The following is a 54684-nucleotide window of genomic DNA, read 5'->3' on the forward strand; positions in this document are numbered from 1 at the left end:
GCGGATCGCCGCCCGGCTGCGCCAGGAGCCCACCGAGGTGCTGGAGCGGGTGGAGGCCCGGCGCCTCGACCGCAGCGAGCAGATCGCCCTGATCTCGGCCCGCGAGGCCTGGCAGGACGCGGGGCGGCCGGAGGTCGCGCCCGAGCGGCTGGCGGTGGTCATCGGCACCGGGACCGGCGGCGTCACCTCGCTGCTCGGCCAGGACGACGTGCTGGAGGAGCGCGGTCCGCGCCGGGTCTCCCCGCACACAGTCACCATGATGATGGCCAACGGCCCGGCCGCCTGGGTCTCCATCGACCTCGGCGCGAAGGGCGGGGCGCGGACCACGGTGAGCGCCTGCTCCTCGGGGGCCGAGGCGCTGGCGCTGGCCCACGACCTGATCCGGCTGGGGCGGGCGGACGTCGTCGTCGCCGGCGGCACCGAGGCGTCCGTGCAGCCGCTGCCGATCGCGGCGTTCGCGCAGCTCACCGCGCTCTCCAAGCGGAACGACGACCCGGCGGGCGCGTCCCGGCCGTTCGACGCCGGGCGGGACGGCTTCGTGCTGGGCGAGGGCGCGGTGGCCCTGGTGCTGGAGCGCGGCGACAGGGCGCGGGAGCGCGGCGCGCGGGCGTACGCGGAGCTGGCCGGCTCGGGGATCACCTCCAACGCCGTCCACATCACCGCTTCCGACGTGGACGGGCAGGCCCGGGCGATGCGGATGGCGATGGAGGACGGGGGGCTGCGGCCGGAGGACATCGGGCTGGTGCACGCCCACGCGACGGCGACTCCGCAGGGCGACGTGGAGGAGGCGGACGCCATCGCGGAGGCGGTCGGGCTGCATCCCGCGGTGAGTGCGATCAAGTCCAACACCGGCCATCTGCTGGGCGCCTCCGGCGCGTTGACGGCGCTGGCGACGGTGTACGGGCTGCGGGACGGGGTGGCGCCGGCGATCCTGAACCTGCGCGAGGTCGATCCGGCGGTGAAGCTGGATCTGGTCACCGGCGCGGCTCGGGAGCGGGGCTTCGGCGCGGCACTGGCCAACTCCTTCGGCTTCGGCGGCCACAACGTGTCGCTGGCGTTCCGCCGGGTGGACTGACCGGGTCGTGGCGGGCCGGTCGCGCGGTTTCCCGTGCCCCTTGTCGCGTTGCTCGCATTGCTCGTTGGGCACGCCCGGGCGCCCGGCGGGTGGCTGCAGGAGTATTGACCCCCTGTCGGCGGCGGAATCAGACTCGAAGCGCTGGACGTGATCATCCCGGACGCACCATGGCGCGCGCAGGGGAGTCGAGAGCCGATGAGCACTGTGGAGACCGTTCGAGGCCCGGTCGACACCGCCGAGTTGGGGCCGACGCTGATGCATGAGCACGTCTTCGTGCTCTCCACCGAGCATGTGCAGAACTACGGCGCCGGCGACTGGTGGGACGAGGAGGAGCGCGTCGCGGACGCCGTACGGCAGCTGAAGGCCGTGCGGGACAGGGGGATCCGCACCCTCGTGGACCCCACGGTGTGGGGGCTCGGCCGCTACATCCCGCGGGTGCGGCGCGTCGCCGAGCAGGTGGACGGGCTGAACGTCATCGCCGCCACCGGGCTCTACAGCTTCCACGAACTCCCGCACCAGTACGCCAACCGCGGCCCCGGGCTGCTGATCGACAGCGACGTCGACCCGATGGCCGAGGACTTCGTCCGGGACCTCACCCGGGGGATCGGCGACACCGGCGTCCGCGCCGCCTTCCTCAAGTGCGTGGTGGAGGCGGACGGCCTGGTCCCGGGGGTGGAGCGGATCGCCCGCGCGGTGGCCCACGCCCACCGGGAGACCGGAGCGCCGATCACCGTCCACACCAACGCCCGCCGCGAGACGGGCCGGCTGGCCGCGGACTTCTTCGCCAAGGAGGGCGTCGACCTGACCAAGGTGGTGATCGGCCACGCGGGGGACAGCAACGACCTGGGGTACCTCACCGAACTCGCCGACCGGGGCGTGCTGCTGGGCATGGACCGGTTCGGCCTGGACGGCTACAACGGCACCGAGGACCGGATCAGTACCATCCTCGCCCTCGCCGAGCGGGGCTACGCCGACCGCATGGTGCTGTCGCACGACGCCGCCTGCTTCATCGACTACTTCGGCCGGCCGGAGGAGCGCGCGGAGGCGCTCCAGCGGTTCGCGCCCAACTGGCACTTCAACCACATCAGCGACGACGTGCTGCCGGCGCTGCGCGAGCGCGGGCTCGGCGAGGACGCCATCCGGACGATGATGGTGGACAACCCCCGGCGGTACTTCGGCGGTGAGGGCGCATGAGCGGCGGCGCGGGCGGAGCGGGCGGAGCGGGGAGTACGTCGATCTTCGACACCAGCGGCGTGCGACGGGGTGACGACGAGGTGCTGCACTACAGCGGACTGCCGGAGAGCCTGGTCGCGATGCTGGCCGCGCAGGTGGCGGAACGGCCGGATCAGGAGGCGGTGGTCGAACTGCCCGACCCGGACCCCGAAGTGGGCGGTGAGCGGGTGGCGCTGACCTACCGTCAGCTCTGGGACCGGGCGCAGCGGGTCGCCGGCGGGCTGCGGGCGGAGGGGATCCGGCGCGGCGACCGGGTGGCGATCCGGCTGGGCAACGGCATCCCGTGGGTGCTGGCCTTCTGGGGCGTGCAGCTCGCCGGCGCGCTCGCGGTCCCGGTGAACATGCGCTTCAGCGAGGACGAGGCGCGCTACGTGGTGGAGGACAGCGGGGCGGCGTACGTCGTGGCGGAGGGCGCGAGGGGCGCGGAAGGCGCCGGGGGCGTCGCGCTGCCGGACGGGCCGCCGTACCGGGAGGAGGGGCTGGGCCCCGCCGATCCGGCGGCGATCTTCTACACCAGCGGCACCACCGGCTTTCCCAAGGGCGCGGTGACCACCCACGAGAACTTCCTCTCCAACTGCGAGACCTGCCGCCGGGTGATGGACTACGGCGGCGGAGCCGGGGAGAGCCGGCAGCCGGGGCTGCGGACGCTGGTCTCCGTGCCGCTGTTCCATGTCACCGGCTGCAACAGCCAGTTGCTCTTTCTCGCGCACATCGGCGGCACCACCGTGATCATGCCGCGGTTCGAGGTGAAGGCGTTTCTCCGGGCGATCGAGGAGGAACGGATCAATCTGGTCACCTCCGTTCCGGCGATCTACTGGCTGGCGCTGAACCGGCCGGAGTTCGCGCGGACGGACGTCTCCTCGGTCACGAAGATCAGTTACGGCGGGGCGCCGATCGCGCCGGAACTCGTGGGACGGATACGGAAGGCCTTTCCGGCCGCCCGGGTGGGCAACGGATTCGGATTGACCGAGACCTCCAGTGTCGCCACCTTCCTCCCCCATGAATTCGCCGACCACGCCGACTCGGTGGGCTTCGCGGCGCCGGTGTGCGAGCTGCGGGTGGTGGACGCGGGGCCGGACGGGGTGGGGGAGTTGCTGGTACGCGGACCCAATGTGGTGGCCGGCTACTGGAACAAGCCGGAGGCCACGGAGGCGGCGTTCCTGCCGGGCGGCTGGCTGCGTACGGGGGACCTGGCGCGGGTGGACGAGCGGGGACTGGTGCGGATCGTGGACCGGGCGAAGGACATGATCAACCGGGGTGGCGAGAACGTCTACTGCGTGGAGGTGGAGAACGCGCTGGCCGGTGCGCCGGGGGTGCAGGAGGCGGCGGTCGTGGGGGTGCCGGACGAGGTGATGGGGGAGAAGGTCGGCGCGGTGCTGGTTCCCCTGCCGGGGGCGGAAGTTGACGTCCCGGCGGTGCTGGCGCATCTGCGCGGGCTGATCGCGGACTTCAAGCTGCCGGAGTATGTGGCGATTCGGGAGGAACCGCTGCCGCGGAATCCGGGCGGCAAGATCCTTAAGCGACCGTTGCGCGAATCCGGGGAGCTGGACTGGGTCTCGACGGGTAAGTAGGCCCGCTATTCCGCGAGCCGCGCAAGCGGAAATGGACGGCTGTGCGAGTGTCTCCCGCGGTCGCATGGGTGTGCGGGTTATCCTTGCTGTCTCGCGAGCCGACCGATCAGCGGGAGCTGGGTCCGGCTCGCGGCAATTCAGCACGGTTTCTCAACGGGGGGCTTCATGACGGCGCAGCCGCAGTACAACGACCCACTGACCCGCCAACTCGCAGGATTGCTACGCGAGTTGCAGTCCCAGGTGGCCGACGCCCCGCAGTCCCCCCCGCCACCACCGACAACCGACACACCGCCCCCTCCCCACCCGGAGCAATCCCCCAACTCCCACTTGATCGCCGCAGCGTAGCCGCACGCTCCAGAGGCGCGGGAAACTGCGCGGCCGCCCACGGCGATGCCGCACGCGGCGACGAACCCTCGGCTTGCACCCGCGTCGCCGCCGCAGCGGCGCCGCCGCGCGCTCAAGGGGCGCGGGGAACTGCGCGGCCAACCCACGACGATGCCGCACTCGGCGACGAACCCTCGGGTCGCACCCGCTTAGCCGCCGCAGCGGCGCAGCCGCGCCTGAGGGGCGCGGGGAACTGCGCGGCCAACCCACCACGGCGCCGCACTCGGCGACGAACCCTCGGGTTGCACCCGCTTAGCCGCCGCAGCGGCGCAGCCGCGCTCAAGGGGCGCGGGGAACTGCGCGGTCAGCTCACCACGGCGCCGCACTCGGCAACCGCCCTTGCGTTGCACCCGCTTCGCCGCCGCAGCCGCGCCCGCGCCCCCCGCCCCCGCGAGCCGCTAGCTCCCCGGAGTGAAGACGTACGGAGTGGTCGTAGTGATCGGCTGGAAGCCCAAGCGGGTGAGGATAGGGGCGCTGTCGGCCGAGGCGTCCACCTGCAGGTAGCGGGTGGGGCAGCGGCGCGCCCGGTGAGCGACCAGCGCGCGGTAGATGCCGCGCCCGCGCCACGCGGCCAGCGTCGAGCCGCCCCAGAGCCCGGCGAAGTCCGTCTTCGGCTTCACGGCCAGCCACGCCGCGGACACCGTCCGCCCCGTCGCGTCGTCCTCCGCGGCGAGGACGGTGAAGAGGTCGGGCCCCGCGGTCAGGCGGCCGTAGAGGTCGTCGGCCATCCAGGACATGTCCATGCCCCAGACCTCGCTCTCCATCGCCGCGACCCGCTCCGTCCCCTCCCGGTCGGTGACCTGACGGATCGTCACCCCCGCCGGCTCCGGCACGTCCCGCGCCGCCTGCTCGGCCGTCTCGGCGACCAGCACCGTCTCCGGCTCCTCCGGCACGAAGCCCGCCGCGCGCAGCCGCTCCGGCAGGTCGGCCGGCTGGTCGTGGCCGCGGATCTTCCACTCGGCGCTCTCGCCGCGCTCGGTGAAGTACGCGCACTGCCGGGCGATCAGCGCGTCCAGCTCCGCGCCCCGCACCCCGCCGAGGTCGGCCGGCGCGGTGAGGAAGCCGCGGAAGAGCCCGGTGACCCGCAGCAGCGGCCCGTCCCGCTCCTCGCGGACGCCGGCCGGCAGCGGATCGGGACCGCCGCGCAGCTGGGCGTCGTAGGCGGCGAGGAGTTCGGAGGTGGTCGTCATGGCTGTGAGCCTAAGCAGCGGCGCAAGCGGTTTTCCCCCGCGCCGGCGCGCCGGGTGCGCGGACACCCGCAGGACACCTGGGCGTCGGATCGGCGACACCTGTGCGCCATCTGTCGCATCGTCAGCTTCCGTACCACCATGTGCTCATGACACAGATGACCCGGAAGACCAGGAGGAGGTACGCCTGGGCCGGCGCCCTCGGCACCGCCGCCCTCCTGGCGTCCGCGCTCGGCGCGACGGCCGGCAGCGCGCCGGCCAGCGCGGAGGCGCCCGCGGCGCAGCCCGCGTTCCATCCGCCGAGGATCAAGCACGTCTGGCTGATCATCCTGGAGAACAAGTCGTACGAGGCCGCCTTCACCGGTCTCAACCAGAACAGCTATCTGTGGAAGACCCTCCCGCGCTACGGCGAGCTGCTGCGCCAGTACTACGGCACCGGCCACTACAGCGAGGACAACTACCTCTCCCTGATAGCGGGCCAGGCGCCGACCCCGGACACCCAGCAGGACTGCCCGACATACGTGGACACCAAGCCGGGCACCCCCGCCGAGGACGGCCAGGTCAACGCGAGCTCCGGCTGCGTCTACCCGTCCTACGTCAAGACGCTCTACAACCAGCTGGACGCCAAGCGCCTCAGCTGGAAGGAGTACGAGCAGGACATGGGCAAGGACGCCGGCCGGGAGGACCCGTACCACTGCGGGATCCCCGGCGACCCCTCCGGCTCCGGCGTCCCCGACCCCGGTTCGGCGACCGCCACCGACCAGTACGTCCCCAAGCACAACCCGGCGGCCTGGTTCCACGCCGTCACCGACAACCCGCGGGACTGCGCCGACGTGGCCCCGCTGGACGGCCTCCCGGCGACCGCCGGCCACCCGGCGGTCAGCGGCCTCGCGCAGGACCTGAGGAGCGAGGCGACCACGCCCGCCTTCTCCTGGATCACCCCGGACAACTGCTCGGACGCCCACGACGCGACCTGCAAGGGCGACAACCTCTCCGGCGACCCGAACGACCACCAGGGCGGCCTCTACGCCGCCGACCTGTTCCTGCAGAAGGTCGTCCCGGAGATCATGGCCTCGCCCGCGTTCCAGGACGACGGGATGATCGACATCACCTTCGACGAGGCGTTCCCGCCGTACAAGCTCTACGGCAACTCGATCGCGGACTACACCGGCAACTCCGACCCGGCGCTGAACGTGCCGACGGACACCTCGCAGTCGATCGTCGCCTGCTGCAACGAGCTCCCCGGGCCGAACACCCCGCAACCCGGCGACCAGGCCTTCGGCCAGGACACCACCCCCGGCGGCGGGATCACCGGATCGCTGCTGATCTCCCGCTTCATCAAGCCCGGCACCATCAGCGACCAGCCGTACAACCACTACTCCTGGCTGCGCTCGATGGAGGACCTGTACGGGATCACCAGCGGCGGCACGGACGGACGGGGGCACCTCGGCTACGCCGGGATGGACGGGCTGCGCCCGTTCGGGCCGGACGTCTACAACAACCCGGGCGGCCGTGCGATGCCGCCGGCGGCGATGGGCAGCCGAGGCGTGTACCGCGCGGTCCAGACCCTGCCGCAGGACCAACCGGCCGTCGTACGGCCGGCGTTCACCGGGCCGCAGGCGGCGACCGAGAGCCTGCGGAAGGGCTCGGCGCGGTGAGCCGAGGCCCGATACCCGCCCGCGCCCGGCCGCAGCCGAGGGCCCGGGCGGGGGCCCGGTCGCGAGTCCGGCCGCGGGCCCGCTCGCGGCCCCGCGCGCTGGCCGCCGCCGGGCTGGCCGCGCTGGCCGGGCTGGCGCTCCTCGCCACCGGATGCTCCGCCAGCGCCCCCGGCCCGGCGGGGGCACCCCGCTCCCCGGCCGGTGCCGCGGGGGCCGCGGGTGCCGCCCGTACCGAGCGCGAGCTGGGCCGGGTGCCGATCCCGACCGCGCCGGCCACCCCGCTCCAGCCCACCGCCTCGCCGGGCCGCGCCCAACTGGTGGCGATGGGCGTCCGGGTGCACGTCGTACTGGGCGCGCTGGGCGGCACCATCACCGCGCTGGGGCCCGAGTTCGCCGCCGGGAGCAGCATGGACCGCCGGGCCGGCCGGGTCACCGTGCGCACCACCGGGCCCGGACTCCGGGTCTGCGCGGGGGAGTTCGCCTTCCACGACGAGCTCGGCAGGAGGGTGCCGGTGCACACCGTCGGCCCGTCCTGCGGTGCCGCCGTCACCCTCGCCGGAACCTTCGACTCCGGTCACACCACCCTCACCTGGACCAGGGCCCGACTCACCGTGGTCACCTGGGACTTCGAGGTGGAGTTGGACTGAAGGAGGGGATCGGCGGCAGGCCGCGCGTTGCCCGCCGGTGATTTGTTCGTTTCCAAATGGATTCGAGGGTTCCGCGCTCTTGTGCGGAGGTCCAACCTGCAGCATGCTGCCTGCGCATGACCATCCGCGAAGACGCCGGCGCACTGGCGCCGGAACTGGTCCAGCTCCGCCATGAGCTGCACCGACATCCGGAAGTCGGGCTCGAACTACCGCGCACCCAGGACCGGGTGCTGGCCGCGCTGGACGGCCTGCCGCTGGACATCACCACCGGGCAGGGGCTGAGCTCGGTCACCGCCGTCCTCCGGGGCGGCGCCCGGAACGCGGGCGCGGGGGCCCCGGTGGCCGAGCCGCTCGCCGTGCTGCTGCGCGGCGACATGGACGCGCTGCCGGTCACCGAGGCCACCGGCGCCGCGTACGCCTCCGGCACCGGAGACACGATGCACGCCTGCGGCCACGACCTCCACACCGCCATGCTGGTCGGCGCCGCCCGGCTGCTCTCCGCCCGGCGGGAGAGCCTGCCGGGCGACGTGGTCCTCATGTTCCAGCCGGGCGAGGAGGGTTGGGACGGCGCCGGGCGCATGATCGACGAGGGGGTGCTGGACGCCGCCGGTCCGCGGGTCGCGGCCGGCTACGGGCTGCATGTCACCGCGGCGGGGCTGCCCCGCGGGGTGGTCGGCTGCCGTCCCGGGCCGATCCTCTCCGCCTCGGACGCGCTGACCGTCACGGTGCGCGGCAGCGGCGGCCACGGCTCGAAGCCGCACCGGGCCAAGGATCCGGTGCCGGTCGCCGCCGAGATGGTCACCGCGCTGCAGACGCTGGTGACCCGGCAGCACGACATCTTCGACCCGGTGGTCCTCAGCGTGGGGGTGCTGCGGGCCGGCACCCGGCGCAACATCATCCCGGACACCGCCGTGCTGGAGTGCACCGTCCGCAGCTACTCGGCGGCGGCCCGGGCACGGATGAAGGACGGCGCGGTCGCGCTGCTGCGCGGGATCGCCTCCGCCCACGGGGTGGAGGCCGACATCGACTACCACGCCGAGTACCCGGTCACCGTCAACGACGGCGCACAGGCCGCGTTCCTCGCCGACACCGCGCGCGAGGTACTGGGCGAGGAGCGGTATGTCGACCTGCCGCACCCGGTGTCCGCCTCCGAGGACTTCTCCCGGGTGCTGGCGGCGGTGCCCGGCAGTTTCGCCATGCTCGGCGCCGTCCCCGAGGGCGCCGACCCGGAGCGGACGGCCGACAACCACTCGCCGTACGCCGTCTTCGACGACGCGGTGCTGGCGGACGGCGCCGCACTGCTGGCCGAACTCGCCGTCCGCAGACTGGGGCTGACGGCCGATCAGAGAGAGACCGAGGAGGTGTGCGCAGATGGCTGAGCGGAGCAGGGGCCGGGACGCCCTTCTGCTGCTGCCGGCGATACCGGCGGTGGCACTGCTGGCGACCCCGTGGCTGCCGTTCGTCGATACGGCGAAGCTGTGGCTGGGGTTGCCGTCGATGATGGTGTGGCCGTCGATCTGGGTGTTCCTGATCGTCCCGGCGCTGGCCGCGGTCGAGTGGGGGCGCACCCGGCATCTGGACGCCGAGCGCGCCGAGCCGGACGCCGGCCGGGGCGGCCGGAGCGGGCCTGGCGGCCTGGGCGGCCCGGCCGGACCGAACGGAGCCGAGGAGGCCGGCGCATGAGCACAGTCCTGACGGTGACGCTGGTCGGCATGGTGGTGATCGCCGCCATCGGCTTCCTGGGCCGGCGCAAGCCGGACGGGGACCTCTCCGGCTGGGCGACGGGCGGGCGCAGGTTCGGCTCGCTGACGATGTGGTTCCTCCAGGCCGGGGAGACCTTCACCACCTTCACCTTCCTCGGCATGGCAGGCCTCGCCTTCACCAACGGCGTCGCCGCGACCTACGCCATCCCCTACATCCCGCTGGGCACCATCGCCCTCTACTTCATCGGCCCGCGGGTCTGGCGGCTCGGCCGCCGGCACCGGTACGTGACCCAGGGCGACTACTTCGAGCAGCGCTACGACTCCAAGGGGCTCAGCACCCTGGTGGCCGTGGTCGGCGTGGTCTTCATGCTGCCGTACCTCCAGCTGCAGATCACCGGGCTGGGCGAGATCGTCCTGCTGGTCACCCACAACGGGACCTCCGGCACCTGGGGGATGGTGATCGGCACCGTCCTCACCGCCGCCTTCGTCCTCTGGGCCGGCATCCGCGGGGCCGCCACCACCTCGTACTTCAAGGACGCGATCATGCTGGTCGCGGTGGTCGTGGTGGCCGTCGCCCTGCCGCTGCACTTCACCGGCGGCATCGGCCACGCCTTCCACGAGATCGCCGCCCGCCACCCGGAGATGCTCAGCCTCCAGGCCGGCGACCACGACCGGGCCTGGTGGTTCAGCAGCATGCTGTCCAGCACCATCGGCGCCGGCTTCCTCTGCTTCCCGTTCGTCTGGCCGGGGCTGCTGAGCGCGGGCGACGAGCGTGGGCTGCGCCGCAACTGGGTCTTCGGCCCGCTCTACCAGATCGCCCTGATCATGCCGCTGGTCGTCGGCTTCGTCGCGATCCTGGTGCTGGCCAAGGGCACGGACGGGAACGCGGCGCTGCTCACCCTCACCGGGAAGGCGCTGCCGCAGTGGCTGGTCGGCGTGATCGCGGTGGGCGGCTCGGCGGCGGCGATGGTGCCGGCCGCGGTGATGTCCCTCGGGATGTCGACCGCGGTGGCGCGGAACATCGTCCGGATCCGGCGGCCGCGGGCGCAGATGCTGGTGAACCATGTCACGGTGCTGGTGGTGCTCGGGCTCGCGCTGGTGCTCCAGCTGGTGCGGCCGGGCGCGCTGGCCAATCTGCTGCTCCTCACCTACAGCGGGATCGTCCAGGTCGCGCCCGGCCTGGTCGCCGGACTGCGGGAGCGGCCGCTGCTGCACAAGGCCTCGGTGATCGCCGGGATCGTGGCCGGCGTGGCCGTGGTGGTCTGGCTCACCTTCTGGAAGGTGGACGTGGGCAACGTCAACGCCGGGATCGTCGGCCTGGGCGCCAACCTGGTGGTGGCCGCGGCCGTCCAGCTGCTGGTGCGGCGGCGGCCGGTGCCGGCCGAGACGGCCGGCGAGAAGACCGGCGCCGAGCGGTCGGCGGTGCCGGCGAACTGACGGGCGGAGGCCCGCCCTGCGGCGCTGGGGCGCGGCGGGACAGGCCGCGACAGGCCGGGGCGGGACGCCGGGCGGGGGCCGGGTCCCGCCCCGGCCTCGTCGGAGTGCTCAGCTATGCTGAAGACATGTCCGCTGCGGAGACCCCCACCAGCCCCCTGTCCCGCCGCCGGCCCCCGGCCCCCGAGGCGCCCGCCCGGCGGGTCGACCCGGACGCCGCCGAGCTGCGGAACAGCGTGATGCGGCTGGCCCGCCGGCTGCGCGGGGAGCGGGAGCGGGGCGAGCTGAGCCTCGGCATGCTCTCCGTGCTCGGCCGCCTGGAGCGCGACGGCGCCGTCACCACCAGCGAGCTGGCCGGCTTCGAACGGGTCACCCCGCAGTCGATGACCAGGACGGTCGGCCGGCTGGTCGACCTCGGCCTGGTCGAGCGCAGCCCGGACCCGGCCGACGGCCGGCAGACGCTGCTGCACATCACCCGGCGCGGACGCGAGTTGATCCTCCAGGACCGCGAGCGCCGGGACGCCTGGCTGGCCCGGACGATGGCCGCGAACCTCACCGACGTCGAGCGCGACCTGCTGCTGCTGGCCGGCCGCCTGCTGGACCGGCTGGCCGAGGCGCCGGACCCGGCGGCCCGTGCCGCGGCCGCGGCCCCGGCCGCGGGAACGGCCGAGGACCCAGCCGCGGACGGATGAGCCCGTAGGCCCGCAGAACACCGAGCTAGACCCCGAAGAGCGCCGAGCGCGCTTCCCCAGGACGGAACGATCGTGACCCCCCGCCGTGACACACCGCCGGCCGCCGCCGGTGCCGACCTCCTCGCCGAGACCCGGACCGGAGACGGTCGCCTGCCCACCCAGACCTGTAGCAATGCTGCTGATCGTTCAGCGGTTGCTCCGCCACCGCAGCGCCCTCAGCTGCCGAGGCGGATGGTCGGGCCGATCGCCTTCGGCACCATCCTCCAGCCGCTGAACTCCTCGATGATCGCGGTCGCCCTGGTCGGGATCCAGGCGCACTTCGGGGCCGGCTCGGCGGCGGTCTGGCTGGTCTCCGGGCTCTATCTGGCGACGGCCGTCGCCGCCCCGGCGGCCGGCCGGCTGGCCGACGCCCTCGGCCCGCGGAGGGTGTCGCTCGCCGGGCTGGTGCTGATCGCCCTCGCCTCGCTGGCCGCGCCGTTCGCGCCGAGCGTCGGGGTGCTGGTGCTGTGCCGGGTGGTGATCGGGATCGGCACGGCCGCGCAGTACCCGTGCGGCGTGGCGATGGTGCGCCGGGCCGCGGACAGCCTGCGGGCCCAGTCGCAGAACGCGCTGGCGATGCTCGCCGTCTGCTCGCAGGTGATGGTCGCCCTCGGCCCGACGCTGGGCGGCGTGCTGGTCGGGGTGCTGGGCTGGTCCGGGATCTTCTGGGTGAACGTGCCGCTGGCCGTGGTCGGCGGGATCGCCATCCTGCTGTGGGCGCCGGCCGACCCGCCGCGCGAGGAGCGGGTGGCCGGACGGGTGTCCGGCGTCGGCACGGTGGGTGCGCTCGACCTCCCCGGGATGCTCCTCTTCGTGGGCACCATGGGGCTGCTGATGTACTGGCTGCTCTCGCTGGCCGGCCCGGTCCGCTGGTGGGCGCTCGGCGGGTCGGCGGTCCTCGGCCTGCTGACCGTGCTGCGCTCGCTGCGGGCACCGGTGCCGTTCCTGGACCTGCGGCTGCTGGCCGACCGGGAGTTGAGCTTCACCTACGTCCGCACCGTCGCCACCTACACCGCGTACTACGGGATCTTCTACGGGCTCCCGCAGTGGCTGGAGGAGTCCCGCGGGCTGCACGCCTCGGTGGCCGGGATGGTGATGCTGCCGCTGGCGCTGACGGGCATCTGCTCCACGATCACCGCCACCCGGCTGCAGAAGGTGCGCGGGCCGCGGCCGCTGCTGCTGATCGGGGCGGGGATGCTGACGGTCGGCGGGGTGCTGCTGACGCTGCCGACGCCGGACACGCCGGTGTGGCTGCTGGTGCTCCTCTGCGTGGTGCTGGGCCTTCCCAACGGCTACAACTCGATGGCCAACCAGAACCTGGTCTACCAGGCCGCGCCGGCCCGGCAGGCGGGCGCGGCGTCCGGGATCTACCGGACCTCGCAGTACATCGGCGCGAATCTGGCCTCGGCGATGCTGGGGCTGCTGGTCGGCACCCACGCGACCGCGTCGGGCCTCCACCGCGAGGGCCTCGGCATCGCCGCGATCTGCGCGGTGCTCACCCTGTGCGCGCTGGTCGGCCTGCGCAAGGCCCGCCGCCCGCAGGCGGCCTGACACCCCGTCACCTGAGCGCCGTCCGACACGCACTCTGGCGCTTCCGGTGATGGCGAGTCACCATGGCTACGGTTCGGGACAAACGCGCCGACCCGGAGGGGGCTGCTGCGATGCGACTGGGCAAGGCCATAGCCGTGGGACATGCTGTCGAGCGCGCCGAGAGCGCGGAGATCACCGAGATTCCGGACACATCCGAGAATACCACCCAGGAGACCGTCACCGCTGCCGAGGCCGCGCCCGCCCCGCGGGCCGACGCACCCTCGGAGACGGTAAGCGCCGCGGCGGGGTGAGTCGGCTGCGGCCCTTTCGGGTCCGGCTGCCGAAGGAGAACCCGGAGACGCCGCCGACCGGCTGGAAGGCGGCCTTCCCGATGCTGTCCGCGGACGGCAGGCGGGTCGGGTTCCGCGGTCTCACCCTCGGCGCCGGAGTCGTCTACGCACCGTTCGACGACGCGCGCTGCGTGTACGGAAGGCGGCACCGGCCGCCGGTCCGCGGCTGCGGCTGCGGTTTCTACTGCCTCCACGACGCCGCCGAGGCCTTCGCGCTGACCTGCGCCACCGAGTACCGGGACGCCGCCGTCCTCCAGGTCTCGGTGCTCGGCGACTACATCAGATATCAGCGAGGTATCCGCTCCCAGCAGCAGAAGGTCCGCCGGGTGCTGGTCGGGCGCTGCCCCTGCGGCCGCCCGGCCGAGGCCTTCGTGGACGCCGGCACCGGGGTGCCCGGCTGGCGCGGCCTGGTCGGCGCCTGCGCGGGCTGCGCCGGGCGGCGCCAGGCGCTGCCGTTCGCCGAGTACGGCCGGCTGGCCGGCGGCGGCCTCGTCGCGGCCTGCGACGACCGGATGGCGCCCCCGCCCGCGCAGGCGGTGCTCGGCGGCGGAGCCGGGACCGGCTATCTGCCGCTGCCGCCCGAACTGGCCGGGGCGGGCGGCGCCGACGAGGTGCTGCCGCAGCTCGCCGCCGAGGCGGTGCTGCTCCAGGCCCGTCTGGACTGGCTGCAGGAGCAGTTGGCGAAACTGACGGATCGACCGTGAAGCGAAGCGGCGCGCCCCGGTTTCCTGTGAATCGGCGCGTCGGGGGATTCATGCGCTCAGCCGCGGTGTTCTGATCGTTGCGGACGTATGTCCGTCTCGGGTTGGGGAAGGCGGTGGGCGATGACGGAACTCGATCGCGACACTGGCGGAGGCGCGGGCGGCGCCGGCGGAATCGGCGGCCCGGGCGGCGCCGTCCCGGGCACGAGCCCGCAGGTGATGACGGTGCCGGCGGCGGACGGCGCGCGGCTGGCGGTGCGGGTGGACGGCGATCCGGAGGCCCCGGTGACCGTGCTCCTCAGCCACGGCTGGACGCTGACCGCCGCCGGCTGGGGCCCGCACATCGCGGCGCTGGCGGCGCGCGAGGGACCGCCGCTCCGGATCGTCAGTTTCGACCAGCGCGGCCACGGTTTCTCCGACCGTGGCACCGCGCCCATCGACCTGCCGGTCTTCGGCGCGGATCTGGCGGCGGTCCTCGAGGCGTGCTGCCGGCCCGGTGGCAGCACGGTGGTGGTCGGCCATTCACTGGGCGCCATGGCGCTGCTGGCCTGTGCCGCCGAGCGGCCCGAACTCTTCGGCGGGCCGGACGGGTTGGTCTCCGGGGCGGTGCTGGTCTCGGCCTCGGCCGGCGGGCCGCTGCCGGAGCCCTCGGCCGGGGCCGCCGAGTCCGGACGCCGGGCGGCGCTGCGGGAGCGGGTGGGACGGCTGGAGACCGCACTGGTGGAGGCGGTGCTGAACCGGGAGTGGGCGGCCCGGGCGGCGCACCGGCTGCTGACCGGGCCGGCGGCGCATCCGCGGACACTGCCGCTGTGGCGGCTGGCCTTCGGCGACGGGCCGGACGCCGAGCTGGCCCGGCGCAGCGCCGAGGACTTCCGTGAGACGCCGGTCAGCGACATCGCCGACTACTGGCACGCCTTCGCCCGGCACGACTGCACCGGCCGGATCGGCGCCCTCGGCCGGGTGCCGGTACGGATCCTGGTGGGCGCCGAGGACCGGTTCGCGACGCCGGCCGAGTCGGCGGCGATCGCGGCCGAGCTGCCCTCCGCGGAGCTGAACATGGTCCCCGGCTACGGCCACGACCTGCCGTACGACCGGCCCGACCTGGTGGTCCGGGCCGTGGACGGGGTGGTGGGGGAACTGATGTCCGGGGATAGGTTGGGGGGCATCAGGCCCGGCCCGGAGGGCTGATCCGGCGATCGGCGCCGGCATCGGCCCGGGCCGGCGGCGCGAGGGGCGAGCGTAGGCGATGGCGGCGGAGGGGCGGGGCGGGCAGCGGGCGCGGACACCCGGCTGGCGGGCGGTCGCCCTGCTGGTCGCGGGCGCGTTCTTCATGGAGAACCTGGACGGCACGATCATCTCGACCGCCGCCCCGCGGATGGCCGTGTCGCTCGCCGTCCGGCCCGCCGACATCAACGTGGCCATGACCGCGTACCTGCTGACCGTCGCGGCCTGCATCCCGGCCAGCGGCTGGGCGGTGGACCGGTTCGGGGCGCGGCGGGTGTTCACCGCGGCGGTGGGCGTCTTCACCCTGGCCTCCGCGCTCTGCACCCTCAGCGGCGGCCTCGGCGAGCTGACCGCGGCCCGGGTGGTGCAGGGGATCGGCGGGGCGATGATGGTGCCGGTCGGCCGGCTGGTCGTGCTGCGGGACACCGAGAAGTCCGAACTGCTGGCCGCGGTGGCCTATCTGACCTGGCCGGCGCTGCTGGCCCCGGTGATCGCCCCGACCCTGGGCGGGCTGCTCTCGGCGTACGCGTCCTGGCGGTGGATCTTCGCGCTGAACCTGCCGCTGGGCGCGGCGGCGCTGATCGCCGCGTTCCGGCTGATGCCGCGCCGAGACCCCGGGCCCGCCACCGGCGCCGGCCCCGACGTCGGCGCCGCCTCAGCCGGAGCGGGCGGGGCGGACCGGCTGGACTGGGCCGGCTTCGGCTACTCCGGCGCCGGCCTGGCCATCGGCCTGTACGGGGTCGAGGGCCTCGGCGGCACGCCGATCGACTGGACCCGCACCGGGCCGGCGCTGGCGGCGGGCGCCCTGCTGCTCGGGCTGGCGGTCCGCCACCTCGCCCGCGCCGAGCGGCCGCTGGTCGACCTGCGGGTGATGCGGCTGCACTCGGCCCGGGTGTCCAACCTCGGCGGCTCGCTCTTCCGCACCGCGATCAGCGCGGTGCCGTTCCTGCTGCCGCTCCTCTTCGAGCTGGGCTACGGCTGGAGCCCGACGGCGGCCGGGCTGATGCTGATGGCGGTCTTCGCGGGGAACATCGGCATCAAGCCGCTCACCTCGCCGATCCTCCGGCGCTGGGGCTTCAAACGGGTGCTGGTGGGCAGCAACCTGGCGGCCGCGGGCAGCATCGCCCTGTGCGCCGGACTCGGGCCGCACACCCCGCTCGCGGCCACCGCGGCCGTACTCTTCGCCGGGGGCGTCTTCCGCTCGATCGGCTTCACCGCGTACAACGGGGTGGCCTTCGCCGAGGTGCCGGCCGCCCAGATGTCCGCGGCCAACACCCTGAACGCGACCCTCCAGCAGCTCGCGGGCGGGGTGGGGGTGGCCGCGGGGGCGCTGGCGCTGCGCGCCGGGCAGGCGGTGTCGGACGGGCATCCGGCCGGCGGGGCCGTCGGCCTGGCGCCGTTCCGGATCGCCTTCCTGCTGGTCGCCCTGCTGCCGCTGGTCGGCGCGGTGGAGGTGGCCCGGCTCAACTCCCGTACCGGGGCGACCGTCACCGGCCACGCCGAGCGCGCCAGGCCGGCCGGGAGCGACGCTAGATTGGCCACCACCGATCCAGGCGAAGGAAGTTGACGCGTGATCGAGATCGCGGACATCGAGGCGGCGGCCGAGCTGATCGACGGCCACATCCTGCGTACCCCGACGCTGGCCAGCCCGGGGCTGACCGGGCTGCTCGGCGTGCCGGTGACCGCCAAGCTGGAACTGCTCCAGCGCACCGGATCCTTCAAGGCCCGCGGGGCCACCGCCAAGCTGCGCTCGCTCAGCGCCGCCGACCGGTCGGCCGGGGTGGTCGCGGTGAGCGGCGGCAACCACGCGATCGCGGTGGCGGTGATGGCCCAGGCGCTGGACGTGAAGGCGACCGTGGTGATGCCGCGCACGGCGCCGGCGCGGGCGGTGGACATCGCCCGGGAGGCCGGTTCCACGGTGCGGCTGACGGACGACATGCCGTCCGCCTTCGCCCTGGTGGACCAGCTCAGGGCGGAGGGGCTGACCCTGGTCCACCCCTTCGACGATCCGGTGGTGATCGCCGCCCAGGGCACGGTCGGCCTCGAACTCGCGGAGGACGCGGGGGAGTTGACCGACGTCCTGGTCAGCATCGGCGGGGGCGGGCTGATCGCCGGGGTGGCGGCGGCGCTGCGGGCGCGGCGGCCGGGGCTGCGGATCTGGGGGGTGGAGACCGCGGGCGCGGAGGCCATGTCGCAGGCGCTGTCGGCGGGCGGGCCGCTGGCGGTGCGGCTCTCCTCGATCGTCACCACCCTCAGCGCGCCCAGCGCCTCCGCGCTGACCTACCGGCATGTCGCGGAGCTGGTCGAGGAGGTCCTGGTGGTCTCCGACGCCGAGGCCGTGCGGGGCACCCTCGAACTGGCGGAGCACGCCAAGGTGTGGGCGGAGCCCGCCGCCGGCTGCCTGCTGCCGGCCGCCCGCCGGGTCGTCGAGCGGGTGGGCCCGGGCGTCCGCCTCGGCCTGGTGCTGTGCGGCGGCAACGCCACCACCGATGACGTCCTGGCCTGGGCGGAGCGCTTCGGCCTGCGCTGACGGCGGGGACCGCCGCGTCGCCCCGAGCGGGAGGGGGCCGGGCGCCGAGCCGGGCCCGCCGGGTGGAGACCGGAATCCACCCGCCCCGGGGGCCCCTCCCACCCGTGGGTTGATGTGGCGGGGGAGGCCGGAGGGCGACGCTCATGGCATGAGCTTCTCCGACTGGTTGATCGACCTCGCCCTCATCGGACTGGTGGTGCTGCAGCTGCGCGCCCGCCGGCTGACCGTGCGCTCGCTGCTGCTGCCGGTGGCACTCGTCTGCTGGGCCGGATTCCACTACCTCCACGCCGTTCCGACCTCCGGCGACGACCTGCTGCTGATCGTCCCGGCCACGCTGGCCGGGCTGGCCCTGGGCGTCGGCGCCGGCGTGCTGACCAGGGTCTACCGGGGCGACGACGCCGTCCTGGCCCGCGCGACCGCCGCCGCGGCCGTGCTGTGGGTGCTCGGCGTCGGCGTCCGGCTGGCCTTCCAGGTCTACTCGACCCACGGCGGCGCCCCGTCCATCGGCCGCTTCTCCGTCGACCACCAGATCAGCGCGGACGCCTGGGCGCCCGCGCTGGTCCTGATGGCCTTCGGCGAGGTGCTGGCCCGCACGGCTGTCGTATGGCTCCGCGGGGCCGCGGTCCGCCGCACCGCCGGCGGGCGGCCGGAGCGGGTGCTCTCCGCCTGACACACCCGGGGGGCGGGCGCTGACCGCCCTCAGAACCCGCTCGCCCAGAATGGTGGGTATGCGCATCGGAAAGCTGGGATCCAGGAGCGGGGCCGGAGCAGGGGCGAGGACGGCGGTGGCGGCGGTGGCAGCGGTCCTGGGGCTCGGGCTGGGGCTGGCCGGCTGCTCCGGCGGGGGGCCGGCCGAGCCCGCCTCGGTCAGCTCCTCGCTCAGCGCCCAGGCGGGGGCGCGGCCCGCGGCCGTCCCGCCGCGCCCGGACCATGTGGTGGTCGTCGTCGAGGAGAACCACTCCCGCAGCCAGATCCTCGGCGGCAAGGACGCCCCGTACCTGACCTCACTGGCCGCGCAGGGCGCCTCGTTCAGCGACTCCTACGCGGTGGCCCACCCCAGCCAGCCCAACTACCTGGCGCTCTTCTCCGGTTCCCTGCAGGGCCTCACCGACGACTCCTGCCCCCACAGCTTCACCGGGGCCAACCTCGCCTCCGAACTGAGCGCCGCCGGACGGGACTTCGCCGGGTACGCCGAGTCCATGCCGCGCCCCGGCTACCCCGGTTGCGGCCGGGGCGACTACGCCCGCAAGCACGTGCCGTGGGCGAACTACCCGGCCCTGCCGGCGAAGACGGTGAGCCGCACCTTCGCGCAGTGGCCGAGCGGCGACTACGCCCGGCTGCCCACCGTCTCCTTCGTCGTCCCGAACCTCCAGCACGACATGCACGACGGCTCCGTCCGGCAGGGCGACGACTGGCTGCGCGCCCACCTCTCCGGCTACGCGGAGTGGGCCAGGACCCACCATAGCCTGCTGGTGGTCACCTGGGACGAGGACGAGGGCACCTCGACCAACCGCATCCCCACCCTCGTCGTCGGCCAGGACGTCCGCCCCGGGAGCTACCCCGAACTGGTGGACCACTACCGGCTGCTGCGCACCCTGGAGGCGATGTACGCCCTCCCCGCCCTCGGCGAGAGCGCCCACCGCAGCCCGATCACGGACATCTGGACCCACTGACCCCGGCCGTTCAGCGCGGCCAGGCCCGCCGGCCCAGGTTGATCACCTGGAGCTGGCGGCGCGCGGTGGCCGTGATCCGCTCGCGGTCGGCCGGGTCCGCCGCGTCCAGGAGGCGGGCGGCGGTCAGCACCATGTGGTCGACGTAGAGGTCGGCCAGCATCCGGAGGTCCTCCCGGGACCAGCCGGCGGTGTCCGGCAGCCCGGACAGGTAGTCGACCAGGTCGTCGGCGAAGTCGCCGAGCCGGTCCGCGATCGCCTCCCGCACCTCGCGGACCCCGCCCTGCCACTCCCGGGTGACGAACCTGAAGTGGGCCGGGTTCTGGGCGACATGACGGGCCGTCACGTCCACCGTGCGGTCGATCACCACGGTGGCGTCCTCCGGCGCGTCCGCGTTCCTCAGGTCGCGGACCAGGCCGCGGAGCGGTACGAAGGCCTCCTCGACCAGGGCCACGCCGAGCTCGGAGAGGCTCGCGAAGTGCCGGTAGAAGGCGGTCGGGGTGAGCCCGGCCGCGCGGGTCACCTCGCGCAGGCCGAGGCTGCTCAGGGACTGGTGGTCGAGCAGCCGCAGCCCGGCGTCCAGCAGTGACTGGCGGGTCTGCTGCTTCTGCTCCTGCCGGGTGTGGCGGGTGTGGCCGGTGGGACGGGTGGAGGCCGACCTCGTCGTCGGCGCGGGTGGGGAAGTGTGGCGCATGTCATTCAGTAAACAACTGTTCTCCAGCATGCGCGAGGGGCGGGGCCGCGATAGTGTGGAGTCGTTCGGTGCACAACTGTTCTCTGAATATGCGATGGGGAGGGGATCGGGATGGCCATTCTGGTCGTGCTGCTGGCCCTCGGTTCGATGCTGTGGGGAGCGGCCTCCTACCTCAGCCCGAGCGCGCTCGGCATCGGCGCTGCTGTGGTGGGGACCTGGCTGCTCGGCTTCGTGGTCCGGGAGCGGATCCGGATCGCCCGGACGCGGAAGGCGGCGAGCGAATGAGCGGCGTCACCACCCTCGGGGCCCCGAAGGCCCGCCAGCGCGAGCGCGACGAGACCGCGGTGGCCTCGTTCGTCCTCGGCCTGCTGGGGTTGTTCTTCTTCAACGTGGTGCTCGGCCCGCTGGCGGTCGTCCTCGGCTCGGTCAGCCTCTTCCGGGGCACCCGCCGGCGCGCCCGCGCCCTGCTCGGCATCGCCCTCGGCGTCGCCGACCTGGTGGTCCTGGGCGTCCTGATGGCCGCCCACCACGGCGGCTTCGTCTGGCACTTCGGCGTCTGATCCGGGACGCGACGGACTCGGTCCGGTGCGGCGGTACTCCCGCCGCACCGGACCGAGTCGTCTCCGGGCCCGGCCGGGCGCCGGTCAGTCGGTGGCCAGGGTGGTCCGGTGCTCGTGGGAGAGCACCAGATAGCCCTGGGCGTTGAGCTTGATGTGGGCCAGGTCGTCCTCGGTGAGGGGGCGGCGGACCTTGGCGGGGACGCCCGCCACCAGGGAGCCCGGGGGGACCACGGCGTTCTGCGGGACCACCGCGCCCGCGGCGACCAGGGAGCCGGCGCCGATGACGGCGCCGTTGAGGACGGTGGCGCCCATGCCCACCAGGACGTCGTCCTCCACCGTGCAGCCGTGGAGCACGGCGTTGTGGCCGACCGAGACCCGCTCGCCGACCGTGCAGGGGAAGCCCGGGTCGGCGTGGACGGTGCTGTTGTCCTGGATGTTGGAGTCCGCGCCGATGGTGATCTGCTCGGTGTCCCCGCGCAGGACGGTGTGGTACCAGACGCTCGCGCCCGCGGCCAGGCGGACCCGGCCCAGGACCACGGAGGTCGGCGCGGTGAAGGCGCCCGGGTCCACCTCCGGGGAGTGTCCCGACACCGCTGCGATCAGTCCGCTGTGCTCCGCCATGGGGGCCGCCCTGCCTTCCCGTCCGGGATCTTCCTTGATCGTGGATCGTGTGCGGCCACCGTAAGGGGAGGGGGCGGCGGGACGGCAAGCGGGTGGGGGGCCGGCGGCCGGTCCGGCGTGCGGGCCGGTGCCGGGGCCGGCGTCCGGCGGTCAGCCGGAGGCGGACGGCAGCGGCTGCTCGGCCCAGATGACCTTGCCGGTGTGGGTGTAGCGGGTCCCCCAGCGGTGGGCGAGCTGGGCGACCAGGAACAGGCCGCGGCCGCCCTCGTCGGTGCTCCGGGCCCGGCGCAGCCGCGGCGAGGTGGCGCTGCCGTCGGTGACCTCGCAGATCAGCGTGCGGTCCCGGAGGAGCCGCAGCCGGACCGGGCCGGCGGTGTACCGGATGGCGTTGGTGACCAGCTCGCTCACCATCAGCTCGGTGGTGAACACCAGCTCGTCCAGCCCCCAGTCGTGCAGCCGCCGGGCGGCCTCGGCGCGGATCCCGCCGACCGCCGCCGCGTCCATCGGGACGTCCCAGACGGCCAGGTGGTCCGCGTCGGTGCGGCGGGTGCGGGCGACCAGCAGGGCGGCGTCGTCCAGCGCCCTGGCCGGCCGCAGCCTGCGCTGCAGCTCGTCCCGGACGGCGGCGGGCGGGCGGCCGGCCAGCGAGGCCAGCGCCTCGCGCAGGGCCTCCTCGCCGTCGGCCGTGGTCGCGGAGCCGGCGGTGAGGCCGTCGGTGTAGAGGACCAGGGTGGTGCCCTCGGGGAGGGTGAGGTCGACGCTCTCGTACGGTGATCCGCCGTTGCCGAGGGGCGGGCCGGTGGGCAGCCGGGGGAGGACGGCGGTGCCGTCCGGGTACAGCAGGGCGGGGGCGCGGTGCCCCGCGGAGGCCATCGTGCACTGCCCGGTGACCGGGTCGTGGACGACGTAGAGGCAGGTGGCGCCGGTGGCCGGGGCGATGCCGGCCTCCGCGGACTCCGAGGGGTCGGCGAGGGCGTCGAGCTGGCCGATCAGCTCGTCCGGCGGCAGGTCCAGGGTGGAGAAGTTGCGGATCGCGGTGCGCAGCCGGCCCATGGTGGCCGCCGCGTGCAGCCCGTGCCCCGCGACCTCGCCGACCACCAGCGCGATCCGCCCGCCGGAGAGCGGCAGGGCGTCGTACCAGTCCCCGCCGACCCCGCCGCGGTCGCTGGCCGGCTGGTAGCCATGGGCCAGTTCGGCCGCGCGGAGGTCGGGGAGGGAACCCGGCAGCAGGCTCTGCTGGAGGGTGAGCGCGAGGGTGCTCTCCCGGGTGTAGCGGCGGGCGTTGTCCAGGGCCACGGCGGCGCGGCCGACCAGCTCGCCGAGCAGGGCGACGTCGTCCTCCTGGAACGGCCCGCGCTCCGGCCCGCGCCGGAAGGAGGCCAGTCCGAGGACGGTGCCGCGGGCCCGGATCGGCACCTCGACGCACGAGCCGCCGTCCGGGGCGGGCCGGACGGCCGGCTGGTCCGGGAACGGCGCCGGCGGCAGCGCGGGCCGCTGGGCCCCGACCTCGACCCCGGCCCGGGCCCGGCGGCGCGGGCACGCCGCGGCCCGGCGGAGCACCGGGGCCTCCTCGATCGGGGCCGGTCCCTCCGGCGCCGGGGGCTCGCCGCCGTCCAGCACCCAGTCCCACAGGTCGACCGTGCACTCCTCGGCCGGCCCCGGCGTCGCGATCTCGGCCAGTTCCTGGGCGGTGCGGTCGACTTCGAGGGTGGTGCCGATCCGCGAGCCGGCCTGGCAGAGCAGCGCGAGCCGGCGCCGCGCGGCCACCGCGAGGCGGGCCGCGGTGGCGTCGCCGATCAGCACCGCGGCGGCGGGGACGGGCAGCCGGTCGGCGGCGTCCCCGTCCGGGGCGGGGGAGCCGGGACGTGGACCGGGACCGGCCGCGGGCTCCTCCTCCGGCCCGCCCGGCCGCGTCCGCTCCGGCGCACTGGGGCGCGGGCGGGGGGTCAGGCGCGGACGCGGCTTCGGGTCCGTCTCCCAGCCCGCGAACGGGAAGTGCGCCTCCACGACCAGCGTTTCCACCGCCCCGGCCGCGCCCGGGGTACGGGCCCGGCGGCAGTGGAGCGCCGCGGTCCGCCCGCCGGAGAGGGTCACCTGCCGCAACCCGGCCCGGCCGAGCGAGATCAGCTCCGCGGCGGCGTCCCGCAGGGTCGCCCGGTCCCCGAGGGAGAGCGCCGAGCAGTCGTCGAGGGAGACCCGGGGGGTGGTCAGCACCGCCGCCAGCAGCGCCTGTTCCCGTGCCGAGTACTGGGCCAGCAGCCGGCCCTCGATCTCCAGCACGGCGCCGCCGACGATCTTCGGCATCATCGGATGCCGGTCGGAGTTCCAGCAGGTGAGGTCGAGGATGCCGAGGATCTCCCCGCTCAGCGGGTCCCGCACCGGGGCCCCCGCGCAGGCGAAGTCCCGCAGCCGCTCCACGAAGTGCTCGGTGCTGAGCACCGCGAACGGCCGGCGCTCGGTGAGGGCGGTGCCGATGCCGTTGGTGCCGGCGTGGTCCTCGGCGTAGCTGAAGCCGGGGGCCAGCCGCACGGCGTCCAGATGCCGGTTGAGCCCGGCGCAGCCGGCCAGCCGCAGGCGCACCCGGGCGGTCTCGTCGGTCAGCACGATGCCGACCCGGGCGCCGGCGAGCCGGGTGTGCAGCCGGTCGACGACCGGGGCGGCGGCGCGCAGCAGATGGTCCTCCGGGTCCAGGTCGGTGAGGCCGCGGTAGGGCGGCTCGTGCCGGCCGGGATCGAGCTCCAGGCCGTGGCAGCGGGCCCAGGAGTCCCGGATGGCCGGGCGGGGGAGCCCGGCCGGGGCCGGGCCGTCCTGCGCGCGCCGCAGGAACGCCGCCGGTGCCGTCCGGCTCCCGGTCAGGGTGGCAGCGCTACCGCCGCCCCAATCGCCCGGCATGGAACCCTCCCGCTCCCCGCGTGACTCCGCGCTTCCGGCTTCTCGGTGCTTACCGGAAGGTATTGCTCAGGAGGCCGGCGTGCGGCCGGAGTCCGGGACAGAGCCCGCTTATGCCACCCTTGCGGGTGAATCTCGCGGTCCCTGCCGGAGATCCGGCGGCATCGGGGAGGGTTCCGCCGCGGCTACACCTCGAGGGTGACGTCGTAGGTGCGCAGCCACTCGTTCATCCCGAGCACCAACTCCCCCGCGTTCCGCAGGAGTTCGCCCGGGAGCTCGGCGACCGCCCGCTCCGCGGCCGGCACGTCGAGGAGTTCGCGCACCGGGGCCGAGCGGTCGGCGAGGGTGTCCCGCAGCTCCTCCCGCACCGCCTCGCCGAAGCGCGGGTCCTGGGTGCTCGGGTACGGGCTCTTCACCCGCTCGGCCACCGAGTCCGGCAGGACGTCCCGGGCGGCGGCCCGGAGCAGCGACTTCTCCCGGCCGTCGAAGGTCTTCAGCTCCCACGGCGTGTTGAAGACGTACTGCACCAGCCGGTGGTCGCAGAACGGCACCCGGACCTCAAGGCCGGTGGCCATGCTGGTGCGGTCCTTGCGGTCGAGGAGGATCTGCACGAAGCGGGTCAGGTGGAGGTAGCCGATCTCGCGCATCCGGGCGGCGAGGCCGGTCTCGCCGGGCAGCCGCGGCACCTCCGCCAGGGCCTCGCGGTACCGGGCGTCCTGATACCCCGCCAGGTCGAGCGAGGAGAGGAGGCCCGGGGCGAAGAGCCCCTCCCGGGGGAGCGGCCGGGTGCCGTCCGGCTCGACGTGCCCGCCGAAGCCGCCGCGGATGGCGTGCAGCCAGGGGAAGGTGTCCGAGCGCACCGCCTCCGGGTCGTGGAACCAGGCGTAGCCGCCGAAGACCTCGTCCGCGGACTCGCCGGAGAGGGCCACCGTGGTCTGCCGGCGGATCGCCCGGAAGAGGAGGTAGAGCGAGGTGTCCGCCTCGCCGAGGCCGATCGGGAGGTCGCGGGCGCGCAGCACGGCGGCCCGGTGCCGGCGGTCCATCAGGTCCTCGACGGACAGCACGATGTCGCTGTGGTCGGCGGCGACATGCTCGGCGAGGGCGTGGGCGTACGGGCCGTCGGGGGTGCCGCGGAGGGCGTCCGGCCGGAAGTTCTCGGTCTGGCCGACGAAGTCGACGGAGAAGGAGCGCACCGGGCCGTTCCCCTCGGACGCCAGCCCCCTGGCCGCCAGTGCGGTGATCACCGAGGAGTCCAGTCCCCCGGAGAGGAGGGTGCACAGCGGCACGTCGGCGATCAGCTGCCGGGCCACGATGTCGTCCAGCAGCTCGCGGACGTGGGCGACGGTCCGCTCCCGGCTGTCGGTGTGCTCGGTGGACTCCAGTCCCCAGTACCGGCGTTCGGTGAGCTGGCCGCGGCGGACCCGGAGGGTGTGCCCGGGCTTGAGCTCGCGCATCCCGCGGTAGACGCCGTGGCCGGGGGTCTTGGTGAAGGAGAGGAGCTCGGCCAGGCCTTCGCTGTCGACCACGGCCTTCACGTCCGGGTGGGCGAGGATCGCCTTGGGCTCGGAGCCGAAGAGCACCCCGTCCTGGGTGGGGAGGTAGTAGAGCGGTTTGATCCCCATCCGGTCGCGGACCAGGAGCAGTTCCTCGCTCCGCGGGTCCCACAGCGCGAACGCGTACATCCCGTTGAGCCGCTCGGTGAAGGCCTCGCCCCACTCCAGGTAGGCGTGGAGGCACACCTCGGTGTCGCTGGCGGTGCGGAAGCGGTGGCCGAGGGCGGCCAGTTCGGCGCGCAGCTCGCGGTAGTTGTAGATCTCGCCGCTGTAGGTGGTGGCGAGGACGGTGCGGCCGTCGGCCTCCACCGTCATCGGCTGCCGGCCGCCGTCGAGGTCGATGACGGCGAGGCGGCGGTGGCCGAGGGCGACGTGCCGGTCCAGCCAGACGCCGGAGGCGTCCGGGCCGCGGCAGGCCATCGTCTCGGTCATCTCGTCGATCACGCCGCGGGCCGAGCCGGTCTGCGTGGGTGCCGTGTGGTCGGAGGCATAGCCGACCCATCCAGCGATACCGCACATGGTGTGGCGGTCCTTCCTGAAGGTCGGGGCGCGGCCGTGTCCCGTACGGCCGCGTCTCCGGGCGGACACGCTAGGGGCCGATGGGTGTAAGAGGCAACGGTCTGTCTACGGAACGTCATGTTCCCGCCAGGTGGCCCGGCTTGGGTTTGGCTTTACCCGGTGCTGGGCGTCCGTGGAGGTTCTCGGGTGGCGCCGGGGCGGCCCCCGGACGGCGTGTCGCGCGGCTCCGGGCTCCGGCCCCGGATCACATGTCAGTGCCGGGTGTGAGACTGCCACCGAGAACCCGCCGGGCGATGCGGCCGGGCGATGAGTCGGCGGCCCCGGCGCAGTCCCCACAGGAGACGGACGCATCAGCTTCATCGACATCGGACACCTGGAACACCCGAGACCACTCGAAGAGGAGAGCCGGCCCCCATGACCGAAAACCTGCTCTGTATCGGCACCAAGAAGGGCCTCTTCCTGGCCCGCAGCCGGGACCGCAAGAACTGGGTGCTCGACGAGGACCCGTACTTCCCGATGAGCGCGGTGTACGCCACGGCGATCGACCTGCGCGGCGGGCGGCCGAGGGTGTTCGCCTCCGTCGACCACCCCGTCTTCGGCCCGGCCGTCCTCCACTCCGACGACCTCGGCCGGACCTGGTCGGAGGCGACCGAGAAGGGCATCCGCTTCCCCGAGGGGTACGACGCCTCGGTCGAGCGGGTCTGGCAGCTCCGCCCCGACGAGGCCGACCGGCCGGGGGTGGTCTGGGCCGGCGCCGAGCCCAGCTCGCTGTGGCGGTCGGAGGACGGCGGTGAGACCTTCGCCCTGGTCGAGGCGCTGTGGAACCACCCGCACCGGCCGGAGTGGCAGCCCGGCTTCGGCGGCCAGGCGATCCACACGATCATCCCGGACCGGGACGACCCGCGGACGGTGGTGGTCGCCATGTCCACCGGCGGCGTCTACCGCACCGAGGACGGCGGGCGCAGCTGGCACCCGTCCAACGCCGGGATCCGCGCCGCCTTCATGCCGGAGGGCCAGCAGTACCCCGAGTTCGGGCAGTGCGTCCACAAGATCGCCGCGGACGCCGAGCGGCGCGACCGCTTCTACCTGCAGAACCACGGCGGGGTCTACCGCTCCGACGACGGCGGCCGCAGCTGGTCCTCGATCGCCGAGGGGCTGCCGGCCGACTTCGGCTTCGCGGTGGCGGCGCATCCGCGGCGCGGTGGGACGGTCTTCCTCTTCCCCCTCCAGGCCGACATCGACCGCTTCCCGGCGGGGCGGCACTGCCGGGTCTACCGCTCGCGCGACGCCGGCGGCAGCTGGCAGCCGCTGACCGAGGGCCTGCCGGACGAGCCGGACTTCGGCATCGTGCTCCGCGACGCGCTGTGCGTGGACAACGCGGACGCGGCGGGCGTCGCCGGGGTCTACTTCGGCAACCGCAGCGGCGAGGTCTACGCCAGCCCCGACGAGGGCGACCACTGGGTCGGCGTCGCCAGCCACCTCCCGGACGTCCTGTGCGTGCGGGCGGCGGTGCTGAGCTGATCCGGGGCGGATCGGCGGGGGTGCGCTACAGCGTCTGACGTAGCGCAAACGGGGCGGGGGCGTGGCTGCTGTGCGCCCCCGGTCACTCGCCGGGCGGGTGCGGCGGCGCTAGCCTGCGGACAGTCGGCCCGTTCATCGGTCAAGTCAGCTTGTACGACGGGCCGTTCGCCGCCGCACGGGGGTGGTGTGCGATGAGGCGAATGTGGGGACCGGCTCTCGCGGCGATGCTCCTCGCCGCCGGGTCGGCGGTCGCGGCCTGCAGTGGCGCGGTGCCCGCGCAGCCGGGCGGCGGCGCGGGCGCGACGATCGCCACCCCTGGCCCGAGCGCGTCCGCGAGCGGGGCGGGATCGGGGTCGCCGCCCCCGCCGGGTGCGAGCGGTGCCGGGGGCGCCGGCGGCGGTTCCGACTCGGCCGGCGGTGGTCCGGGTGGTGGTTCCGGCGGTGGTGCCGTCGGCGGGGGCGTCGCCGGGGGCAACGGCGCCGGGGGCAACGGCGGCGGGGGGTCCGGCCCCGGTCCGGTGATCCCGCCGGTGGCCGTCTCCTCCCCGGGCACCCCGGTCGCCGGCGGCTGCAACGGCCTCAGCGGCACCTGCACCCCGATCGTCTCCTGTCCGCCCACCGCCGAGGGCCCCAGCCCGAGCGGCCCGGTGCCCCCTGGCTGCCCCGAGCCCGATCCGGCCCCGAATCCGAACCCGGGGCCGGCTGACCCGGCTCCGGTCCCGGACACCTCGGTCTCCTCCTCGGCCCTCAGCTCGTGACCGGCCCCGAGCCGGAGGTCCGCGTCCCGCTGCGCCGGGTCGCGGCCGGGCTGGTCCGCCAGGTCGCCGCGCTGGCCTCGTTCGTCGCCGCGCTGATGTTCTACGCCGGGGTGATGTACGAGAGCGGCTACTACGGCCACTTCCATCTGGACGTCTTCGCGCTGGACTTCGGCTTTCCGGAGTTCATCGTGGCCAGCCTCCACCTGATCCGGCTGCCCGCGGTGGCCATCGCGGTGCTGGTGCTGCTGGCCCCCCGGCTGCCCGGGTTCGTGGAACGGCATCCGGAGCCCGAGGAGGCCCGGTGGCTGCGGCGGCGCATCCACTTCGGCTACGGCTGGGCCGCCCACGGCTGGCGGTCCCTCGCCCACGGGTACGCGGGGGTGGTGCTGCTGGGCGTGCTCCTCCTGCTGGCCTGGAACGAACTGGGCGGCTATGCGTGGGTCGCGCCGCTGACCATCGCCGCCGGCCTGCTGCTCGGGGAGACCGGCAGCGCCCAGCCGGTGCCGGCCGCCCAGCCGGTGCCGGCCGTCCGTCCGGCCGGGCCCGCCCCGGCGGGCCCCCGGGCGCGGGCCGCCGCCCTCTCCTCCACCAGTCTCGCGGTGCTCGGGGTCGGGCTGCTCCTGGTCTGGGTGGTGGCGCTGACCGCGGGGCGGCTCGGCGCCCACGACGCGGTGGTGACGGAACGTCACCTGGACCGCGAGACCGCCGTCGTGATCTACAGCCGGGACCTCCTCGGCTTTCCGCTCAACACCCCCGAGGACCTCGGCCGGCTCTCCGCTTTCCGCTACCGCTACACCGGCTTCCGGCTGATCCTGCAACGCGGCGACCGCTACTACCTGGTCCCGCTCGGCTGGCGGCACGACCGAGACCCGGTCTCCATCCTCCAGCAGAGCGACACCCTCCGGGTCGACCTGCTGCCGGGCTAGCGCCTCCGGCCGCCCCGGTCCGCGCCGTCTCTCCAAGCAACTGTCATGGAACCGTAGTTGACGGCCCATCAGGGTCCTGGGGCAGCATGTTCGAGTGACTGCTGCCGCCGTTCCCGCCCCCGTCCCCGCGCCCGCCGACGTCCCGGTGACCAGGGGGCCCCGGGGCTGGCCCCTGATCGGGAGCCTGCCCGAGTTCTCCCGTGACCCGCTGGCCTTCTTCTGCCGGCTGCGCGACCAGGGGGACTGGGTGGAGTGGCGGCTGGGGCCGCAGCGCAACATCCTCCTCTCCCGCCCGGAGCAGGTGAACGAGGTACTCGGCGGGATGGAGCAGGTGTTCACCCGGAACGAGCTCGGCTGGGCCTTCCGCCGGGTGATGGGGGACAGCGTGGTGGTCAGCCGCGGGGCGGACTGGCGGCGCAAGCGCGCCCTGGTGCAGCCCGCCGTCCGGCCCCGCCAGGTGAAGGCCTACGCCGACACCATGGTCTCCTGCGCCCACGCGCTGGCGGAGGGCTGGCGGCCCGGCGAGCGGATCGACGTCCAGCGGGAGATGACCGCGCTCACCCGGCGGATCGCCGTCCGCACCATCTTCGGCGTCGAGACCGAGGGCCGCGAGGAGGTCATCGCCCAGGCGATGGCCGACTCCCAGGAGGAGATCGGCGCGGAGCTCCGCGGCGCCACCATGTATCTGCCGCCGTGGGTGCCGACCTCCGGCAGGGCCCGGCTGAAGGACGCGGTGGCCAGGCTGGACGAGGAGATCGAACGGGTGGTGGCCGAGCACAGGGCGGCCGAGGCCCGCCGGGACGGCGCCGAACGCGACGACCTGCTCAGCCGGCTGCTGGCGGCCCGGGACGAGGAGGGCGTCCCGCTCAGCGGCAAGGAGCTCCGGGACGAGGCGGTGACCTTCTACATCGGCGGCCACGAGACCACCTCCACCGCGCTGACCTGGCTCTGGTACCTCCTCTCCCGCTCGCCGGAGGCCCGCGAGCGGCTGGACGCCGAGCTGGCCGAGGTGCTGGACGGCGGCGAGCGGCTGCCGGAGTTCGCCGACTACCCGCGCCTGACCTGGACCCAGCAGCTGGTCAAGGAGGCGCTGCGGCTGTACCCGCCGATCTGGCTGGCCACCTCGGTCGCGCTGGACGGGGCCTCGGTCGGGGGCCGGCCGATCGCGCCCGGGACGCATGTGTGGAGCAGCATGTGGTCGGTCCAGCGGGACCCCCGCTGGTTCGCCCGGCCGGACGAGTTCCGCCCCGAGCGCTGGGACCCGGACGCCGGCCCGGGGGAGACCACCGACCACGCCTGGTACCCCTTCGGCGGCGGCCAGCGGACCTGCCTGGGCGCGCGGTTCGCCCAGGTGGAGGCGGTGCTGATCGTCGCCGTGCTGGCCCGGCGGTTCCGGCTGGAGACCGGTCCCGAGGTGCGGCCCGCCCCCGTCCCGCGGCTGACCCTCCAGCCGTCCACCCCGATCCCGGCGACGCTGGCGGGGGTCTGACGGGAAGCTGACGGGGCGTCGGCCATCCGCCCGGCCCGGCATAAGCCGCATATCGGACTCGATCCGATAGATTGCGCTTCCATGGATGCGCAGTGCGGACCCGGCGGACCGGGGGAGCCTGGCGGAACCGGCGGCGCCGGGGGGCGCGGGTGAGCGCAGCCTCGGCCGTTCCGGCGGCCCCGCCCCCGCCCCCGGCTCCGCGCTGCCGGCCCGCTCGCTGGTGGTGGCCGGCCTCTCGACGGTCGTCGAGTGGTACGACTTCACGCTGTACCTGTACATGGCCACGATCATGGCCAGGGTCTTCTACCGGGGCGACGAGTCCTCGGTGCTGATCACCCTGGCCGTCTTCGCGGTGGCATACGTCCTCCGGCCGCTGGGGGCGGTCTTCTTCGGCCGGATCGGTGACCGGGTCGGGCGCCGCCGGGTGCTGCTGGCCTCGATGGCGGTGATGTGCGGGGCGATGTGGGCCACCGCGGTGCTGCCCACCTACCGGCAGGTCGGCATCGCCGCCGGCGGGCTGCTCTTCCTGATGCGGTGCGTGATGGGCTTCTCCGTCGGCGGCGAATACAACACCGTGCTGACCTATCTCGTCGAGGGAGCCGAGGAGCGCAGGCGCGGACTGGTGGCCTCGCTGGCCTCGGCAGGCAGCGAGATCGGCGGCCTCCTCGCGGTCGGCGCCGCCGCCGCGACCGCGGCACTGGTTCCGGACGGCGACATGGACACCTGGGGCTGGCGGCTGCCCTATGCCTTCGGCGCACTGCTGGCCACCGGCACGCTGCTGGCCCGGCGCGGAATGGCGGAGTCCCCGGACTACGCCCCGCAGCCGGGCGGGACCCCGGCCGCTCCGGCGGGCCCGGCCGCCCCGGCGGCGGTCGACGGAGGCCCGCGGGCCGGCGAGGAATCCTCGCGGGCCTTCCCAACGGCCCCCGAAGCGCCTGAAGCCGCCGAGACCGCCGAAGCCGCCGAAGCCCCCGAGGCCCCGGCCGCCCCGGCCGCCGCCCCAACGGCCCGCCCGCCGCGCAGCACCCGAGCCCTCCCGGCACTGCTTCGCGCCGACTGGAAGCCGATCTCCCGCGCCTTCGTGATGTCCGCCGTCGGCTCGGTCACCTACTACGGCGGCGTCACTTATGTGACCACCTTCCTCACCCAGGACGCCGGGTTCTCCGAGGCGGACTCGCTGTGGCTGTCGACCGGCGCCTCGGCGGTGGTGATCGCCGCCACGCCGCTGGCCGGCGGGCTCGGCGACCGGTTCGGCCGCCGCCCGCTGCTGACCGCGATCACCGCACTGGCGGTGCTGCTGCCGGTGTCGATGTTCGCGCTGATGGCGAGCGGGGCGGCGGCCGCGGCACTGCTCGGCGCCTGTGTGCTGGCCGCCATCGCGGGGGCGTTCAGCGCGGTCGCAGCCTCCGCCGGGCCCGAGCTCTTCCCGACCGCGGACCGCCTCACCGGGCTCGCGCTCGGCAACGCCACCGCCACGGCGGTCTTCGGCGGGGTGACCCCGTACATCTCGGAGTGGCTGGTGCACGCCACCGGCTGGGATCTGGCGCCGGGCGCCTTCACCGCCGCCGTCGCCCTCCTCGCCCTGCCCGTGCTGTGGCTGATGCCGGAGACGGCGCCGCTGCGGGTCCGCGCCCGGCGCGAGCGGCTTCAGGCGAAGTAGTGGCCCTTGTCGAGGTCCGCCAGCAGGCCCGGCTGGGTGGGCCGCCAGCCGGTCAGCTCGCGGCTGAGGGTGCTGGACGCCGGCTGGTCCTGGGCGAGCACCATGGCCAGCCAGCCGAAGTGGGCCTGCGCCTCCTCCGGCGGGACGGCGGCGGTCGGGAGGTCCAGGTGGCGGCCGATCACCTCGGCGATCTCGCGCAGCGGAACGCCCTCGTCGGCGACCGCGTGGAGGGTGGATCCTGCCGGGGCCTCCTCCAGGGCGATCCGGAACATGTGCGCCGAGTCCAGGCGGTGGACGGCCGGCCAGCGGTTGCCGCCGTCGCCGTAGTAGCCGGCCACGCCCTTGTCCCGGGCGGTCTGCACCAGGGTGGCGACGAAGCCCTTGTCGCCCTCGCCGTGGTTGGTCCGCGGCAGGCGGACCACGGAGGAGCGGACCCCGTGGTCGGCCAGCGAGAGCACCCATTCGGCGGTGGCCATCCGGCCGACCGGCCCGGCGGCCTGCGGCGGCACGGCGTCCAGCGGCGGGACGGCGTGCCCGTCCCGCTCGGTCGCCGTCCGGCCGGCCTCGACCGGGGTGCCGGAGGCCAGGACGAACGGCTTGCCGCTGCCGGCCAGCGGCTCGCCGAGCGCCTCGACGGCCCGCCGGTCGGCCTCCACCGCGCCCTTGAAGTCGCCCTGGGCGAAGGCGAGCTCGTGGTTGAAGGCGAGATGGATCACCCCGTCGGCGGACTCGGCCGCGGCGCGGAGGGTGTCCAGGTCGTCGAGGCTGCCGCGGACCGGCTCGACGCCGGCCGCGCGCAGGGCCTGGGCGGAGGAGTCGGAGCGGGCCAGCCCGAGTACCTGGTGGCCGCCCTCGACGAGATCGGGGACCACGGCGGAGCCGATCCAGCCGGACGCGCCGGTGACGAATACACGCATGTGAAGGACCTCCTGAGTACGCACTGCCCCGGGCCCACTGTGGGGGCCGCCCGGAGGGGCGGCAACAACGGGCCAGCCATGACAGCGACTGACATCGAAGCCAGCCTAGCATCCGATGTCAGCGACTGTCATGGTCTGTCGGAGGGTCCTTCGGCGGTGGTCACTCCTCCTTGGCCGGCACCTCCGGCACGGGCAGCAGCAGCTGCCCGAAGGCCCCCTTCGGCACCGCCGGCCACCGCGGCGCCACCGGCGCCAGCCGGCGGTAGGCCGCACCCGGCGCCGGCCGGGGGTCCTCCTCGCCCGCGTTCGGCCACAGCGCCATCGCCCGCTCCGCCTGCGCCGTGATGGTCAGGGCCGGGTTCACCCCGAGGTTCGCGGAGACCGCGGCGCCGTCCACCACGCTGATCCCCGGATGCCCGTAGAGGCGGTGGTAGGGGTCGACCACGCCGTCCTCCGGCGAGGCGCCGATCGGGCAGCCGCCCAGGAAGTGCGCGGTGAGCGGCCGGCCGGTCAGCTCGCCGATGTTGGTGCCGGCGAAGCCGTTGATCCGCTCGGCCAGCGCCCGGGCCGCCTCCGCGCCCTGCGGGATGTGCACCGGGTTGGGCTCGCCGTGCCCCTGGACGGCGGTGAGGAGGCCCTTCTTGAAGCCCCTGGGCTTGCGCAGGGTGCGCAGCGAGTTGTCCCGGGTCTGCATCACCAGGCCGATGATGGTGTGCTCGGACCACCCGCGGGTGGTGATCGTCCGCCCCACCATCACCGGATGCCGCGCGAACGCCCAGGCCGCCGCCAGCGGCTTCGGCAGCCGCCCGCCCACCCGGTACTGCGGCACGCAGATCAGCGCCATCAGGTTGGAGCCCTTGCCGTAGCGGACGTTCTCGATGTGGGTGTGCTCGTCGGGGTGGATGGAGGAGGTGATCGCCACGCCCTTGGTGAAGTCCAGTTCCGCGTCCCGGCCCCAGCGCGCGCGGTAGCGGCGTGGGAAGGTCAGCGCGCCGACCAGGGACTCGGAGTTGGTGCGGGTCAGCTCGCCCAGCCGGCGGGAGAGCCGGGGGAGCACGCCCTCGTCCGCCATCCGGTGCAGCAGCGTCTGGGTGCCGTAGGTGCCGGCCGCCAGCACCACCCACCGCGCGGTGAACACCCTTACCGGGCCACTTCGCTGACGGTCCGTCGGCACGGTGTGGACGGCGAGGGTGCCGTCCGCCCGCTCCTCCAGCCGGGTCGCGGTGGTCATCGGGTGGATCACCGCGCCGCCGCGCTCGGCGAGGTGGAGGTAGTTCTCGTTGAGGGTGTTCTTGGCGCCGCGCCGGCAGCCGGTCATGCACTCCCCGCACTCCACGCAGGCCCGGCGGCTCGGGCCGGCCCCGCCGAAGTACGGATCGGCCACCTCCGCGCCCGCGGCGGCCCTGGCCCCGGCCGCGCCGCCGGCGTCCCGGCCGTCGCCGAAGAAGACCCCGACCGGGGTGGCGTGGAAGGTCCCGCCGACGCCCATCGACTCGGCCGCCGCCCGCAGATGCTCGTCCGCGACGGTGGTGGTCGGGTTGAGGCGGGCGCCCAGCATCCGCTGCGCCTGGTCGTAGTAGGGGGCCAACTCCTGCTGCCAGTCGGTGATCCCGGCCCACTGGCGGTCCTGGAAGAACTCCCGTGGCGGCACGTACAGGGTGTTGGCGTAGTTGAGCGAGCCGCCGCCGACGCCCGCGCCGGCCAGCACCATCGCCTTGCCCAGCAGGTGGATCCGCTGGATTCCGTACATCCCCAGCCGCGGTGCCCAGAGGTAGTCGCGCAGCGCGAAGGAGTTCTTCGGCAGCTCCTCCCGGGCGAAGCGGCGGCCGGCCTCCAGTACGCCGACCCGGTAGCCCTTCTCGGTCAGCCGCAGCGCGGCGACCGCTCCGCCGAAGCCGGAGCCGACCACCACGACGTCGTAGTCCGGGCCCTGCCCGCCCGGGGAGTCGGTTCGATCGCCGGTCATCAGCCGTTCCCCTCTCCGGCGTAGAGGCCCGCCACGTCCTCGGCGAACCGGCTGCTCACCTCGTGCCGCTTGACCTTCAGGGACGGGGTGAGGAGGCCGTTCTCCACCGTCCACTCGGCGTCCAGGATCCGGAAGCGGCGGATCGACTCGGCGCGGGAGACCGACTGGTTGGCGTAGTCCACCGCGGCCTGCACGTCGGCCAGCATCTCCGGGTCCTCGCGCAGCTCGGCGAGGGGCGTGTCCACCGGGCGCCTCCGGTGCGCCAGCCAGTGCCGGACGGCCTCCGGCTCCAGGGTGATCAGCGCCGAGATGTACTTCCTCCCGTCGCCGACCACCATCACCTGGCCGATCGGCGGGCGGCTGCGCAGCCGGTCCTCCAGCTGGCCGGGGGAGACGTTCTTGCCGCCGCTGGTGATCAGGATGTCCTTCTTGCGGCCGACGATGGTGAGGTAGCCGTCCTCGTCCAGCTCGCCCAGGTCGCCGGTGGCGAACCACTCCTGACTGTCCGTCAGCTCACGGGAGGCCTTGGTGGCGTCCTCGTTGCGCCAGTACTCGCGGGACACGATGCCGCCGCTGATCAGCACCTCGCCGTCGGCCGCGATCCGGACCGCCGTGCCGGGGACCGGGAGGCCGACCGTGCCCAGCCGGGGTTCGAGCGGCGGGGTGACGGTGGCCGCGGCCGTGGTCTCGGTCAGGCCGTAGCCCTCGTAGACCAGCAGCCCGCAGCCGAAGAAGAAGAGGCTGAGCCGGGGGTCCAGGGCCGAGCTGCCGCTGATCGCGTACCGGACCCGGCCGCCCAGCTCCTTCCGCACCCGCCGGTAGACCAGCAGGTCGTAGAGGCGGTGGGCGAGCCGGAGGCCGGGGCCCGGCCCGGCGCCGCGGCCCAGCAGCCGGTCCAGCTCGGCGCGGGCGTACTCCACCGCGATCCGGTCGGCCCGGACGAACGAGGAGCCCCGGCCGAGCTTCTCGGCCGTCTGCCGGGCGGTGTCGTGCACCTTCTCGAAGAAGTACGGGACGGCGACCAGGAAGGTGGGCCGGAAGGCCTTCAGCTCCGGGCGCAGCTCGTCCGGCCGGATGCTCGGGTAGAGGCCGACGGTGATCCGGCCGAGGAGGCAGGCGATCACCAGGGCGCGGCCCAGTACGTGGGCCATCGGCAGGAACATCAGGGTGCTCGGCTGCTCGCTCGTCACCGCTCTGAAGACCGGCAGCAGCAGCTCGATCACGTTCGCGGCCTCGGCCCGCAGGTTGCCGTGGGTGAGGACGCAGCCCTTGGGGCGGCCGGTGGTCCCGGAGGTGTAGATCAGAGTGGCGATGGTGTCGGGGGTCAGCGCCGCCCGGCGTTCGGTGAGCCGCGCGTCGGGTATCGCGGCGCCGGCCTCCGCGAGGCCGGGCAGTGCGGGCGGGGTCCCGGTGTTCCGCCCGGGGTCGATGACCCGCACCGGGATCGGCGAGGCGTCGGCCTCGGCCGAGGTCTCGGCGGCCGCGGTGGCGCCCTCCTCGGCGACCGCGGCCTGTTCGGCGTTCTCCGCGAAGAGCAGCACCGCCTCGGAGTCCTGGACGATCCAGGCCACCTGCTCGGCCGAGGAGGTCGGGTAGATCGGGACCACCTGCCCGCCGGCCGCCCAGACCGCGAAGTCCAGCACCGCCCACTCGTAGCGGGTGCGGGACATCACCGCCACCCGCGCGCCCGGCTCCAGGCCCTCGGCGATCAGTCCGCGGGCGGTGTCGGCCACGTCCCGGGCGAAGACCTCGGCGCTGACCGGCCGCCAACTGCCCGGTCCCACCTGGCGTTCGAGGGCGGTCGCGGCGGGGTCGCCGGCGGCGTTGGCGAACGGCAGGTCGGCGAGGCTGCCGGAGTCGGACGGCGGGACCAGCGGGGGCACCCGGGCCTCCCGCACTCTGCCGTCCGGGTCCCGCCGGAGCTCCGCCCGGGCCCGGCCGGCCAGCTCCGGCCGGGATCTGGCGGCCCGGAGGTCGTTGAAGAAGGTGCTGCCCATGTGCGGCTCCTCGTACTCGCGTCGTTGCGGGGGATCGGTGCCGTGGGTGGTGCTGCGATGCTGCTGTTCCGGTACTCCGTGGGGGCGCGGAGGTGACGGACGTGGCCGGGGGCCGGAGGCCGGGGGCCGTGCGGCCGCCCGGCCGCGTCAGGTGCTGAGGACCGCCGTGACGCCCTGGCCGCCGGCCGCGCAGACGGAGATCAGGCCCCTGAGCCGGCGGCCGGTCCCGTTCCGCCGCTCCTCCGCCGCCTTCTCGTGGAGGGCCTTGGCGAGGGTGGCGACGATCCTGCCGCCGGTGGCGGCGAACGGGTGGCCGGCGGCGAGCGAGGAGCCCGCCACGTTGAGCCGCTCCCGGTCCACGGTACCCAGCGGCTCGTCCCGGCCGAGCCGCTCGCGGCAGAACTCCGGGCTCTCCCAGGCGGCCAGGGTGGCCAGCACCTGGGAGGCGAAGGCCTCGTGGATCTCGTAGAGGTCGAGGTCGCCCAGCTTGAGGCCGAGGTCGTCGAGGAGCGGCGGGACGGCGTAGGCGGGGGCCATCAGCAGCCCGTCCGCGCGGTGCTCGCCGGCGGTGAAGTCCACCGCGGCGGTGCGGGCGTGCTCGACGTACGCCAGGACGGGGAGCCCGCGCTCGGCGGCCCACTCCTCACTCGCCAGCAGGACGGTGGAGGCGCCGTCGGTGAGCGGGGTGGAATTGCCGGCGGTCATGGTGGGCCCGGCGCCGGCGAGGTCCTTGCCGTAGACCGGCTTGAGCCGGGCCAGCGACTCCACCGTGCTGGCCGGGCGGAGGTTCTGATCGCGGGTCAGTCCGCGGAACGGGGTGACCAGGTCGTCCAGGAAGCCCCGGTCGTAGGCGGCGGCGAGCCGCCGGTGGCTGGCGGCGGCCAGCGCGTCCTGGTCCGCGCGGGAGATCCCCCAGGCGGCGGCGGTCCGGGCGGCGTGTTCGCCCATCGAGAGGCCGGTGCGCGGCTCGGAGTTGCGGGGGATGTCGGGGACCAGGTGGCCGGGGCGGAGGCCGGCCAGCGCGCGCAACCGGGCGCCGGTGCCGCGGGCCCGGCGGGCGGCGAGGAGGATCCGGCGCAGCTGGTCGTTGACGCCGAGCGGCGCGTCGCTGGTGGTGTCCACCCCGCCGGCGACGCCGCTGTCGATCTGGCCGAGGGCGATCTTGTTGGCGATCAGCACCACCGCCTCCAGCCCGGTGCCGCAGGCCTGCTGGAGGTCGTAGGCGGGGGTGCGGGAGTCCAGGGTGCTGCCGAGGACGGTCTCCCGGGCGAGGTTGAAGTCCCGGCTGTGCTTGAGCACCGCTCCGGCGGCGAACTCGCCGAGCCGCTGCCCGGCCAGGCCGAACCGCTCGGCGAGACCGTCCAGGGCGGCGGTCAGCATCTCCTGGTTGCCCGCGGTCGCGTACGGGCCGTCGGCGCGGGCGAAGGGGATGCGGTTGCCGCCGACGATCGCTACCCGGCGCACGGCCGCCGGGCGTTCGGTCCCCGTCATGAAGTCACTCCGTTCGACTCTCTTGCCGTTCCGGCCCCAGGTACTTACTCTGGCGTAAACTTACTAGTCCGTAAGGAGAAAGCAATATGCCGGACCGGCCGGATCGCACCTCCGACCGCTACCTGCGGTGGACCCGGAGCCCGGCGGGCGCCTTCCTCGCGAAGCGGGTGGGCCTGCCCGTGCCGACCACCCTCCGCAGGCAGCGCCCGGGCGACCCCGACCTCCGCGGCCCGGTACTCCTCGGCTTCGCCGGAGGCGACGACGGTACGCCCACCGGACGGTTCGTCAAAACCCTTCCTGAGCTGTTGACTTCACTGGGTTCGGAGGCGGGCGGGGAGGCCCGGCCGGTCGACGAGCACCCGGAGCCGGCCGCGCTGGTCTTCGACGCGACCGGGATCACCGACCCGTCCGGACTCGCCGACCTCTACGCCTTCGTCCACCCGCGGATCCGCAGCCTCGCCCGCTGCGGGCGGCTGATCGTCCTCGGCACCCCGCCCGAACTCGCCGACGGACCGGCCGAGTCGGCGGCCCAGCGGGCGCTTGAGGGCTTCGTCCGCTCGGCCGGCAAGGAGCTCCGGCGCGGGTCCACCGCGCATCTGCTGCTGGTGGAACCCGGGGCGGAGGAGGGGGTGGAGTCCGCGCTGCGGTTCGCGCTCTCCGCGCGCTCGGCGTACGTCTCCGGGCAGGTGCTGCGCATCGGGGCGGCCGCGCGCTCGTCGGCCGCCCCCGCGGACCGGAGCCGGCCGCTGGACGGGCGTACCGCGCTGGTCACCGGCGGCTCCCGGGGGATCGGCGAGGCCGTCGCGGAGACCCTGGCCCGGGACGGAGCCAGGGTCGTGGTGCTCGACGTGCCCGCCCAGGAGGCGGCGGCGAAGGCGGTGGCCGAGCGGATCGGCGGTTCCGCGTCGGCCCTGGCGCTGGACATCACCGCGGCCGACGCGTCCCGGCGGCTCGCCGAGCACTTCGGCCCCGGCGGCCTCGACGTGCTGGTGCACAACGCCGGCATCATCCGGGACCGCACCCTGGCCAGGATGTCCAGGGCCGAGTGGGACGCGGTGATCGGCGTCAACCTCTCCGCCCCGCAGCGGATCACCGGGGCCCTGCTGGCGGACGGCACCCTGGCGGACGCGGCCCGGGTGGTCTGCACCGCCTCGATCAGCGGCATCGCCGGCAACGTCGGACAGGCCAACTACGCGGCCAGCAAGGCGGGTCTGATCGGCCTGGTCGGCGCGCTCGGCCGGGACCGGCGGACGCTGGAGCGCGGGATCACCGTCAACGCCGTCGCCCCCGGCTTCATCGAGACCTCGATGACCGCCTCCATCCCGCTCTTCGTCCGCGAGGCCGGCCGCCGGATGACCAGCCTCAACCAGGGCGGCCTGCCGGTGGACGTGGCCGAGGCGGTGGCCTTCCTGGCCGCGCCCGGCAGCGGGGCGATCACCGGTCAGGTGCTGCGGGTCTGCGGCCAGGCCCTGCTCGGCGCGTGACGGCCCCAAGGCAAGGAGCGAACCGGATCCGATGACCGAACTCACCTCCCCACCCGGCCTGTTGGGCGCGTACGCCCGGGCGCTGCTGCCGAAGCCGGCGCCGGGCTCCGCGCCGAAGCCCGTGCCGGGATCCGCGCCGGCCGCCGGCTCCGGCCGCCCCGAGCCGCGGCTCCGGCTGCGCGACCGGCCGGTGGACCGCCGCCGACTGGCCCGCTACCGCGAGCTCTGCGGCTTCCCGGCCGACTCCGGCGCCCTCCCCGTCACCTATCCGCATCTGGAGGCCTTCCCCCTCTCCATGGCGCTGATGGCCCGCCGGGACTTCCCGCTGCCGCTGCTCGGGCTGGTGCACATCGGCAACACCGTCCAGCGGCTGCGCCCGATCGGCCCCGAGGAGCGGCTGGACTACCAGGTCACCGTCGCGGCCCCGCGACCCCACCCGAAGGGCACCTCGGTGGAGGTCACGGCGGAGGCCTCGGCCGGCTCGGGCGCGGTCGCCTGGCGGTCCGTCAGCACCTACCTCCGGCGCGGGAGTCGTCCCGGTGACGCCGCCGCGGCCGCCGGGCCCGCCGGCCGGAAGCCCGCCGAGCCGGACCCGGTCGTCCCCGATGCAGTCGACCCCGACCTGGACGAGGACTGGCGGCTGCCCTCCGGACTCGGCCGGGCGTACGCCGCCGTCTCGGGCGACCGCAACCCCATCCACCTCCACCCCCTCACCGCCCGCCTCTTCGGCTTCCCCCGGCACATCGCCCACGGGATGTGGACCAAGGCACGCTGCCTGGCCGCGCTGGAGGGCGCCGGACTGCTGCCCGAGGGCCCGTACGAGGCGCGGGTGGAGTTCCGTGCGCCGGTGCTGCTGCCGGCGCACGTCCGGTTGCGCGCGGACGCCGAGGGCTTCCGGCTCACCGGTACGGGTGACCGACCGCGCACCCATCTGCGCGGAACAATCGGCCGTCCCGGCGCCGGTGCCCCGGCCCGTCCGGGGCAGGCGCCGTCCAGTTGACCCGTCGTCATCCCGCTTCAGGAGCACCCCAGATGAGCACCCCACTCGCCCAGGAACTCGCCGGGCTCGACTTCTCGGCCATCTCCCCGGAGGAGTTCGCCGGAATCGTCAAGGGCCGGTCAGGCAAGGAGATCGGCGAGGTGATGCGGGGCGAGCTGCGCGCCCGCATCATCGACGCGGTCTTCGCGCGGACCGGCGACCGCTTCCGGCCGGAGGCGGCCGGCTCGCTCAGGGCTCTCGTCCGCTGGAAGATCACCGGCGGTGAGGGCGAGGAGACCGTCTACGAGACCGACATCGCGGACGGCGTCTGCGAGGTGCGAGCCGGGCGCGGCGACGGCACCCCGCGCACCACGCTGACCATGGGCGACGCCGAGTTCCTGAAGCTCTTCTCCGGGAACACCAGCCCGATCACCCTCTTCATGACCCGCAGGCTCAAGGTCGCCGGCGATGTCGCGCTGGCCTCCGGACTGGCCCGCTACTTCGACATCCCCAAGCCCTGACCGCCGACCACCACCAGGACGCCCCATGCCCTTCAGCCTCGACCTGACCGAGGAGCAGACCGACCTCCGCGACTGGGTGCACGGCTTCGCCGCCGACGTGGTCCGCCCGGCCGCCGCCGAGTGGGACGAACGCGAGGAGACCCCCTGGCCGATCATCAAGGAGGCGGCGCGGATCGGCCTCTACGGCTTCGAGTCGCTGGCCGAGATGTTCGGCGACCCGACCGGGCTCTCCCTGCAGATCGCCAACGAGGAGCTGTTCTGGGGGGACGCCGGGATCGGCATGGCGCTCTTCGGCACCTCCCTCGCGGTCGCCGGGATCTTCGCCTCCGGCACCCCCGACCAACTCGCCGAGTGGGTCCCGCAGTGCTTCGGCGACGAGGACGACCCCAAGGTGGCGGCGTTCTGCGTCTCGGAGCCGCAGGCCGGCTCGGACGTCTCGGCGATGCGCACCCGGGCCCGCTACGACGAGGCGAAGGACGAGTGGGTCCTCAACGGCCAGAAGGCCTGGATCACCAACGGCGGGATCGCCGAGATCCACGTCGTGGTCGCCTCGGTGGAGCCGGAGCTGGGCTCGCGCGGGCAGGCCGCCTTCGTCGTGCCGCCGGGCACGACGGGCCTGGCCGGCAACCGGAAGATCCGGAAGCTGGGGCTGAAGGCCTCGCACACCGCCGACGTCTTCCTGGACGACGTCCGGGTCCCCGGCCACTGCCTGCTGGGCGGCAAGGAGCGGCTGGACCGCCGGCTGGCCAAGGCCAGGGAGGGCGGCAGCTCCTCCGGGCAGGCCGCGATGGCCACCTTCGAGGTCAGCCGTCCCACCGTGGGCGCGCAGGCGCTCGGCATCGCGCGCGCGGCCTACGAGTACGCCCTCGAGTACGCGGGGCAGCGGGAGGCCTTCGGCCGCCCGATCGTGGACAACCAGGCGATCGCCTTCGCCCTCGCCGACCTGCGCACCGAGATCGAGGCGGTCCGGCTGCTGATCTGGCAGGCCGCCTGGATGGCCCGCAACGACAAGGTGTTCACGGCCGGCCAGGGCTCGATGTCCAAGCTGCGGGCCGGCGAACTGGCCGTCCGGGCCTCCGAGAAGGCGGTGCAGATCCTCGGCGGCGCCGGCTACAGCCGCGAGCACCCGGTGGAGCGGATGTACCGGGACGCGAAGATATATACGATCTTCGAGGGCACCAGCGAGATCCAGCGGCTGGTCATCGCCCGGGCCATCACCGGGCGCCCGCTGCGCTGAGCCGGCGTCCCGGTCAGTTCCAGGTCGACGCGGGCAGCCGGTCGGTGAGCACCTCCCGGGCCAGGTCGGTCAGCGGCTTGTCGTGGGCGACGGCGTAGGCCCGCAACCGCAGCAGGGCCTGGTCCGTGGTGATGCGGAGGCGCTCGGCGAGGAATCCGGTGGCCTGGTGGATGGCGGCGTGGTGGAGGCCGGGAGGGTGCCGGCCGTGGTCCTCGCCGGCCGCCGGGATGTTCAGCAGCAGCGGGACCAGGGCCGCGGCCAGCCGCTCCAGTCCGCGCATCCGGGCGGGGGACAGGCCGCCGGCGGTGGTGCGGTAGGCCGTCAGCACCCCGATCGTCGCGGCACCGACGCTCAGCGGGAGGGCGGTCAGGGCCCGTAGCCGGGTGCGGGCCGCCGCGGGCAGGAAGACCGGCCAGCGGCCGGGGGCGGCGGTCGCCACATCGGGCTCCTCCACGCGGACGCCGCTGCGCTGCACCTCGGCGCCCGGGCCGTCACCCAGGGCGAACTGAAGCTCGTTCAGCTCGGTGCCGAGACCCCGCGGCGGGTCGCTCCAGACCAGCTCCAGCCGGCCTTCCCGGGTGGTCCCGTCGACGGTCAGCGCGGCCACCCCGAACAGCTCGGCGGTGCCGGCGGGGACGGCGTCCTCCAGGCTGCGGCCGGCGCGCGCGGCCAGGTCGAGGGCGGTGAGGAGGGCGGCGCGGCCCGAGGCGGGCGCCCGGGAGCGTCCGGGCCCGTCGGCCCGGTCGGCATAGGCCATGGTCACCGCCTCGATTCGGGATCGAGGGGGTCCCTGCCGCCCGGTGCCGGGGCGGTGGGAAGGCCGGGGGAAGGGACCGTGGCAGCGGTCGGGTCGTGCGGCAGGTCGGGGATGTCGAGGTCGTCCTGCCTGGCAACCAGGTCCGCGACGGCCTCGGCGACGAAGACGTCGCGCGGGGAAGTGGGCATGAAGGGCTCCAGCCCTTGCCTCCCGCACGGGCACAGCGGGCCGGGACACGGCGAAGCGCATGCCGATCGCCGGGGGAGGCAAGCTCTCACCGGGGGCGGTGGCCGGGAACGGCCGATGTGGTGCCCGCTGACGGGGGGTGGCGAGCTCGCCTCGATCCCGGTGAAGACCCGTCCAAAGCGCCGCTGCGGCCGTTTCCTCACGGCCCGGGCGACTCCACGGTGCTCTGCCAAGCTACCGCATGGCAGGGTCGTTCGGGGCCGGGCGCCCGGCCCGTTCCGCGGCGGACGGGGCCCGCTTGCGGCACGCGGGGAAGCAAGCCGCCACTGGGCCGGACGGTTACCCAACCGGCTTGCGGGTGTACTCTCCGCATACCGGCAGTCAGCCGGTGACCCTCTCTCGCTTGGACGAGAGGAGCGGCATGCCCGTAGATCGCATCCCTCAGGCGATGATTCTCGACTTCCTCCACGACGACGTCGTGTGGTCCCCGACCGAGGACGACGTACGCCGTCTGCTGGTCGCCCTGGTGTGGGCCAACCACGGGTTCCTGTCCCCGCGGACGGTGGACAGCCTGCTGGTCTGGGCGACGGAGTGGCTGCTTCGGGCGGCGCCCGAGGAGACGCCCCGGGCGTACCGCGAGCATCGCGCCCTGCTGAACTTCCTTCGCCAGCAAGGGATGCTGTCCCGCAGGCGCCCCTCGTCGGAGGCGGCGGCGCCGCTGCCGGCCGCCCTGCGAGGCGCGCCCGGGCGGGAGCCCGTCAGCTGCTCGGGGCGTGGCTGAGGTCGACCACGCAGAAGACGTTGTCGTCGGGGTCGGCCAGGACGACGAAGTCCGGCTCGCGCGGATAGCTGTCCCAGTGCGGGTCCTTGGCGCCGAGCGCGAGCAGCCGCTGGACCTCCGTCCGCTGCTCGTCGGCGGATTCCACGAAGAGGTCGAGGTGGAGGCGGGGGTGGTGTTCGGCGGGGGACTCGCTGCGCAGCAGGCCGAGGGCCGGGCCGGAGCCGTCGCGGTGGCTGAGGGTCCGCCAGTTCTCGTTCTGCCACTCGCCGGTGGGCACCAGATCGAGCGCGGCGGACCAGAAGGCGGCGGCACGTTCGAGGTCGGTCACGCCGAGCACGGGGATTCCGAGTCTGAGCATCCCCCGATGCTAGGGGCCGGGTTCCTCCCCCGTCGGAACCGCGCCGCCTCCGGCGCGCCGGTCAGCCGAAATGCGCCCAGTGGACGGCGATGATCAGCAGCACCCCGGCGGAGGCGAAGGCCAGGCCGGCGATGACCGTCCGGCCGGTCTGCATCCGCATCCGCGGGAACTGCGCCGCCGCCAGCCAGATCCCCCCGAACACCAGTAGCAGTCCGGCGATCTCGGCGAGCCGCAGCCCGGTGTGGTGCGCCATGGCGAGGTCCATGGCCCCATCGTCCCGCCGGGCCCCCATGCCGTCGACCCAGCCGCCCTCCCGGGGCGTTGAGTCGTCGTGGATCGCCTGTTGGCACGGCCCCGCCAGAGTGGACCCCGTCGCCGCCGGCCGGCCCGCCACGGGGGAGCGGGACGGCCGGCGGCCTCGGGCGGGGGTGCGGCGGCGGCCCGCGAAGAACCCCCGGTTCGGCGCCGGCGATAGGTTGCCGGTCATGACGGAAGCAGACACCGAGGCACTCTTCCCCTGGCCGCCCGCCCCGCTCAGGACCGAGCGGCTGGTCCTCCGCGAACCGGAGTCCCGCGACCGTGCGGCGTTCGTCGAACTCCTCACCTCTGCCGAGGTCAACGCCTATGTCGGCGGCCCGCGTCCGCGCGCGGAGTGCGAGCGCACGCTGCCCGCGACGCCCGGCCGGCGCCCCGGCCTCTTCGTGGTCGAGCTGGACGGGGCGATGATCGGCACCGTGGAGCTCGACCGGCGCGCCCCGGACACCCGCAGCGAGGTCCGGCCGGAGGCGGGGGAGGCCGAGCTCGGCTACCTCTTCCTGCCGGAGGCCTGGGGGCGGGGCTACGCCGCCGAGGCGTGCGCGGCGGTGCTCGGCTGGTACGCCGAGGTGGCTCCCGGGGAGCCGGTGGTGCTCTGCACGCAGACCGCCAACGCCCGGTCGATGCGCCTCGCCGCGAGGCTGGGATTCATCGAGGCGCACCGGTACACGGCCTGGGGCGCCGAGCAGTGGATGGGGCTGCGGTCCCCGCTCTGACCCCGGTCCCGGCGAGGGTCAGCGCCGACCCGGGGCCAGGTAGACGATGTAGCTCCGCTGGCCGGGGGTGCCGGGGACGGGGTGGCGGGTCCAGTGGGGGCCGGACCGGGCGGTGGCGTAGGGCGGGACGGGGTCGGCGGGGTAGAGGAGGAGGGCGGTGGGTTCGCCGGTCGAGCGGGCGAGCAGCGCGGCCTGGGTGATGTCGGCGTCGTTGCCGGTGGTCTCGGCGGAGGAGCAGCGGGCGTAGTAGCCGAGCGGCTCGGCGTCCTCGCCGGTGAGGAGGCAGTGGCCGGGGGTGAGGCCCAGCCGGTGGAGCGCGGCGGCGACCCGCGCGTCGTCGGCGTGCTGGGCGGTGGTGGCCCGGGCCTGGCGGTACAGCACCAGGTACTGGCTGCCCAGTTGCGCGGCCAGGCCGAGGGCCAGCGCGGCGGCGGCCAGGGCGCGCCCGCGCCGGGTGGGCGCACCGGTCACCAGCCGGGCGAGCAGCGTCGCCGCCGGTATCGCCAGCAGCGCGTACGCGGGCAGCAGGAAGCGCGGCGCAGAGTAGGTGATCCCGAAGAGATAGGGGCAGGCCACCGTGAGCCCGCAGAGCGCGGGCAGCAGCGCCGGGGCCGTCCGCCCGGCCCGGCGGGCCGCCAGCACCCCGCCCGCCACCAGCAGGGGAAGCAGCAGCCACCAGGCGGTCAGGGCCGGCGGCGAGTGGTCCCAGCCGACCGTGCAGGGGCGGCAGAGCGTCGGCCCGTCCAGCGAGCGCAGCACGTCGCCGACGGCCCAGTGGAGTCCGAGGCCGCCCTCGTTGGCGCTGGACAGGTGCAGCCGCTCGCCGATGCCGCCGAACCGGGCGTACGCCTCGGCGATCCACTCGGCGGCGCCCGCGAGCAGCCCGCCGCCGACCGCGAGGAGCGGCGGCCCGCAGCGGCGGCGGCGCAGCAGGACGGCCGCGACCGGGAGCGGGAGGGCCAGGAACGCGGCATCGCTCGGCCGCATCAGCGCGGCCAGCGCGAGCGCTGCGGCCAGGCCGGCCAGCGGCGCCCGCCGTGCGGGACCGGCCGCGCCCGCCGCGGTGAGGAAGCAGCCGACCGCGGCCAGCCCGCCGAAGGCGATCCAGAGGTTGGGCATCGCCTGCGGGCCGTAGTACTCGGCGATCCAGAGGGTGCCGAAGAGGAGCCCCGCCAGCGCGGTCACCCGGGTGTCCAGCAGCCGGCGCCAGGCGCACAGGGCGAGGAGCAGCCCCGCGCCGGAGAGCACCGCCAGATAGACCCGCAGCGCGGAGGTCGAGTCGGTCACCGCCGCGAGCGGGGCGACCAGGAGGGTGATCCCACGGGCCCGCGGGGCGCTGAAGAACTCGGCGGGGATCTGCGGGGCGACCTGGCTGACATAGACCGTCTCGTCCCAGCCGAGGCCCATCGAGACCGGTACGAAGGCCAGTTGGGAGGTGGTGAAGAGGGCGGCGACCGCGACCAGCCACCACAGCGAACCGCCGCCGGCGCCGTCGGGACCGGAGCCGGAACCCCCGGAGCCCGGGTCGCCGGCGGCGCCGCGGTCCGGCTCCGTCCGCCGCCCGTCACTCGGGAGGCCGGAGCCGGAGCCGGCGGGAACGACGAGGTTGGCGCTGATGGGAGGGGCCCTTCCTGGACCTGGAGCCGCGGCACGCGCTCGGCGCCTGACCGCGACACCCTCTCCCATCAACCTGACATCCGGGTGAGCGGAAGGTCGGAAACTCTTATCGAACGAATATCCTTACCCAGCTCATCCCTTCGCCGGCGCGGTGGGCGTCGCTGCGCGACTCCACGCCCGGGAGCCGGTGCGGGACCAGCTCCGGGGCGTTCGCCGTGCCGTTCGGCGAGGCCGCCACCCACAGCGCCCAGCCGGCGCAGAGCGCCGCGAGGCCGACCCAGAAGCCGATCCACCGCCAGCGCGCCAGCCCGCGCCGACGCGGGCCCCTTCCACCGGCCGGGGTGGCGAGACGACGACGCATGAGGGGGCGCCTCCTGGAGCGGGCGGCGGGCAGACAGGTTCCGTTCCGTCACTGTTGGTGACGGTTATCACGCAACGTATCCGCGCTCCCGCTCGTACCTCGACCCCGGCTCGGCTGAACAGGTGTCAGCGAGCCCCGGCGGCCCCGGCCTGCGGCGCTCAGTCCGCGGTTCCGGCGGTGTCCGCCGAGTCGGCGGTGTTCGCGCAGCCGGCCACCCGGTACACGTGCTCCACGCGCGGAGCCCCGTCGAAGTACCGGCCGACCAGCTCGCGCCAGCGGGCGAAGCCCTCGGAACCCCGGAAGTCGACGGTGTGGGCCTCGACGGACTCCCACCCCACGACCAGCCGGTAGCGGGAGGGGAACTCCACGCTGCGCCGGAGCTGCACGCCCAGGCAGCCCTTCGCCGCCTCGAAGAGCGGCTGCGCCTCGGCGTACGCCGCTTCGAAGGCCTTCTCCTCGCCGGCGACGACGTCGATCTCGGCGATCTCCCACACGCTCATGGCTGCACGGTCCTTTGCTGCTCCGGGGACGGGACTGATGATCGATGATCAGCGGATTGCGATGCTACGTCGTGCCGCGTCGCGACCGACACGGGCTCCGGCGGAGACTGGGGGGCATGACGGTCAAGCTGAGGATGCAGGTGAAGCGGATCTACGACGAGCCCGGGGAGGACGACGGCCGCCGCGTGCTGGTGGACAGGCTCTGGCCGCGCGGGATCTCCAAGGACCGGGCCGAGCTCGACGACTGGGCGAAGGAGCTCGCGCCCAGCAGCGAGCTGCGCGCCTGGTACCACCAGGACCGGGAGCAGCGCTACGACGAGTTCGCCGAGCGCTACCGCCAGGAGCTGGACACCCGCGAGCAGAATGAGCGCCTGGACTCGCTGCTCGACTCCGCCGACGACCCCGGGGTCCTCACCCTCCTCACTGCGGTCAAGGAGGACGACGAGCCCCGCAGCCACGTCCCGATCCTCCTGGCGGTGCTCCAGGAGGCGGCGACGGGGGAGAAGTAGCATCAGCGGCCTGAAGCGGCCTGAAGCGGCCTGAAGCAACCCGAGGCGGCCCGAGGCGGCCCGGCCCCTCATCCCTCCATCGGCTCGTCCGCGGTGATCGGCCGTCGGGGGAGGGGGCTGGAGTAGACGACGCTGGTGGTGATCGCGCCGAGGCTCGCGATCCGGCCGGTGACCTGCTCCAGATGGCGCATGGAGCGGGCGACGATCTTGAGGATGAAGCAGTCCTCGCCGGTCACGTGGTGGGCCTCGATGACCTCCGGGGTGGTGTCCAGGAGGTCGTGGAAGGGCTTGTAGTTGCCGTGCGGATAGCGCAGCCGGGCGAAGGCCATCACGGTGAGGCCGAGCCGCTCCGGGTCCACGACGGCGGAGTAGCCGGCGATGATCCCGCTCTCCTCCAGTCGGCGGACCCGCTCGGTGACGGCGCTGGCGGACATCGAGACGGTGCGGGCGAGTTCGGTGTAGCCGGCCCGGCCGTGCTTCTGCAGGGCGTCGAGGATGCGGAGATCGGTGGCGTCCGGGGAAACGGCGGTCATGCCGGGAATCTGCCGGGGAATCGGCGCCGGATCAAGGGGTTCGGCGTGTGATCTCCGTTCCGCGTCGGGGAGCGGGGCCGTAGCGTTTCCGGCATGACGATCACAGCTGCCAGTCCCGCCCTGCGGACCCCGCCCGCGGCGCCCGCCGAGGCCGCCGCCTTCTTCGCCTCGCGCCTCGCCTTCCAGGCCGACGTCGCCGACGTGCAGGCCTCAGTGGCCTCCGGCCGCCCCGGCTTCGTCCTGGTGGACTCGCGCGGCCAGGAGGCCTGGGACCAGGGCCACGTCCCCGGTGCCGTCCACCTTCCCACCGCCGAGATCCCGGAGCGGGCCGCCGAACTCCTCGACCCCGCCGTACCGGTGATCACCTACTGCTGGGGCCCCGGCTGCGACGGAGCCACCCGCGCGGCCCTCGCCCTGGCCCAACTCGGGTACCGGGTCAAGGAGATGATCGGGGGCATCGAGTACTGGACCCGGGAGGGCTTCCCGGTCGAGACGGCGACCGCCGGCGTCCGCGCCCGGCCGGCGGACCCGCTCGTCGCCCCGACCGGTGGGGACGGCTGCGGCTGCTGAGCGCTGCGACCGCCGAGGGGCGGCGGCGTCGCCGGGCGCCTCAGCGGCGCTCGTAGGGGATCTGCTCGCCGGCCTCGATCGGCAGCGGGAGGCGGTTCTCGGCGGGCGGCAGGGGGCAGGTGGCGAAGTCGGTGTAGGCGCAGGGGAGGTTGACCGCCCGGTTGAAGTCCAGCACCACCGTGCCGTCGGCGGCGGGCGCGGGGATGGAGAGCGAGCGGTTGGCGGCGTAGGTGGTCACCCCCGAGGTGGCGTCGGTGAAGAGCACCAGCAGGCTGCCGGGGGCGTGGCCGTCGAACGCGGTCAGGCTCAACTCCTGTCCTTCCAGGGTGAATTCGATCCGCCCCGGGGCCTGGTAGACGTGCTGGAGGCCCTCGACCGCCGCGCCGACGGTGGTCGGGCGCGGCTCGTCGAACGGCGTGTACCGGCCGGTCACCGCCCAGCGGGGGTCGGGGGCGTAGGCGGGGGTGCCGCGGTAGTCGGCGCGCAGGGGGTGGTCCGGGTGGCGGGGGCGGACGATGTCCTGGCCGCCGCGGCGGGCGACCTCGATCACCGCGTCGCCCCAGACCGCCTGGACGCCGCCGCGCTCGGGGACGGGCCCGAAGGCGTGCCGGCCGCGGACGGGGGCGCCGTCGACGAGGAGCTCCTCGCCTTCGCCGAGCTCCACGACGACGCCCTCGTCGTCCGTGGACCAGAGGCCGGGGGCGCCGGGGATGGGCTGCGGCTCGGCCGTCGGCCAGTGGAGGCCGGTGACGGCGAGGAAGCCGTGGGCGTCGGCACGGACCTCCTCGTGGCGGCGGTGCCAGGCCTCCCAGTCGGCGGCGAAGGCGGTGGCGGGGGCGGCGGTGGCGGAAACCTGATGAGTGGTCATGAGTCTTCCCTGGAGGTGGGGTTGATGACGCGATGGGGGCCGGGGCCGAGGCCTTGGGTCTCCGGCCGGAGGGCCTGCGGCCGGGCAGGAGCTCGTGCCGGTGGTGGCGGGGCCGGTCAGGGCCGACAGAGCGAGGCGGCGACACGGAGGAGATCGACGTGCCGGCGGGAGCGGAGGCGGAGGGGGCACCGGGGGCGATCGTCGCCGGGGCTGAACGCCGCACCGCCACTGCCATCGCCTTCACCGCCCTCACCGTTCGGCCCGCCGAATCGGGCGCCGTCGAGACGTGCAACCCCGGGCCGCCGCGAGCCATTCCACGCTGCCGCTGCCGCTGCGCCGCCGATGCCGGACGCGATCGAAAGGTAGGCACGGCGGCCGAGGGCTGTCAACGGCGGGTGCCCGGGCGCGAGCCGGGGCCGCCTTGCTGCTCAACGCGTGCTTGACGGCCCGGCGGAGGGTGTTCAGACTGGTCCGGACGGTCACGACAGTCAGCGCCCGCCGCCACGGCGGGTAATCGGCCCCGGCCCGCTGACGGGCAACCCTTCCACCGCGACGGGGTGCCCCGGGTGACGACCGGGTTCCGCCGAAGCGGCGGGGCAAGCGCGACGACGGGATCGGTGGAGATGGCCGGCAGGGGCAGCGGCAGGGCTCGTGAAGCCCGCAGGCCACTCGTCCGTTCGGTCCTCACCCGCCGCCTCCACATCGATCTGCTGCGGGTCTGCAGCGCGTTCGGCAGAGCGGGCTGACGCCGAGCTCCGGCGGCGCACCCCGTCCGGGGCACAGCGCCGCTCCGGCCACCGTCACCACCACCGCCTCGGCGTCGGCCGCCTCGGCCTGAGCGGCAGCCGCAGTCGCGCCCCGCCCCATGCCCCCACCTCGTCCTCGCGCCTCCTCGGCGGCCGACAGCGCCGCCGGGACGCGCCCTGCCCTGGAGAGAGCCATGCCCGAGTCCCTGCTCGACGCCGCCTCGTCCACCGCCCGCTTCCGCGACCGGATCGGCGCCGGCGACGCCCCCGACCCCCACCGCTACCAGCTCTACCTGCGCCTCGGCTGTCCGGGCTCACTCCGGGTCTCGATCACCCTCGAACTGCTGGGCCTCCACGAGGCCATCGCCACCACGCCGCTGACCCCCGCGTCGAAGACCGTCACCGCGGACCAGGCGCTGCTCCGCCGCGCCTACGAGTCCACCCAGCACCACTACGCCGGCCCCCTCAGTGTCCCCGCGCTCTGCGACCGCTGGAGCGGGCGGGTGGTGAGCAACCATGTGCCGGACATCCTGGACGACCTCGCGGACCGTTTCGCCGCCGCCGCTCCGAAGCCCCAGGGCGGCGGGCGCGTCCTGCCGCTCCGCCCGGCCGCGCTGGCCGGCGACATAGCCGAACTGCGGACCCTCCTCGACGGGTCCGTCACCCAGTCGGCCCGCCGGGCCGCCCTCGCTCAGGGGACGCGCCGCCGCGAGGAGGCGCTGCGGACGCTGCTGGGCGCCCTGGACGAACTCGACCGCCGCCTCGCCGCCCACGGTCAGGAGTACGCGCTCGGCAGCGAACTCACCGCCGCGGACGTCGACTTGTGGTCGGCCCTGGTCGGCCTGCGCACCGCCAGGCTGAGCCGCCGCGGGGGCGACGGCGCCGACACCGAGGCGGCCAGGAGGACCATCGACGGCCACCACCGCCTCTGGTCCTACGTCGACCGGGTCACCGCCGCCCACCCGGCCTTCCGGGCCGCCGCGCGGGCGAACTGAGTACTCGTCAACTTCCTTGTGGCACACGCAGTGCCGCCGCGACCGAGCGGAAGAACGCGGCATGGGCGGCGGCGCTGCACGGCGTCTCCGGGCTCCACGGCACCACCCGGGCCGCCGAGGTCAGCTCCGTCCAGCCCGGGGAGTCGCTCGGGCTGGGCGCGGCGTTGACCCGGGTGTCGGCGAGGATGACCGCCGCCCGGTCGGCCCACTCCGCCGCGGCCGACCAGGTGGTCTCCGCCCAGCTCGCGCCCGGGCCCGGCGGCGGCTCCGGCAGCAGGACGCCGAGCTCGGAGAGCCGGTGGAGCTCCGGCCAGGAGTGCGGCCGGGCCGCGTAGCCGCCGTCCGGACCGGTGGCGGAGACGGCGACCACGGCCGGCCGCTCGCCGGCCGCGGCGGCCGCCTCGCGTACCTCCGCCTCGGCGGCGGCGAGTGGGGCGGCGATGTGGTCGGCGGGCTGGGCAGCAGCGGCGCCCTGGTCCGCCGCGCCCGCGATCCCCGCGCCGAGCTCGGCGAAGCGGCTCAGCAGCCGCTCCAGCGGGGCGTCGCCGGACACCGACAGGGCCACCGAGGGGACGCCGGCCGAGGCGAGCTTGGCCGCGATCGGCTCGGGCAGCGCGTACAGCCCCCGGCCGTCGTAGCTGACGTCCACCACCAGCTCGGGACGCAGTTCGAGGAGCGCCGAGACGGACACGTCCGCACCGGGGCCGAGGTAGCGGACCGGGGTGTCGCCACCGGCTCCGTTTCCGGCGCGGGAACCCGCCTCCCCGCCCGGGGCCTCCCCGATCGGCAGCGCGCCCGCCTTCGCCGGGTCCGCCGAGGGCCCGTCGTGCCCCGAGCCGTAGACGGCGACCAACTGCGAGCGCACCCCGGCGTCCCAGAGGGCCGCGCCGGCGCGTACATACGCCACCAGCCGCCTCGGCGGTCGGGGGAGTTCGACCGCGGCCCCGCGGTCGTCCACAAAGCTCCACCCGCCCAGCCTGCCGACGTCGGCCACACCCGCCATGGCGCACTCCCTTGGTCCGTGCTGCTCGATCGATCTCCCCTCCACCCTGATGGTCCGCGGGGAATGTCTCAAGAACGCCTGGTTGCGGACTCCTTGCCGGGAAGTGGTACGGCCGCGCGGGGGTGCGGGCGGAAACCTCTTGACCATGGCGGGCGGCGACTTCTAGCCTCCGGAAATGGAGACCGGTGACCTCGACGACAGCCTCGCCCACCTGCTCGAAGTCGTGCGTCCGCGCGCCGTGGAGGGCGTCGACTGGGAGGCGCCCGCGGACGGCCTCGCATGGTCCTGCTGGGAGACGGTCGAACACCTCGCCGACACCCTCTTCGTCTACTCCCTCCAGTTCACCCCGCGTCCGCCGGAGCCGGAGACCGGCCGCCACGGCTACCTCCCGGTCAGCGAGCTGAAGATGGAGCGCGAGCACGGCCCGCTGATGCTCCTCCACCTCCTGGCCGCCTGCGG

52 protein-coding genes and 1 riboswitch (2 of these 53 only partly in view) are annotated in these 54684 nt (G+C 74.7%); of the genes, 33 read left to right on the forward strand and 19 right to left on the reverse strand.

The features are described from left to right. The 3 genes from BS73_RS30855 to BS73_RS30865 all read left to right on the forward strand — a co-directional run. On the forward strand, positions 1 to 1075 hold the 3' portion of the coding sequence (locus tag BS73_RS30855; RefSeq protein WP_235215589.1) for a beta-ketoacyl-[acyl-carrier-protein] synthase family protein. It extends 176 nt beyond the left edge of the window; the window shows 1075 of its 1251 coding nt (coding positions 177-1251); the start codon falls outside the window, past its left edge; its stop codon occupies positions 1073 to 1075. Between the two features lie 195 nt (positions 1076 to 1270). After that, positions 1271 to 2269 carry a phosphotriesterase family protein gene (locus BS73_RS30860; protein WP_037577690.1) on the forward strand — a complete coding sequence of 333 codons (999 nt, stop codon included), beginning with the start codon at positions 1271 to 1273 and terminating at the stop codon, positions 2267 to 2269. Then, positions 2266 to 3879 carry a class I adenylate-forming enzyme family protein gene (locus BS73_RS30865; protein WP_051941181.1) on the forward strand — a complete coding sequence of 538 codons (1614 nt, stop codon included), beginning with the start codon at positions 2266 to 2268 and terminating at the stop codon, positions 3877 to 3879. The genes BS73_RS30860 and BS73_RS30865 overlap by 4 nt, the downstream gene beginning before the upstream one ends. Before the next feature lie 782 nt (positions 3880 to 4661). Here BS73_RS30865 and BS73_RS30870 read toward each other — a convergent pair. Further along, positions 4662 to 5453 carry a GNAT family N-acetyltransferase gene (locus tag BS73_RS30870; RefSeq protein WP_037577691.1) on the reverse strand — a complete coding sequence of 264 codons (792 nt, stop codon included), beginning with the start codon at positions 5451 to 5453 and terminating at the stop codon, positions 4662 to 4664. A 146-nt stretch (positions 5454 to 5599) separates the two neighbouring features. Here BS73_RS30870 and BS73_RS30875 point away from each other — a divergent pair, with 146 nt between their 5' ends. The 13 genes from BS73_RS30875 to BS73_RS30940 all read left to right on the forward strand — a co-directional run bounded on the left by BS73_RS30875 (position 5600) and on the right by BS73_RS30940 (position 19631). Beyond that, positions 5600 to 7108: an alkaline phosphatase family protein gene (locus BS73_RS30875; protein WP_152617781.1), complete on the forward strand. Its 1509-nt coding sequence runs from the start codon at positions 5600 to 5602 to the stop codon at positions 7106 to 7108. Further along, positions 7105 to 7755: a hypothetical protein gene (locus BS73_RS30880; protein ID WP_037577692.1), complete on the forward strand. Its 651-nt coding sequence runs from the start codon at positions 7105 to 7107 to the stop codon at positions 7753 to 7755. The genes BS73_RS30875 and BS73_RS30880 overlap by 4 nt, the downstream gene beginning before the upstream one ends. A 116-nt stretch (positions 7756 to 7871) precedes the next feature. Then, the gene (locus BS73_RS30885; RefSeq protein WP_037577693.1) at positions 7872 to 9134 is read left to right on the forward strand and encodes a M20 metallopeptidase family protein; all 1263 of its coding nucleotides are present in this window, start codon (positions 7872 to 7874) and stop codon (positions 9132 to 9134) included. Beyond that, positions 9127 to 9438, forward strand: a complete 312-nt coding sequence (locus BS73_RS38995; RefSeq protein ID WP_063837100.1) for a hypothetical protein — start codon at positions 9127 to 9129, stop codon at positions 9436 to 9438. The genes BS73_RS30885 and BS73_RS38995 overlap by 8 nt, the downstream gene beginning before the upstream one ends. Next, positions 9435 to 10895: a sodium:solute symporter family protein gene (locus BS73_RS30895; protein ID WP_037577694.1), complete on the forward strand. Its 1461-nt coding sequence runs from the start codon at positions 9435 to 9437 to the stop codon at positions 10893 to 10895. The genes BS73_RS38995 and BS73_RS30895 overlap by 4 nt, the downstream gene beginning before the upstream one ends. Before the next feature lie 125 nt (positions 10896 to 11020). Further along, positions 11021 to 11584, forward strand: coding sequence for a MarR family transcriptional regulator (locus tag BS73_RS30900; protein ID WP_152617782.1), 564 nt, complete (start codon positions 11021 to 11023; stop codon positions 11582 to 11584). A gap of 231 nt (positions 11585 to 11815) precedes the next feature. Then, the gene (locus BS73_RS30905; protein WP_084704486.1) at positions 11816 to 13174 is read left to right on the forward strand and encodes an MFS transporter; all 1359 of its coding nucleotides are present in this window, start codon (positions 11816 to 11818) and stop codon (positions 13172 to 13174) included. Positions 13175 to 13460: 286 nt separating this feature from the next. Further along, on the forward strand, positions 13461 to 14207 hold the full coding sequence (locus tag BS73_RS30915) for a hypothetical protein (RefSeq protein WP_235215590.1): 747 nt from the start codon (positions 13461 to 13463) through the stop codon (positions 14205 to 14207). A gap of 120 nt (positions 14208 to 14327) precedes the next feature. After that, positions 14328 to 15392 carry an alpha/beta fold hydrolase gene (locus tag BS73_RS30920; protein WP_037577696.1) on the forward strand — a complete coding sequence of 355 codons (1065 nt, stop codon included), beginning with the start codon at positions 14328 to 14330 and terminating at the stop codon, positions 15390 to 15392. Between the two features lie 58 nt (positions 15393 to 15450). After that, complete coding sequence (locus BS73_RS30925) at positions 15451 to 16995, forward strand: MFS transporter (RefSeq protein ID WP_051941183.1); 1545 nt, start codon at positions 15451 to 15453, stop codon at positions 16993 to 16995. A gap of 3 nt (positions 16996 to 16998) precedes the next feature. Then, positions 16999 to 17958, forward strand: coding sequence for a threonine/serine dehydratase (locus tag BS73_RS30930; RefSeq protein ID WP_037577697.1), 960 nt, complete (start codon positions 16999 to 17001; stop codon positions 17956 to 17958). Between the two features lie 148 nt (positions 17959 to 18106). Beyond that, positions 18107 to 18628 carry a DUF1453 family protein gene (locus BS73_RS30935; protein WP_037577698.1) on the forward strand — a complete coding sequence of 174 codons (522 nt, stop codon included), beginning with the start codon at positions 18107 to 18109 and terminating at the stop codon, positions 18626 to 18628. A 58-nt stretch (positions 18629 to 18686) separates the two neighbouring features. After that, a complete protein-coding gene (locus BS73_RS30940) occupies positions 18687 to 19631 on the forward strand; it encodes an alkaline phosphatase family protein (RefSeq protein WP_152617784.1) in 945 nt (314 codons plus the stop codon). A 10-nt stretch (positions 19632 to 19641) separates the two neighbouring features. On the opposite strand, the gene BS73_RS30945 is transcribed toward BS73_RS30940, so the two are convergent. Further along, on the reverse strand, positions 19642 to 20322 hold the full coding sequence (locus BS73_RS30945) for a TetR family transcriptional regulator (RefSeq protein ID WP_037577699.1): 681 nt from the start codon (positions 20320 to 20322) through the stop codon (positions 19642 to 19644). A 111-nt stretch (positions 20323 to 20433) separates the two neighbouring features. Between BS73_RS30945 and BS73_RS39000 the strand changes: the two genes are divergently transcribed. Both BS73_RS39000 and BS73_RS30950 read left to right on the forward strand, forming a co-directional pair. Then, positions 20434 to 20607, forward strand: a complete 174-nt coding sequence (locus tag BS73_RS39000; protein WP_200886742.1) for a hypothetical protein — start codon at positions 20434 to 20436, stop codon at positions 20605 to 20607. Beyond that, positions 20604 to 20882: a DUF4190 domain-containing protein gene (locus tag BS73_RS30950; RefSeq protein ID WP_037577700.1), complete on the forward strand. Its 279-nt coding sequence runs from the start codon at positions 20604 to 20606 to the stop codon at positions 20880 to 20882. Before BS73_RS39000 ends, BS73_RS30950 begins: the two co-directional genes overlap by 4 nt. Before the next feature lie 84 nt (positions 20883 to 20966). Here BS73_RS30950 and BS73_RS30955 read toward each other — a convergent pair whose 3' ends face one another. The 3 genes from BS73_RS30955 to asnB all read right to left on the reverse strand — a co-directional run bounded on the left by BS73_RS30955 (position 20967) and on the right by asnB (position 26464). Then, positions 20967 to 21503: a gamma carbonic anhydrase family protein gene (locus BS73_RS30955; RefSeq protein WP_037577701.1), complete on the reverse strand. Its 537-nt coding sequence runs from the start codon at positions 21501 to 21503 to the stop codon at positions 20967 to 20969. A 150-nt stretch (positions 21504 to 21653) separates the two neighbouring features. After that, the gene (locus tag BS73_RS30960; RefSeq protein ID WP_051941184.1) at positions 21654 to 24395 is read right to left on the reverse strand and encodes a SpoIIE family protein phosphatase; all 2742 of its coding nucleotides are present in this window, start codon (positions 24393 to 24395) and stop codon (positions 21654 to 21656) included. A gap of 182 nt (positions 24396 to 24577) precedes the next feature. Further along, a complete protein-coding gene (gene asnB / locus BS73_RS30965; RefSeq protein WP_037577702.1) occupies positions 24578 to 26464 on the reverse strand; it encodes an asparagine synthase (glutamine-hydrolyzing) in 1887 nt (628 codons plus the stop codon). Positions 26465 to 26878: 414 nt separating this feature from the next. Between asnB and BS73_RS30970 the strand changes: the two genes are divergently transcribed. The 5 genes from BS73_RS30970 to BS73_RS30990 all read left to right on the forward strand — a co-directional run bounded on the left by BS73_RS30970 (position 26879) and on the right by BS73_RS30990 (position 32818). Then, the gene (locus BS73_RS30970; RefSeq protein WP_037577703.1) at positions 26879 to 27985 is read left to right on the forward strand and encodes a WD40/YVTN/BNR-like repeat-containing protein; all 1107 of its coding nucleotides are present in this window, start codon (positions 26879 to 26881) and stop codon (positions 27983 to 27985) included. Between the two features lie 200 nt (positions 27986 to 28185). Continuing rightward, positions 28186 to 28743 carry a hypothetical protein gene (locus tag BS73_RS30975; protein ID WP_152617785.1) on the forward strand — a complete coding sequence of 186 codons (558 nt, stop codon included), beginning with the start codon at positions 28186 to 28188 and terminating at the stop codon, positions 28741 to 28743. Beyond that, the gene (locus BS73_RS30980) at positions 28740 to 29669 is read left to right on the forward strand and encodes a hypothetical protein (RefSeq protein WP_037577705.1); all 930 of its coding nucleotides are present in this window, start codon (positions 28740 to 28742) and stop codon (positions 29667 to 29669) included. The genes BS73_RS30975 and BS73_RS30980 overlap by 4 nt, the downstream gene beginning before the upstream one ends. 94 nt (positions 29670 to 29763) lie before the next feature. Further along, positions 29764 to 31158: a cytochrome P450 gene (locus BS73_RS30985; RefSeq protein WP_051941185.1), complete on the forward strand. Its 1395-nt coding sequence runs from the start codon at positions 29764 to 29766 to the stop codon at positions 31156 to 31158. An 85-nt stretch (positions 31159 to 31243) separates the two neighbouring features. Further along, entirely contained in the window at positions 31244 to 32818 is a 1575-nt protein-coding gene (locus tag BS73_RS30990) for an MFS transporter (RefSeq protein WP_063837101.1), read from the forward strand. On the opposite strand, the gene BS73_RS30995 is transcribed toward BS73_RS30990, so the two are convergent. The 4 genes from BS73_RS30995 to BS73_RS31010 form a co-directional block, all read right to left on the reverse strand. Further along, on the reverse strand, positions 32806 to 33735 hold the full coding sequence (locus BS73_RS30995) for an SDR family oxidoreductase (protein ID WP_037577707.1): 930 nt from the start codon (positions 33733 to 33735) through the stop codon (positions 32806 to 32808). The genes BS73_RS30990 and BS73_RS30995 overlap by 13 nt on opposite strands. A 160-nt stretch (positions 33736 to 33895) precedes the next feature. Further along, the gene (locus BS73_RS31000; protein WP_051941186.1) at positions 33896 to 35701 is read right to left on the reverse strand and encodes an FAD-dependent oxidoreductase; all 1806 of its coding nucleotides are present in this window, start codon (positions 35699 to 35701) and stop codon (positions 33896 to 33898) included. Further along, entirely contained in the window at positions 35701 to 37698 is a 1998-nt protein-coding gene (locus BS73_RS31005) for an AMP-dependent synthetase/ligase (protein WP_037577708.1), read from the reverse strand. The genes BS73_RS31000 and BS73_RS31005 overlap by 1 nt, the downstream gene beginning before the upstream one ends. Before the next feature lie 147 nt (positions 37699 to 37845). Further along, positions 37846 to 39189: an acetyl-CoA C-acetyltransferase gene (locus BS73_RS31010; RefSeq protein ID WP_037577709.1), complete on the reverse strand. Its 1344-nt coding sequence runs from the start codon at positions 39187 to 39189 to the stop codon at positions 37846 to 37848. 86 nt (positions 39190 to 39275) lie between these two features. Here BS73_RS31010 and BS73_RS31015 point away from each other — a divergent pair, with 86 nt between their 5' ends. Genes BS73_RS31015 through BS73_RS31030 form a run of 4 tightly spaced genes read left to right on the forward strand, consistent with a single transcriptional unit; the run spans position 39276 to position 43410 of the window. Beyond that, entirely contained in the window at positions 39276 to 40673 is a 1398-nt protein-coding gene (locus BS73_RS31015) for a 3-oxoacyl-ACP reductase (RefSeq protein WP_037577710.1), read from the forward strand. Between the two features lie 31 nt (positions 40674 to 40704). After that, positions 40705 to 41673, forward strand: coding sequence for a MaoC family dehydratase (locus BS73_RS31020; RefSeq protein WP_084704488.1), 969 nt, complete (start codon positions 40705 to 40707; stop codon positions 41671 to 41673). A 32-nt stretch (positions 41674 to 41705) separates the two neighbouring features. Next, positions 41706 to 42173, forward strand: coding sequence for an SCP2 sterol-binding domain-containing protein (locus BS73_RS31025; RefSeq protein ID WP_037577711.1), 468 nt, complete (start codon positions 41706 to 41708; stop codon positions 42171 to 42173). A 25-nt stretch (positions 42174 to 42198) separates the two neighbouring features. Then, a complete protein-coding gene (locus tag BS73_RS31030; protein ID WP_037577712.1) occupies positions 42199 to 43410 on the forward strand; it encodes an acyl-CoA dehydrogenase family protein in 1212 nt (403 codons plus the stop codon). A 13-nt stretch (positions 43411 to 43423) separates the two neighbouring features. Here BS73_RS31030 and BS73_RS35300 read toward each other — a convergent pair whose 3' ends face one another. Together BS73_RS35300 and BS73_RS35305 are read right to left on the reverse strand one after the other, a co-directional pair. Further along, positions 43424 to 44167, reverse strand: a complete 744-nt coding sequence (locus BS73_RS35300) for an ANTAR domain-containing protein (RefSeq protein ID WP_051941187.1) — start codon at positions 44165 to 44167, stop codon at positions 43424 to 43426. A gap of 2 nt (positions 44168 to 44169) precedes the next feature. After that, positions 44170 to 44355, reverse strand: coding sequence for a hypothetical protein (locus BS73_RS35305; RefSeq protein ID WP_051941188.1), 186 nt, complete (start codon positions 44353 to 44355; stop codon positions 44170 to 44172). 419 nt (positions 44356 to 44774) lie between these two features. Between BS73_RS35305 and BS73_RS31045 the strand changes: the two genes are divergently transcribed. Next, positions 44775 to 45134 (forward strand): hypothetical protein, encoded by a 360-nt coding sequence (locus tag BS73_RS31045; RefSeq protein WP_037577714.1) that lies wholly within the window; start codon positions 44775 to 44777, stop codon positions 45132 to 45134. Here BS73_RS31045 and BS73_RS31050 read toward each other — a convergent pair. Together BS73_RS31050 and BS73_RS31055 are read right to left on the reverse strand one after the other, a co-directional pair. Beyond that, a complete protein-coding gene (locus tag BS73_RS31050; protein ID WP_037577715.1) occupies positions 45112 to 45492 on the reverse strand; it encodes a VOC family protein in 381 nt (126 codons plus the stop codon). The two genes, BS73_RS31045 and BS73_RS31050, sit on opposite strands and share 23 nt — an antisense overlap. A gap of 61 nt (positions 45493 to 45553) precedes the next feature. Then, positions 45554 to 45757 carry a hypothetical protein gene (locus BS73_RS31055; RefSeq protein ID WP_037577716.1) on the reverse strand — a complete coding sequence of 68 codons (204 nt, stop codon included), beginning with the start codon at positions 45755 to 45757 and terminating at the stop codon, positions 45554 to 45556. A 220-nt stretch (positions 45758 to 45977) separates the two neighbouring features. On the opposite strand from BS73_RS31055, the gene BS73_RS31060 reads away from it, so the two are divergent. Beyond that, on the forward strand, positions 45978 to 46523 hold the full coding sequence (locus BS73_RS31060; protein ID WP_037577717.1) for a GNAT family N-acetyltransferase: 546 nt from the start codon (positions 45978 to 45980) through the stop codon (positions 46521 to 46523). An 18-nt stretch (positions 46524 to 46541) separates the two neighbouring features. On the opposite strand, the gene BS73_RS31065 is transcribed toward BS73_RS31060, so the two are convergent. The 3 genes from BS73_RS31065 to BS73_RS31075 all read right to left on the reverse strand — a co-directional run bounded on the left by BS73_RS31065 (position 46542) and on the right by BS73_RS31075 (position 49001). After that, positions 46542 to 48209, reverse strand: coding sequence for a hypothetical protein (locus BS73_RS31065; RefSeq protein WP_152617787.1), 1668 nt, complete (start codon positions 48207 to 48209; stop codon positions 46542 to 46544). Positions 48210 to 48246: 37 nt separating this feature from the next. Beyond that, positions 48247 to 48501, reverse strand: coding sequence for a hypothetical protein (locus BS73_RS31070; protein ID WP_037577718.1), 255 nt, complete (start codon positions 48499 to 48501; stop codon positions 48247 to 48249). A gap of 158 nt (positions 48502 to 48659) precedes the next feature. Next, positions 48660 to 49001, reverse strand: coding sequence for an antibiotic biosynthesis monooxygenase family protein (locus BS73_RS31075; protein ID WP_037577719.1), 342 nt, complete (start codon positions 48999 to 49001; stop codon positions 48660 to 48662). A gap of 116 nt (positions 49002 to 49117) precedes the next feature. Here BS73_RS31075 and BS73_RS31080 point away from each other — a divergent pair, with 116 nt between their 5' ends. Next, a complete protein-coding gene (locus tag BS73_RS31080; protein ID WP_037577720.1) occupies positions 49118 to 49510 on the forward strand; it encodes a DUF488 domain-containing protein in 393 nt (130 codons plus the stop codon). 68 nt (positions 49511 to 49578) lie between these two features. Here the strand turns inward: BS73_RS31080 and BS73_RS31085 are convergent, their stop codons facing one another. Further along, on the reverse strand, positions 49579 to 50043 hold the full coding sequence (locus BS73_RS31085; RefSeq protein WP_037577721.1) for an Lrp/AsnC family transcriptional regulator: 465 nt from the start codon (positions 50041 to 50043) through the stop codon (positions 49579 to 49581). Positions 50044 to 50136: 93 nt separating this feature from the next. Between BS73_RS31085 and BS73_RS31090 the strand changes: the two genes are divergently transcribed. Beyond that, entirely contained in the window at positions 50137 to 50613 is a 477-nt protein-coding gene (locus BS73_RS31090; RefSeq protein ID WP_037577722.1) for a rhodanese-like domain-containing protein, read from the forward strand. Between the two features lie 40 nt (positions 50614 to 50653). Here the strand turns inward: BS73_RS31090 and BS73_RS31095 are convergent, their stop codons facing one another. Beyond that, on the reverse strand, positions 50654 to 51481 hold the full coding sequence (locus BS73_RS31095; RefSeq protein ID WP_037577723.1) for a DUF1684 domain-containing protein: 828 nt from the start codon (positions 51479 to 51481) through the stop codon (positions 50654 to 50656). 477 nt (positions 51482 to 51958) lie between these two features. Continuing rightward, positions 51959 to 52090: riboswitch (SAM riboswitch) on the forward strand. Positions 52091 to 52421: 331 nt separating this feature from the next. On the opposite strand from BS73_RS31095, the gene BS73_RS31100 reads away from it, so the two are divergent. Further along, the gene (locus BS73_RS31100) at positions 52422 to 53222 is read left to right on the forward strand and encodes a glutathione S-transferase C-terminal domain-containing protein (RefSeq protein WP_051941189.1); all 801 of its coding nucleotides are present in this window, start codon (positions 52422 to 52424) and stop codon (positions 53220 to 53222) included. A 7-nt stretch (positions 53223 to 53229) separates the two neighbouring features. On the opposite strand, the gene BS73_RS31105 is transcribed toward BS73_RS31100, so the two are convergent. After that, positions 53230 to 54225 carry a hypothetical protein gene (locus tag BS73_RS31105; RefSeq protein WP_051941190.1) on the reverse strand — a complete coding sequence of 332 codons (996 nt, stop codon included), beginning with the start codon at positions 54223 to 54225 and terminating at the stop codon, positions 53230 to 53232. A gap of 175 nt (positions 54226 to 54400) precedes the next feature. Here BS73_RS31105 and BS73_RS31110 point away from each other — a divergent pair, with 175 nt between their 5' ends. Next, positions 54401 to 54684, forward strand: partial view of a DinB family protein gene (locus BS73_RS31110; protein WP_051941191.1) — the 5' portion only. Its footprint extends 337 nt past the window's final position; the window shows 284 of its 621 coding nt (coding positions 1-284); it begins with the start codon at positions 54401 to 54403; its stop codon lies beyond the right edge, outside the window.

It is taken from the genome of Phaeacidiphilus oryzae TH49 (assembly GCF_000744815.1).
GTDB lineage: Bacteria > Actinomycetota > Actinomycetes > Streptomycetales > Streptomycetaceae > Phaeacidiphilus > Phaeacidiphilus oryzae.

What these genes read in the sequence shown, in the direction of transcription:
- BS73_RS30860 (WP_037577690.1), top strand. Translation starts at nt 1,271, where the DNA reads ATGAGCACTGTGGAGACCGTTCGAGGCCCGGTCGACACCGCCGAGTTG.
- BS73_RS30865 (WP_051941181.1), top strand. Translation starts at nt 2,266, where the DNA reads ATGAGCGGCGGCGCGGGCGGAGCGGGCGGAGCGGGGAGTACGTCGATC.
- BS73_RS30870 (WP_037577691.1), bottom strand. Translation starts at nt 5,453, where the DNA reads ATGACGACCACCTCCGAACTCCTCGCCGCCTACGACGCCCAGCTGCGC.
- BS73_RS30875 (WP_152617781.1), top strand. Translation starts at nt 5,600, where the DNA reads ATGACACAGATGACCCGGAAGACCAGGAGGAGGTACGCCTGGGCCGGC.
- BS73_RS30885 (WP_037577693.1), top strand. Translation starts at nt 7,872, where the DNA reads ATGACCATCCGCGAAGACGCCGGCGCACTGGCGCCGGAACTGGTCCAG.
- BS73_RS38995 (WP_063837100.1), top strand. Translation starts at nt 9,127, where the DNA reads ATGGCTGAGCGGAGCAGGGGCCGGGACGCCCTTCTGCTGCTGCCGGCG.
- BS73_RS30895 (WP_037577694.1), top strand. Translation starts at nt 9,435, where the DNA reads ATGAGCACAGTCCTGACGGTGACGCTGGTCGGCATGGTGGTGATCGCC.
- BS73_RS30900 (WP_152617782.1), top strand. Translation starts at nt 11,021, where the DNA reads ATGTCCGCTGCGGAGACCCCCACCAGCCCCCTGTCCCGCCGCCGGCCC.
- BS73_RS30905 (WP_084704486.1), top strand. Translation starts at nt 11,816, where the DNA reads ATGGTCGGGCCGATCGCCTTCGGCACCATCCTCCAGCCGCTGAACTCC.
- BS73_RS30920 (WP_037577696.1), top strand. Translation starts at nt 14,328, where the DNA reads ATGACGGAACTCGATCGCGACACTGGCGGAGGCGCGGGCGGCGCCGGC.
- BS73_RS30925 (WP_051941183.1), top strand. Translation starts at nt 15,451, where the DNA reads ATGGCGGCGGAGGGGCGGGGCGGGCAGCGGGCGCGGACACCCGGCTGG.
- BS73_RS30935 (WP_037577698.1), top strand. Translation starts at nt 18,107, where the DNA reads ATGAGCTTCTCCGACTGGTTGATCGACCTCGCCCTCATCGGACTGGTG.
- BS73_RS30940 (WP_152617784.1), top strand. Translation starts at nt 18,687, where the DNA reads ATGCGCATCGGAAAGCTGGGATCCAGGAGCGGGGCCGGAGCAGGGGCG.
- BS73_RS30945 (WP_037577699.1), bottom strand. Translation starts at nt 20,322, where the DNA reads ATGCGCCACACTTCCCCACCCGCGCCGACGACGAGGTCGGCCTCCACC.
- BS73_RS39000 (WP_200886742.1), top strand. Translation starts at nt 20,434, where the DNA reads ATGGCCATTCTGGTCGTGCTGCTGGCCCTCGGTTCGATGCTGTGGGGA.
- BS73_RS30950 (WP_037577700.1), top strand. Translation starts at nt 20,604, where the DNA reads ATGAGCGGCGTCACCACCCTCGGGGCCCCGAAGGCCCGCCAGCGCGAG.
- BS73_RS30955 (WP_037577701.1), bottom strand. Translation starts at nt 21,503, where the DNA reads ATGGCGGAGCACAGCGGACTGATCGCAGCGGTGTCGGGACACTCCCCG.
- BS73_RS30960 (WP_051941184.1), bottom strand. Translation starts at nt 24,395, where the DNA reads ATGCCGGGCGATTGGGGCGGCGGTAGCGCTGCCACCCTGACCGGGAGC.
- asnB (WP_037577702.1), bottom strand. Translation starts at nt 26,464, where the DNA reads ATGTGCGGTATCGCTGGATGGGTCGGCTATGCCTCCGACCACACGGCA.
- BS73_RS30970 (WP_037577703.1), top strand. Translation starts at nt 26,879, where the DNA reads ATGACCGAAAACCTGCTCTGTATCGGCACCAAGAAGGGCCTCTTCCTG.
- BS73_RS30975 (WP_152617785.1), top strand. Translation starts at nt 28,186, where the DNA reads ATGTGGGGACCGGCTCTCGCGGCGATGCTCCTCGCCGCCGGGTCGGCG.
- BS73_RS30990 (WP_063837101.1), top strand. Translation starts at nt 31,244, where the DNA reads ATGCGCAGTGCGGACCCGGCGGACCGGGGGAGCCTGGCGGAACCGGCG.
- BS73_RS30995 (WP_037577707.1), bottom strand. Translation starts at nt 33,735, where the DNA reads ATGCGTGTATTCGTCACCGGCGCGTCCGGCTGGATCGGCTCCGCCGTG.
- BS73_RS31000 (WP_051941186.1), bottom strand. Translation starts at nt 35,701, where the DNA reads ATGACCGGCGATCGAACCGACTCCCCGGGCGGGCAGGGCCCGGACTAC.
- BS73_RS31005 (WP_037577708.1), bottom strand. Translation starts at nt 37,698, where the DNA reads ATGGGCAGCACCTTCTTCAACGACCTCCGGGCCGCCAGATCCCGGCCG.
- BS73_RS31010 (WP_037577709.1), bottom strand. Translation starts at nt 39,189, where the DNA reads ATGACGGGGACCGAACGCCCGGCGGCCGTGCGCCGGGTAGCGATCGTC.
- BS73_RS31015 (WP_037577710.1), top strand. Translation starts at nt 39,276, where the DNA reads ATGCCGGACCGGCCGGATCGCACCTCCGACCGCTACCTGCGGTGGACC.
- BS73_RS31020 (WP_084704488.1), top strand. Translation starts at nt 40,705, where the DNA reads ATGACCGAACTCACCTCCCCACCCGGCCTGTTGGGCGCGTACGCCCGG.
- BS73_RS31025 (WP_037577711.1), top strand. Translation starts at nt 41,706, where the DNA reads ATGAGCACCCCACTCGCCCAGGAACTCGCCGGGCTCGACTTCTCGGCC.
- BS73_RS31030 (WP_037577712.1), top strand. Translation starts at nt 42,199, where the DNA reads ATGCCCTTCAGCCTCGACCTGACCGAGGAGCAGACCGACCTCCGCGAC.
- BS73_RS35300 (WP_051941187.1), bottom strand. Translation starts at nt 44,167, where the DNA reads ATGGCCTATGCCGACCGGGCCGACGGGCCCGGACGCTCCCGGGCGCCC.
- BS73_RS35305 (WP_051941188.1), bottom strand. Translation starts at nt 44,355, where the DNA reads ATGCCCACTTCCCCGCGCGACGTCTTCGTCGCCGAGGCCGTCGCGGAC.
- BS73_RS31045 (WP_037577714.1), top strand. Translation starts at nt 44,775, where the DNA reads ATGCCCGTAGATCGCATCCCTCAGGCGATGATTCTCGACTTCCTCCAC.
- BS73_RS31050 (WP_037577715.1), bottom strand. Translation starts at nt 45,492, where the DNA reads ATGCTCAGACTCGGAATCCCCGTGCTCGGCGTGACCGACCTCGAACGT.
- BS73_RS31055 (WP_037577716.1), bottom strand. Translation starts at nt 45,757, where the DNA reads ATGGACCTCGCCATGGCGCACCACACCGGGCTGCGGCTCGCCGAGATC.
- BS73_RS31060 (WP_037577717.1), top strand. Translation starts at nt 45,978, where the DNA reads ATGACGGAAGCAGACACCGAGGCACTCTTCCCCTGGCCGCCCGCCCCG.
- BS73_RS31065 (WP_152617787.1), bottom strand. Translation starts at nt 48,209, where the DNA reads ATGGGAGAGGGTGTCGCGGTCAGGCGCCGAGCGCGTGCCGCGGCTCCA.
- BS73_RS31070 (WP_037577718.1), bottom strand. Translation starts at nt 48,501, where the DNA reads ATGCGTCGTCGTCTCGCCACCCCGGCCGGTGGAAGGGGCCCGCGTCGG.
- BS73_RS31075 (WP_037577719.1), bottom strand. Translation starts at nt 49,001, where the DNA reads ATGAGCGTGTGGGAGATCGCCGAGATCGACGTCGTCGCCGGCGAGGAG.
- BS73_RS31080 (WP_037577720.1), top strand. Translation starts at nt 49,118, where the DNA reads ATGACGGTCAAGCTGAGGATGCAGGTGAAGCGGATCTACGACGAGCCC.
- BS73_RS31085 (WP_037577721.1), bottom strand. Translation starts at nt 50,043, where the DNA reads ATGACCGCCGTTTCCCCGGACGCCACCGATCTCCGCATCCTCGACGCC.
- BS73_RS31090 (WP_037577722.1), top strand. Translation starts at nt 50,137, where the DNA reads ATGACGATCACAGCTGCCAGTCCCGCCCTGCGGACCCCGCCCGCGGCG.
- BS73_RS31095 (WP_037577723.1), bottom strand. Translation starts at nt 51,481, where the DNA reads ATGACCACTCATCAGGTTTCCGCCACCGCCGCCCCCGCCACCGCCTTC.
- BS73_RS31100 (WP_051941189.1), top strand. Translation starts at nt 52,422, where the DNA reads ATGCCCGAGTCCCTGCTCGACGCCGCCTCGTCCACCGCCCGCTTCCGC.
- BS73_RS31105 (WP_051941190.1), bottom strand. Translation starts at nt 54,225, where the DNA reads ATGGCGGGTGTGGCCGACGTCGGCAGGCTGGGCGGGTGGAGCTTTGTG.